This is a genomic window from Colwellia sp. KS18-150 (assembly GCF_057551365.1).
Genome location: NZ_BAAJMC010000019.1, coordinates 1 through 57671 on the forward strand (window position 1 = coordinate 1; position 57671 = coordinate 57671).

A 57671-nucleotide genomic window follows, 5' to 3' on the forward strand; every position below is an offset into this window, starting at 1 on the left:
ATTAACGGTTAGGGCTTAATTGATGTAATTGTTGTAAGGCTTTCTGAGTTCTTATACTTTTATAACCAATATCACTGGCACTTAAACTACTACCTTCTTGGAATGGAAACTTATCGATAGTATTCATGAATTTGGTTACTTGTTGCTGAACAGGTACAAATAACCACATGTTATCGGCATACCAACGAAGGTACATAGCAGACTCTTTTGAAGCGGTTTCAAATGGGTCAGCGTGTAGGTTAGTAATTACCGGCCAAGCAGGGGTTTTGCGATAAGCGGTATTGATGCCACCTTCTTCAACAGCGAAAGCAATTTTCCACTCGTTCCAACGCACAGCGTTTAAATCACCAGCAGCATTAAAGTATAATTTACTGGTACGTGGTGATGCTTTTTCTTTACCTTCGAAGAAAGGTTTAAAGTTATGACCATCGGCATGGATTTTCCATTTTTTACCGTTTGCTTTATGGCCTTTTTTCAGTTTGTTGACAACGTTTGGCTCACCAGCTGCGGCAAGAAGTGTTGGCATCCAATCTTCATGAGACATCATGTTGTTAAAGCGAGAGCCGGCTTTAATAGTACCAGGCCATCTTACTAACTGAGGTACTCGCATACCCCCTTCATTTGTTGTCCCTTTTTCACCAAGAAATGGTGAAGTACCACCGTCAGGCCATGAGAATTTTTCAGCGCCATTATCGGTTGAATAAATAACAATAGTATTATCGGCAATTTTCAAATCATCTAACTTATCTAATAGAATACCGACATGATCGTCATGCTCTAACATACCGTCAGCTGTTAGGCCTACGCCTGATTTGCCACGATATTTTTCTTGTAATCGAGTCCATACATGCATACGGGTTGAGCTATGCCAGATAAAGAAAGGTTTTTTGGCTTTATGAGCTTTATCAATAAACTTTAATGTACCCGCTAAAAACTCTTCATCAGCGTTTTCCATGCGCTTACGCGTCATTGAACCCGTATTTTCAATTTGACCATCGGCATATGAATGGATTACACCACGAGGGCCATATTTTTTATGGAACTCTTTGTCTTTAGGGTAGTAGTAGGTTTCTGGCTCTTCTTCGGCATTTAAATGGTATAGGTTACCAAAAAACTCATCAAAACCATGGTTAGTAGGTAGATGCTCGTCTTGATCTCCTAAATGGTTTTTACCAAATTGAGCAGTCATATAACCTTTTTCTTTTAAAAGGTCAGCAATAGTTGGTGTCCAATCGGGAATACCATGTGTTGAACCTGGCATGCCTATGGTTAGTAGTCCTGTTCTAAAAGGCTCTTGTCCTAAAATAAATGATGCACGGCCCGCAGTACAACTTTGTTGGGCATAATGATGAGTAAATAAAGCACCCTCATCAGCAATACGGTCAATATTTGGCGTTTCATAGCCCATCATACCTTGGTTATAGGCACTGATGTTATAATAGCCAATATCGTCACCCCAAATCGCTAAAACATTAGGTTTTGATTTATCGGTTGTTGCAACAGCACTACTGGCTATCGCTAATAAACCTATTCCTAGGGTTATTTTTTTAAACTTATTTACCATTTTCATTGTTGATCCTTTTACATATAAAGAAATGTCATTAAAATTTAAAGGTTAAATCTTGGTTAATATGAGATGATTCAATTGTAAATGCAAGTCATTTGCGTTAACTTTTCAGAATAAGATATTTTGCTATTCATAATCAAGGAAGTGTTCATGCCGTATTCAAATATAAAAAATAGGTTATTGTTTTATAAAATAATAATCATTTCATCGTTAACTATTCTCAGTAGTTTTTCATTTATTGCACAGGCGTCTAAACCTAAATTGGTTTTACAAATTACTGTTGACCAATTACGTGGCGATATGCCGTATCGGTATTTGGATAAAATGGGAAAAGGCGGCTTTAAATATTTATTAAATGAAGGTGTGGTTTATAAGGATGCTCACCATAATCACGCGAATACCGAAACGATAGTTGGTCATGCAACGCTTGCTACAGGCGCTTTGCCGGCAGTACACGGTATGATTGGTAATGTTTGGTATGACAATAAACTAAATCGCTTAGTGTATAACATTGAAGATGCGGAGCATCCGCTATTGTCAGCGAATGCTGATGTTAACCAAAAAACAGAAATTGATCCCACACAACGTACTGCTAAATCATCAGGACGCTCACCTCGAAATATTCTTGTTTCAACATTTAGTGACGAGCTTTCAATTGCAAGTAATGGCAAGGCTAAAATATTTGGTGTTTCTGTTAAGGATAGGGGAGCCGTTTCCCTTGCTGGCCATATGGGGAAAGCTTTTTGGTTCTCTAAAAAGTCAGGTGAGTTTGTCACTAGCCAATATTATTATGATAAATACCCTGACTGGGTCACAAAGTGGAATAGTAAAAAATTAGCGCAACAATATCATCAACAAACATGGCAACTTTCACAGCCACTGAATAAGTATGAGTTTGCTGAGCAAGACGACCAAGCTTGGGAAACCGCATTACCAGGTTTTGGGCGTACTTTCCCACATCAATACGGTGATAGTTCTAACGGCTACTTTAATACCTTTTTGACCTTGAGCCCCGCAGGAGATGAATTAACACTAGATTTTGCCAAAGCTGTGGTCAATAACGAGCAGCTTGGTAAAGATAATATTACCGACTATTTATCGGTAAGTTTTTCTTCAACAGATTATGTCAGTCATATATTTGGACCTTCAAGTTTAGAAGCTGAAGATAATATGCTTAGGCTTGATAGAACTATTGCGAATTTATTAAAGTTTATCGATAAAAAAGTTGGTTTAGACAATACGCTTATTGTGTTATCTGCGGATCATGGCGCAGCAGAAGTACCTGCTTATTTATCGAGTTTAGGAATGGAGACTAAAGTGGTTAAGCCAAAGGAATGGGATAAGTCGGCAAGCATGACGATTTTGAAACGTAAGTTTGGTTTTGATGAACAGTTAATTAAATCTTACTTTCATCCTTATATCTATTTAGATAGAGAGTTGATTGAAAGACGAAAATTAAACCTAGCCCAAGTTCAAAAAGCGGTTGCTTTTGAAGTAGATAAAATGGATGGCGTTGCTATTGCTGTTACCAGCACTGATATAGAGTCAGGTAGTATTCCAAAAGATTACCTGCATACTCTAGTAACTAATAATCATAACCCAAACCGCTCAGGCGATATTTATGTAGTACTTGATGCACATCGCTTTGTCGCCGATATGGAAGGTTTAACGGTTGCAGCAACCCATGGCTCTCCTTGGGGATATGATACTTTTGTGCCATTAATCTTTGCGGGTTTCAATCTTGATGATGAAGTAAACTATCAGCGTGTTAGTACCACTGATATTGCGGTAACTTTATCTGCAGTTTTAGGTATTAAGCCGCCATCTGGCGCTCAAGGTAATGTATTAATCGACGTTGTTGAAGATTAATTTCCCTTTTGATAATTAGCTTTATATTCTATGATGTTCATCCTCTTCATAGAATATAAGCTGTCGTTAGATTATGCGTCCCTCAAGTTACCCTGATAACGAAGTTTCTACCCTTAATTGGCAAGCCTTTAAATTAATATTACCTTATTTATTTGAATTTAAAACACGCATAGTTTTTGCCATGTGTTGTTTAATATTAACTAAAGTTGCTAGCGTTTATTTACCTTTTATTTTAAAAGATATCGTTGATACTTTAGATACAAAAGCTCCAGAAAATATGCAGGCTTTGGTCGTGCCATTTGGTTTGGTCCTAGCTTATGGGGCAGTACGATTATCTATTGTACTTTTTGCTGAGATACGCGATACCCTGTTTGGTCGTGTGACTGAGCGAGCCATTCGCCGTATTGGTTTAAAAGTATTTCGTCACCTCCATCAACTTGATTTAGATTTTCATTTAAATCGACAGACAGGTGGTTTGTCTCGTGATATAGATCGCGGTACCACAGGCATTAGTTTTTTAATGCGTTTCATGGTGTTCAATATAGTGCCTACCTTGCTTGAAATTGTGATGGTGGTCACCATTCTTTTTATTAATTATGGCATCTGGTTTGCCTTAATCACTTTAGGTTCAATTTTAACTTATATTGCCTATTCTGTTTATGCTACTGAGTTACGCACCCGTTATGTAAGAGAAGCTAATAAAGCCGACTCTTCGAGTAATACACGTGCTATTGATAGTCTGTTAAATTATGAAACGGTTAAGTACTTTACCAATGAAGACTACGAGTCGAAGGCATACGATGAACAGTTATCTCATTGGGAGCAGGCTAAAATTAAAAATCGTTTATCGTTATTTGCGTTAAATGGTGGCCAGGCATTTATTATTGCCATGGCAATGACAGCAATGTTAGCTCTAGCAGCCGTTAGTGTTAGCGAAGGTAATATGACTTTAGGGGATCTTGTGCTGATTAACGCCTTTATGATGCAACTTTTTATGCCATTGAATTTTTTAGGTTTTGTTTACCGCGAAATTAAAGGATCTCTTGCCAATATTGAAAACCTTTTTGGCTTGCTAGATAAAGCCCCGAAGGTTAATGACAAAGAAAATGCGAGTAATTTAGATATAGCCCAATCTCCCATTTCTTTTGAAAATATCTCTTTTGCATATAACCCTAAACGAGACATAATCAAAAACGTCTCTTTTACGGTTAACAGCGGTGAAAAAGTCGCAGTAGTTGGTGAGAGTGGCTCAGGAAAATCAACTTTAGTAAAATTGTTATTCAGGTTTTATGAAGTCAATTCAGGATTTATCAGCATCAATGGCCAAAATATCAATCACGTGACTCAACATTCATTACGAAGCCACATAGGGATAGTACCGCAAGATACCGTATTATTTAATGATAGTTTGTTTGCAAATGTTAATTATGGCTTACCTGAGGCAAGTTATGAACAAGTAATGAATGCTATAGAAATGGCCCATCTGACTAAATTTGTAAATAGTTTACCCGATGGAGTAGAAACCATGGTGGGGGAGCGGGGATTAAAGCTTTCTGGGGGAGAGAAACAGCGTGTAGCTATTGCTCGAACTATACTGAAAAATCCGCAAATATTGGTGTTTGATGAGGCCACGTCGTCATTAGATAGTCAATCTGAGCAAGCTATTTTGACAGCCATTAATGAAGTGGCGAAAAATAGGACCAGTCTAGTGATTGCTCATCGACTATCAACCATAGTTGATAGCGATAATATTATTGTAATGAGTGAAGGCGAAATTGTAGAGCAGGGGAATCATCAACAATTGTTAGCTAAGCAAGGGAAATATAGTAAAATGTGGCAATTACAGCAGTCAGCACAGTAAATGATTTTATGAGAGAACGAGAAAATAACGAAGAAAGTGGCAGCGTATTAGCGATTAAAGACTGGATAGAAACAGTGATCATCGGGCTTAACTTTTGTCCGTTTGCTAAGAAGGAATTTGTCAATAATAGCATTTGTTATTATCAATCATCACAAAGCCAAGTTAAGCCAGCCTTAATTGAATTTGTTGAGCAATGTCGTTATTTACAGGCGCATCCAGAGGTTGAAACGACATTAATAATATTTGAAGATGGTTTTCGTAGTTTTGATCGTTACCTAGACTTACTTGATTATGCGAATGAACTGTTGATTGACTCTGGTTTTGAAGGCGTATTTCAACTGGCAAGTATGCACCCTGAATACTGTTTTGAGGGCGAAGATTATGATGAGGTGAGCAACTTTACGAATCGTTCACCATTACCTTTGTTACATATCATTCGTGAAGCCAGTATGGCGCGAGTGCTATCCGTTTATAATAAGCCGGAAATGATCCCTGAAAATAATATCTCCCTAGCACATGAAAAGGGCAGTAATTTCTTTATAAATGTTTTAAAAACAATTCATGACAACCATTTTGCACGTTAAATTACAGCTGAGTTACAATCATTGTAGTGTTTTTTTTGTACAGTACCCTCAGGTTATTAACTATTCAAAAGGGTCTGAAATGAAAACTATTTATCGTGGTGAAGAGTATACGTTTTGCTGTTTTGATGAGTTATGGCATTTTTATCAAAATATTTTAACGCGTAATCGAAGCTTTAAGTTTTAAAATTTATGATTATAAGAAAAGCTAGCTTTTAATAAATAGCCTCAGGTAGAATGGCTTTTTGTTTAATCTTATATCTTATATGTCTTACCTTGAACAATTCTTTATTATTGCTGCCGTTCATTTATTGGCTGTAGCAAGCCCAGGTCCCGACTTTGCAATAATATTGAAGCAAAGTATCCGCTATGATCGTCGTACCGCAATTTTAACCAGTTTAGGGATCGCCAGTGGTATTTTATTACATGTTACCTATTCACTGGTTGGCATAGGTTTACTGATTGCCAGTGATGAACGTTTGCTGACAGCATTAAAGTATATTGCTGCAGGTTATTTTTGTTACATTGCTTGGCATGGCTTGCGTGCTAAAAAACCTGATGTACCGCGCACTGAAGAGCAAATTCAAGACGTCAATAAAGAAAGTGCTGTGCCTTCCGCTAAAAAAGCATTTTTTACCGGGTTTTTAATCAATGGTCTTAATGTAAAAGCTACTTTGTTTTTCGTGAGTTTATTTTCTGTTGTTATCGAACCTTCAACGCCATTTGAGATTAAATTAACTTATGGTTTGTACATGACAATTGCCACAGGTATTTGGTTTGTGAGTTTATCCTACTTATTAACACACCGAAGAGTGAGATATTATTTACAAATAAAAGGTTATCTATTAGATAGAGTGATGGGCGCTGTATTATTGCTATTGGCACTACAGTTAGTGCTAAGTGATTTAAGTTAACCCCTTTTTAGCATGATACACATTATTTTTTATATTCAGGTATAATATTGCCTTAGGGTCTGTTGAACTTTTAAGGTTGTTTTTGTAGCGATTTGTTGGGCATTTATACAAGGCAGCCCCTTTTGTTTTACGTTTCTTTTTCTGTTTTATAAGGGTTTTTACTTTGCCTGAAAAAATTTCTATTGTACAAGTTGGTGGTAGTGTTGAACGTGCACTACAAGGTGATTATCAAATTGATGTTAAAGCTATTTTGAATGAAGCTTGGCAATTAACTATGAAGTCGCGCTTAGCGATAAATATAGGGTTATTGTTTTCAATCATACTTGGTATGTCGGTATCATTTATTGTTAGTGACTATCTCGGTGGTATTGAGGCTGTGCTTGAAGATCCTCAAGCGAGTATGCTGTTAAATGTTGTAGTTACCATCGCGGTATGGCCTTTTATTGCAGAGGTTGAAATGATGGGAGTGTTGCACTCCGTCGGTATGCCTACTCAACCGAAAATGATTTTCGCGTTTTTACAACGAGCCAGTTGGGTTGTGTTATGTGCCTTATTTACTTCGGTATTAATTAGTTTAGGTTTTCAGTTATTGATATTACCGGGTATTTTCTTAGCAATTACTTTATCGTTAACTATCCCTTTAGTGATTGAGAAAAAAATGACGCCCATGAAGGCTATTATCATTTCTGTTAAATCCCTTCGTTTTAAATTGTTTCCTTTGTTTATTGTCTATTTCATTTTATTCCTGTCACTGATCATGTTATTTTTTCCTTTAGCATTATTGTTAGAGTCAACACTAGCGCCAGTTGGGTTTATCATTTTTCTTTTTGGTATCAATTACTTAGCACCTTTATATTATAATGTAAAAGGTATTTTATACCGTGAAATTTTTGGAATTAGTTTAGCTACTGATAAGAGTGAAGAAGAGCTTAGTCAAACGACTAATTCATCAGTGTCTAAGGTGGACTCAGATTCAGATGATACTTTTTCAGCTTAATATGCATTTAAAGAAAATGAAGGAATACAATGAGTAAAACAACATTTATTAGCAGCATCTTATTAGTGGCTTTAGCGGTATTCATACTAGCCCCTTTTACTTTTTTAAAGCCTGTAGCTATTCCAAAGCCTGAAAAAGAGCAAATAAGCAGTAAAGTTGAAGCGGATAAAGAAATTGTTAAGCAAGTTATAGAGAAACCTTTACACTCAGTTGACTTGCCTGACTTTGCTGCAATAAAAGATGTAAAGAGTAAAAAGAAGCAATTCTTTGACTTCATTCGTCCTTCAATAGAAAAAGAAAATACTAAGTTAGTAACGCAGCGAGCACGGTTAGAATTTTGGCTAGAGAAAATATCTTTAGGCTTATCGCTATCAGAGAGTGAGTTAAAAACGTTAGCTAGTTTAGTGAAGAAGTATCGTGTTAATGAGAAATCGTCGGTTCTGCAGCAGGTTAATGACTTACTTGTTCGCATCGACGTTGTACCTACGCCGCTAGTATTAGTACAAGCGGCTAATGAGTCGGCATGGGGCACATCAAGATTTTCTCGAATAGGACTCAATTTCTTTGGTATTTGGTGTTATCGCCAAGGTTGCGGGATGGTACCTGGTGGCAGAAATACTGGGGCCAAACATGAAGTAGCTGCGTTTCAAAGTGTAGATGAAGCGGTAGCGAGATATTTCTATAATATCAATTCACATAATGCTTACCGTGTCTTTAGAAGTATACGCTTTGAACTACGCTCTAATCATCAGCCATTAAACCCTGAGCTATTAGCTACAGGGCTACTTGCCTATTCAGAGCGAGGCGCAGATTATGTTACTGATCTTACGCACATGCTAAGACAAAATCAGCAATACTTTCAAGACTCTAATCTAAGTAAAGATGTTATTGCTGGAGAGTAAATAACTACTTAACCTGAATAACATTAAGCTCATTGCTATGTGAGCTTATATTGTCAGCTTGGGGATATTCAGGAGTATCAAATGCGGTATCACCGCCATCAATTATACCTGAATCACTATCAATAGTTTTAAAATCAAATAACTGGCTATCACATAAATGTGATGGGACAACATTTCGCATAGCTGTAAACATTGACTCTATTCTACCAGGGTGCTGTTCATGCCAGTCTTGTAACATGCGCTTAATGTTTTGACGTTGTAAATTAGGTTGTGAGCCACAAAGGTTACAAGGAATGATAGGAAACTGTTTTAATTCGGCATATTGAATTAATTCGGCTTCTTTACAAAAAGCAAGCGGTCTGATCACGACATGCTCACCATTATCGGAAACTAATTTAGCAGGCATAGCCTTCATCTTTCCACCATAAAACATGTTTAACATCAGTGTTTCAATCATGTCGTCTCGATGGTGCCCAAGTGCTATTTTTGTAGCGCCTAAGTTTTTTGCTGTTTTATAAAGAACAGCGCGTCTTAGCCTTGAGCACAAGCTACAGGTGGTTTTTCCTTCAGGAATTTTATCTTTTACAATCGCATAAGTATCTTCTTCAATAATATGATACTCGATACCTAAACCATCAAGGTACTGCGGTAGTACATGCTCTGGAAAACCGGGCTGTTTTTGATCTAAATTTACTGCGATTATCTCAAAGTTAATTGGCGCAGACTCTTTAAGTAACATTAAAATACTTAAGAGCGCATAACTGTCTTTGCCTCCTGATAAACAAACCATGACTTTATCGCCTTCCTCAATCATATTGTATTCAGCAATAGCTTGGCCGACATGACGTCTGATGCGTTTTTCAAGTTTTGGTAATTGAGTCTGTTGTATCGCAGTTAAGGGCTTTGAGGTGTTCATAAAAGGCAGCTTTAGTTAAAACGGTTTAATTTCGCCGCGCATTATAGGTTTTTTAGCGCTTTAAAGCTATAAGGCAGAGGTAACAAACTAGGGTCTGTTGAACTTTAAGTTTATCACTCTGTTTCGCTTGAAAAAGAGTGACGATTTTTCAGTAGAGCCTAATGGTTTATGGCTTACTTTAACCTAACTCCGTTAAAAACCGTCAAAGCACAATGATTACATTGCACTCTTCTCGCCTTGTTATCTTAAAAATTAGCTAATAACTATTTCAATATGTTGATTTACTGTAATGGTGATACATAGCCATCGGGTTTTAGAGCGAGAACGTCACAATTAAGTTGGTCAATTACATGCTCTGCTGTATTTCCTATTAGAGCGGCTGAAATACCTGTTCTACCGACAGTACCAAGAATGACCAACTCTGCATCCACTTTTTCTGCGACTTGCTCTATAACTGTCTCAGGTAAGCCTTCTTCAACATGAGTATTAAGAACACTAATATCAAATTTATTAGCATGAGTGATCATCGCTTGTTGATGATGCTTTAACATGGTGTCATTGTATTCTGTGGAATTAAACTCAGGTATTTCAATGGCGATATTTACCGGGGTACCTGGAAATGAATTTACTAAATGAACATTGCCTTGAACAATTGAAGCTAACTGTTTGGCTTCCTCAGTAATTTTAATATTAAGTGAGCGGTGTTCAGATTCATCACTACCAACATTTAGTGCTGCAATTATATTACCATTTTCAGGCCAAGCGTGATCTTTAACTAATAACACTGGGCAAGGGCATTTTCGTAAAATATGCCAATCTGTTGGGGTAAAAATCACAGACTTTAATTTGTCATGTAAGTGTGTTCCTTTGATGACAATATCATAATCATGTTCTATGACTTGCTCTACGATAGCTTCGAAAGGGCGGTTATGCCAAACCACTTGACAATTTATGTCCATATCACCTTTTAAACTATTAACAATATTTTCTAGCCATGATTTTTTATCTTTGATTACTGACTGACACATAACGTCACGTTCTTCGCTTGATAAAATAGTGGTCATTTCATAAGAAAAATCAAAAATAGTTAAAAAAGCACAAACTTCTACATTGGTATCAGTTTTGGCTTTAATACTAGCGGCTAATTCTATTGCTCTTTTTAGTGCTTTTTGATCTTCCGTTGTCGGATCGATAACGGCGAGGATTTTTTGATATGTTTGCATGATTAATCTCACTTTTATAAATTAACAATATAACCATTAAAAGAACATAGTTAATTTATAGCAAATGTATGAAATTAATGCTTGTTTTAAATCAATTTATTTGGAAGTTTACGGGTCACGATAAATGATTTTATCGCGACAATAACCCTTAAACTTTGTAGCGGATTAAGACTCAGCGCAATCAATTAATGCATCAATATCTAAAATAGAAATTAATTTACCATCAACATTGATTAAGCCATTTTTATGAAAACGATTTAACAACCGACTGATTGTTTCAACCGTTAAACCAATATAGTTACCTATATCGCTTCGAGTCATTGTTAGTCTAAATTCACTGGCGGATAAACCACGGTCATGATAACGATCGCTTAATGTAACCAAAAATGTTGCTACACGTTGCTCGGCATTTTTTCGGTTTAACAGGGTGAGCATTTCTTGATCAGTGCGAATTTCATTACTCATTAAGCGTAAAACTTGCTTCTTAAGTTTTGGCATAGTGTTAGACAGTTTGTCTAAATTATTATAAGGAATTTCACACACCATTGATGTCTCAAGTGCTTGAGCAAAACTTTTATGCTCAGCATCAGCTATTGCGTCAAATCCTAATAAGTCCCCCGCTAGATGAAAGCCAGTGATTTGCTCTTCACCTTGCTCGTTAACAGTATAGGTTTTAAATGTTCCTGAGCGAATAGCATATAGTGCGTGCATATCTTGGCCATCGGTAAATATTTTATCGCCTTTGTGGATAGGGCGTTTACGATCAATAATATTGTCGAGAGTATTAAGCTCTTGATCGTTTAGCGTAAAAGGCAAACAAAGCTCACTAATACTACAGTTTTGACATTTGATATGTTGTGCGCTTGGGCAACTATTGTTCGACATACATTACTCGATTATTTACATAGCTTCTTAGGACAAATCTATGGTATTAGAACACCTGTCTAGATGCAAGAAGTAAACTATAAATACCAAAGGTAATTAATATTAATGCCATTGTTTTTCGTAACTTAGCATTGGCTAATAAATGCTTAACACTACCGAAACTAAAAGAGAGTGTTAATAGCGCTGGCAAGGTTCCTAAGCCGAAAAAAAACATAATGCTTGCCCCTGTTACCAAACTACCGCTCGCTAATGCCCAAGTTAGGGTTGAATAAACTAGGCCACAAGGTAGCCAGCCCCAGATAGCGCCTAAAGAGAATGCTTTACTCGGAGTACTGACAGGAATAACATTTTTAGCCAAAGGAGAAATGTACTTCCATAATCCCTTTCCTAAAGCTTCAATGCGATTTATCCACATTAACCATTGCCCTAAATATAACCCTAATAAAATAAGAAAAATGGCTGAAATGATACGTAAGCTTGCCAGTGGCATACCGATATTTTTTGCAGCAATTGAGCCAGTAAAGCCAACGATAGCGCCAATAATACTGTATGAAGCAATACGGCCAATATTATAAGCAAAAATTAAGCTTAATTTGTTTACTTGATTATGAGTCTGCTCTTGGCCATTAACAGGGATCTGTTGATTATTAGCATGCTTAGGCTGAGGAAGTGCAGATGTTAACATGGTAGTTATACCACCACACATGGCAATACAATGACCAGAGCCAAGTAAACCTATGATAAATGCCGAGAGAATATCAATATTCATTTATTGTCTTGTTCAGGAGCTTGAGTAGTTTTTATTTCTTTTGCATCAACTTCTGATTGAGTGTTCTGATTAACTTCGATAGATTCTTGGTTTTCATTTTCATCGAAAAGAATGCTCATGCCTTGCTTTTCGAGATCATCAAATTGCTCTGTTTTTACTGCCCAAAAGAACAAATAGATACCAAGGACAGTAAGTAATACAGCGATAGGGATTAATATGTATATTATGCTCATCTTTTACTCTTTTGTTGAGTGACTACTTTTTTAGTAAACGTAGTGAGTTGGTGATCACTAAAATCGAGCTTGCAGACATTCCTATAACCGCCATGTAAGGGGTTATAAATCCAGCAACGGCTAATGGTAATACAATGGCATTATAACCAAAAGCCCATAAGTAATTTTGAAACACGATACGACGTGTTTTTATTGCTACCTTATTTAAGGTGCTAATACTGGAAAGTTTATCATTTAATAAAATGACATCGGCACCGCTTTTGGCAATATCAGTACCGCATCCCATTGCCATGGAAACATGTGCCGCACCAAACACAGGGGAGTCATTAACACCGTCACCTACCATAGCAACTTTTACTGGTTCATGCGCTTGCATTTCCAACAGCTTATTCATTTTATCACTGGCTGAAAGGTCGCCATAACATTGAGTTATTGTTAACTGCTTTGCAATTTTATTACAAGCAATTTGGCTATCACCTGAAAGCATCAGAGTTTGATTATTGATATTTAATGATTTGATTAGTGATGATGCATCATTTCTCACTTGATCTACTAAGAAAAAAGCAGCGATAAGCACACCCTCACAAAGTAAAACACAACTTGCAGATTGGATGTCTTCATCAAACTCATCTAATTGCCAGCTTGGTTTACCTATACTGTACTCTTGATTATTAATAACGCCACTCACCCCTTTGCCTGATTCAACTCTTACTTGGCTTGTTTGCAGTGAGTAATCACGGTAAGGACTAAAAGGCTTAGCTAAAGGATGTTCAGAGTGAGATTCTAATGCGGCAGCAATCGCTAATACTTCCTGCTTGTTGAATCTATTTTCATTGGCAATGCTTACCTGTTCAATGACAAACTCACCAGTGGTTAATGTACCGGTTTTATCAAAAGCGAAACAATTAATCTGTGGCATAGTTTCCATAACATGTGCTGATTTTATCATGATACCATCACGGTTTAAGCGTGTAGTCGCACAAGTTAATGCGGTAGGAGTAGCTAAAGAAAGGGCACAAGGACAAGTAGCAACGAGCACAGATAAAGTGATCCAAAAAGCTTCTTCAGGTAAATGTTGTTGCCAATAAAGTGCTGTACCTATCGCGGTCATTAATATAATGGCGACAAAATATTGTGCGATTTTATCTGATAGTCGAGCAAGCTTTGGCTTATGAGCTTGAGACTGTTCACTTAAACGAATTAGTTGGCTTAAAAAAGATTGGCTATTTTTTTGTTTTACTCTGACTGTTATATTGCTATCGCCATTTATTGTACCGGCAAACACTTTGTCATTAAGGTTTTTACTGACAGGTAATTGCTCACCAGAAAGCATCGCTTCGTTTATATGTGAATGACCATCAATGATAACGCCGTCTGCAGGTACTGTTTCTCCAGGCTTAATTAAAACAATATCCTCAACAATCAGTAACTTGGCTGCTACTAACTCTTCTTTAGTTATGGATTCTAAAAGGAGTGATTGACCGTGACCAATTCTTGTTGCTGTCATTGGCATAAGTTTTAATAAATTGGCAGAAACTTGTGCTGCGTGAGAGCGAGCCCTGAATTCTAAAAACTTTCCAATAAGTAATAGGAAAGTAAACATCGAAACAGACTCAAAATAAACTTCACCTTGCTGAGATATTGTCGCCCATGCACTTGCACTAAATGCTAGTATTATCGCAATGGTGACAGGCACATCCATGGATAGCCTTTTTACTTTTAGGGCACTAATTGCGCCTTTATAAAAAGACAAAGCACCATAAGTAACAATCGGAATAGCTAAAATAAAACTCACCCAACGCAAATATACCTTGTTGTGATCAGACATATCCGCGAAGGCACCAAAATATAAACCTACGGCAATCATCATGATTTGCATCATTAAAATACCGCTGATACCGAGTCTTTTAATAAAGGTTTTACTTATTCTTTTATTACGCTTTTCTACTTCATTGGCTTTAAAGGGTAAGGCTTGATAACCAATTCTATCTATAGCATTGAGGATTTCACTTAAGGCTAATTTATTATCCTGCCATTTTATAGTCGCTCTTTGTGTTGTTGCATTAACATTAATGGCTTCAATACCTATCTTTTTGCTCAGTTGCATTTCAATCAACCAAGCACAAGCAGCACAGTTTATGCCTTCAATACTTAAAATGGCTTCCTTTATTTCTTTATCTTGATAAATAAATTCATCTTGTAATACGGCTTCATCGAGCAGTTGATTTTTTTGCAACTGCTCAGGCACAAGCTCTGCGCCTTTATGAGCAGGCTCAGTTCTTACAGCATAATATTGCGTTAAATTGTTATCTACAATGGTTTGAGCAACAGCTTGACAACCAATACAGCACATGGGCTGTAGGTTGTTGTTTATGTTTACATTTAAATTGATTCCAGTGGGGATTAATTCATCACAATGAAAACAATTTCTTGTTACTATCGTCATAGAAATATTTAACTAAGCTAACATTAATGGCAAAGCATTAACGTGCTTTGGTTGGATCTGGAATGATTGCTATGAATTCACTTTGAGGTAAAGCAATGGTTTCTTGAATTTTCCAGCTATTGTCAAAAGGTGTGATAGTTATCTTCCATTTACCAGAAATGTTGTTATCAAAAGTTTGTCTAAAGTGACCGTTTCCATCTGGTGTTAATGCCAGATAAAAGTCATTTTCTTCTAGGGTAGGGTGGTAAAAGTTTACATTCAAGAGTGGGAAAACTTTTTCAATACCAGAAGGTTTTATGATTAGCTCATCATCAGTATATTTTAAGTCGAAACGCATTCCTAATTTTTGAGCATTTTTAACTTTAGAAACCTCTAAGTTAATTGCTTTACCCGTTTTATAATAATCTCCCACCACCAAAGTGTCCGGATCGGTATTAGCAATAATATAGGTGGCAATTCCCGCAACAACTGCGGTAAAAGGAAGAATAAAAACTAACCAAGCCCAAGGCTCACGATACCAAGATGACTTCATAATATGGAAACTACTTTAGGTTATACGAAATTGGCCGCTATTATAGCTTTTTTCTGTACTGGGAGCTAGTTTTGTTAGTAACACAGAGGTAATAAAAAAGGCCAGATAACAATGTGTTACATGGCCTTTGAATTTATTTATTCTCGATGAGGCTTAGCTCATGTTTGAATGATAAATTAACTGCTAATCTTGCGAAAGTGAGTAAACGTAAGCACTGATCACATGTACTTTTTCTTCACCTAAAATATCAGCCCAAGGAGGCATAACACCAGCACGGCCATATCTAATAGATTCTTCAATAGCACGCTGAGAGCCACCATATAACCAAGTGTTATCTGACAAGTTAGGTGCGCCCATTGGTAAACCAAGTGCTAAGCTACCTTGACCTTCTGGTCCATGACAACCTGCACAGATACCAAATTTAGCTTTACCTGCTTTAGCAAGGTCAGCATTGACTGAACGACCACTTAAACTAATCACGTAGGCTGCAACTTCTTTAACGCCTTGCTCGCCGCCTAATGCACTTTCCCAAGCAATCATACCTGTTGCTATACGACCATGCATTATGGTTTCTTTGATTTTTTCTGGGCTGCCGCCATATAACCAATCATTATCGGCTAAGTTAGGGAAACCTGTGGTACCACGAGCATCAGAGCCATGACATTGAGCACAGTTTTGAATGAATAGACGCTGACCAACCTTTAAAGCTTCTGAGTCAGTGGCTAAATCTTCAATAGAGCGAGCAGCATAGGCCGCAAAAATCGGTCCATACTTAGCATCAGCTTGAGCTACTTCACGATCGTATTGTACTAAAACGCCAGAGTCGCTTGCTAGGTACTCTGCTGTTTTCGCTTTTGATTCAGCAATGTTTAAAATACCTTGGTTCGAGCTTTTCCAACCCAGTAAACCAGTCCAGTTGCCTAAACCATACATGGCGATGTAACCAAACGCCCAAATAATGGTTAACAAGAAAAACGTACTCCACCAATTAGGTAAAGGATTATTTAATTCTTCGATACCATCGAAGGTGTGTCCCATAGACTCACCTTCTTCCACACCTGCAAAGTTCTTTAAGCACCAACGTAGTAAAAGAAAACAACCTACTAAAGAGCCAAGGGTAAGAACCCAAACCCATATATTCCAGAAGCTAGACATTATTATTAGTCTCCTGTTTGCTATCTGTTTCAAGATGGCTTTCGCTTTTTTGTGTTTGCTCATCATCTAAAATCGAATTAGCAATTTCATCAAAAGATGCTTTGCGTTTTTTCGAATAAGACCAAATTACTATCACAATAAATAAAGCCAATATAAGGAGGGCAAAAAACCCTCTTAATGTTCCGTAATCCATAAGGTGCTACTTCAATGCATGGCCAAGTGATTGCAAGTAAGCAACCAAGGCACTCATTTCAGTTTTACCCTGTACCGCTTCTTTAGCGCCATCTATTTCTGCTTGTGTATAAAGCGGAATAGCATTGCCGTTTTCATCTTTATGAGAGCGATTGCGAGTTAACCAATTAAACGTTTTAAGCTTTTCGCCTGTATTTTCACCATCAAGGGTGTTTTTGTTTAACCAGTTATATGCAGGCATATTTGATTCAGGAACTACTGAGCGAGGGTCAGTTAGATGAGCGATATGCCAATCATCACTGTAACGACCACCAACACGTGCTAAATCTGGACCTGTACGTTTCGAACCCCATAAAAATGGATGTTCCCATACATGTTCACCAGCAACGCTGTAATGGCCATAACGTTCTGTTTCAGCTCTAAATGGACGAATCATTTGGCTATGACAGTTACTACATCCTTCACGAATATAGATATCACGACCTTCCATTTGTAAGGCAGTATAAGGTTTTAAATTATCAACAGGTGTTGTAGTTTCTTTTTGGAAGAATAAGGGCGTTATTTCTACCAAACCACCGATACTTATTGCGAATATAGTAAATAGAAAGAACAAGCCAACATTCTTTTCAACTTTTTCATGTTTATTTTGCATGTTCGTTCTCCTTAATCTGCTTCAACAGCTTTAAGACTTCCGTCTTTAGCGCCGATTGTTTTAAACATGTTGTAAGCCATTAATACGAAACCAGCAACAACAAGAACACCGCCTAAGAAACGGATAAAGTAGAATGGGTAAGAAGCAGTTAAGCTCTCAACAAAGCTGTAGGTTAGCGTACCGTCAGTATTTACTGCACGCCACATCAACCCTTGCATAACACCCGAAATCCACATCGCAACAATATAAAGAACGATACCGACAGTGTGCATCCAAAAGTGAATGTTAATTAAGCGAATGCTATACATACGGCCTTGATTAAATAACACGGGAATTAGGTGGTATAAAGCACCAATAGAAACCATGGCAACCCAACCTAATGCACCTGAATGAACATGTCCAACAGTCCAGTCAGTGTAGTGAGATAAAGCATTAACTGATTTAATCGCCATCATAGGACCTTCAAAGGTAGACATACCGTAGAAAGAAAGTGACACAATTAAGAAACGTAAAATAGGATCATGGCGAAGCTTATGCCAAGCGCCAGAAAGAGTCATGATACCGTTAATCATACCACCCCAAGATGGAAGGAATAATACAACAGACATAACCATACCTACAGATTGAGCCCAATCAGGAAGCGCTGTGTAATGTAAGTGATGAGGGCCAGCCCAAATATATAACGAAACTAATGCCCAAAAATGAACAATAGATAAACGGTAAGAGTAAACAGGACGTTCTGCTTGTTTAGGAACGAAGTAATACATCATACCTAAGAAACCAGCAGTTAATAAGAAACCAACGGCGTTATGTCCATACCACCACTGCATCATGGCATCAATTGCACCTGAGTATATTGAGTAAGACTTCATGGCTGAAACAGGAATAGCCATTGAGTTACCAAGGTGTAATACCGCGACAGTGATAATAAAACCACCAAAGAACCAGTTAGCTACGTAAATGTGTGATGTTTTACGCTTAACTAATGTGCCAAAAAACACGATAGCATACGAAACCCAGACAATAGTGATTAAGATATCGATTGGCCACTCTAACTCAGCATACTCTTTTGATGTGGTATAACCTAAAGGTAAGGAAATAGCAGCAGCAACAATAACAGCTTGCCAACCCCAAAAAGTGAAGGCCGCTAACTTCCCGCCGAATAATCGAGTCTGACAGGTTCGCTGTACAACGTAGTATGAAGTGGCAAATAAGGCACTTGTACCAAAAGCGAAAATTACCGCATTAGTATGTAGTGGGCGAAGACGAGAATAGGTTAACCAAGGTGTATCGAAATTTAACGCTGGCCAAATTAATTGAGCCGCGATAAGTACACCTACCAGTGTACCAACGATCCCCCAGATTACCGTCATTACAGTAAATTGACGAACAACATCGAAGTTGTAGTCTACTGCTGACGTATTGCTTTGAGTCATGTGATGGATTCCGCAGTGTTATTATTAATAAGAATAGCTACTACCTACTTGATTTAGTAACAAGACGTAAAAATCGAGCGGTATTCATACTATTTCTGTTTGTTTGCTATACAGCAATGATATATGTCACAAAAACGAGCTAAAGGCGCCATATATAAAGCAATTTTACCCTTTGCTCATGATATAAATCAACTGGCTTGATTGTTTATATTTGATTTAGATCAAGTTAAAACATCATTGCCCGTATAAATTGTATGGAAATATGTAAATTCACTGTTATTTAAAATTTCAATAACAAGGTATTACAATTCAGCTTTAGCTAGTTTGAAAGGTAGACTAGTTTTTAGAAATCAGCCAGTTTAGTAAGTTGTTTTATTTCAAGAAGTTGAATTTTTTTTGCTTCTAGTTGAATTAGTTGTTCTTTTTGAAACTTAGAAAAAACACGACTTAACGTTTCTCTTCTTAGCCCCAAAAAGTTAGCGATATCACTACGACTAAACGGTAAGTCTATCGTATCTCGGCTCTGTGTATAATTAGCGCTTCTTTCGAGAATATTTAAAAGAAATGATGCTAATAAGCTATCAGCAGATTTTTTTCCGATATAAGCTTGAACATTACATTGTCGAATGTAACTTTGCCTCGTTAACAGGTCGATAAGGTTTTGTTGAACCTTGGGAATGAGTTCACCGCAGGAAGTCATTTGTTCAACAGAGACTTTACAAACTGAGCTGTTGCTCACTGCGATTGCAGAATAATTATAAGTTTTTAAATAAAGAGCATCTTCACCAATCAATTCACCAGGGAAACGTATTCCAATAATATTTTCTTCGCCACTTGCGGCTTTTTGGCATAATTTGAATGCACCAGAGCTCACAGCGTAAATATCAGTGAGTGGAGTAGATTGCTGAAATAGTGCACAGTTATTGTTAGTAGATATTTTTTTCTGTAAATAGTTTTCAGCTACATTAAGAGACTGTGTTGGGGTATCTACTGTCTGACAAACAGATGTCATTGAACAATCATCACAGTCTACATGCCTGTTGTCGTCATCCATTTCTACGGCAACGGTATCGTTAGCCGGAGAATATATCCTTGATTTACTAGGCACTGTCATGATTAATTTGTTAAAATGTTGTATACAAAAAGGCTAATTAGTTTATGTGAGTCATTAGAAATACTCAAGGCACTTCCGCTACTGGCTATTCAATTCATTATATTTTCGTGTGATTATATAGCGATAGCGAACAAAAAATTGTTTGCTAGTTTTTAAGTGAATTAGCTCTCAAGTATATTAGCTTTTAAATAATTTTCATCATTAGGTAAAGTTAGACATGCGTAAATCGGTTATCATCCTTCTTTGTTTTTTCAGTGTATTATCGTGTAAACCAGTAGATAAACAAATTGCTCAGCATAAAGGATATGGTGATTTTTCTTGTTTGAAAACTCAAAGTCAATGCGATTTTCAGACCGAATTTGGGCAATTTACTGTCGGCTTTTTAGGCGCAGAAGAGCAAGGGATGTTACACACCGAGTTACCTTTTAACATACAAGTAGAATTTACAGACCATGAGAATAGCCATCAAATATCTGCAATACAAAGTTATCTTGAAGGTAAGACGATGTTTATGGGAAAAGTACCGGTGTTTTTTGAAATGACAGAAAAAGAAAATACTCTACAAGCGGAAACCTTATTAGCCAGCTGTCACGAAGAAATTATGACGTGGCGATTGTGGTTAACTATTCACCTTACGCAAAATGGTAAAGTGGTTGAGCAAACTATTTTTATCGATTTTGACAGTAAACGTATTTAGCGAATGCTCTTAGGAGATATTCAATGTAGATGTGTTGAATAATCTCCATGCGTTTAGATTAAATATTATTTGTTACATCAACCGATAGCTTTAAACGTTGTCCAGGTTGTAAATACTTATCTCGGTTTAAACTATTCCAACGTTCTATGTCGCTAATACGAACATTAAATTTATCAGCAATTCGAGCAAAAGAATCACCGCGGCGTACTTTGTAAGTAATGTTGCGCATGATGGCTTGTTCAATGCCAGAGTTAGTTTGTGCCAGTTGACTTGTTGTTGATGATTTTTGCCAAATCACTAGTTTTTGTCCTAACTTCAAAGTATCTCTTGGTGCAAAGCCATTCCATTTAGCAATACTTTTACTGTTAACTTTATAACGTTGACCAAGGTCCCAAAGATTATCACCTGATACTACCGTATGGGTTAATTTACTTCCTTTTTGCGGCCTTGCTTGTTTTTTCGCAATGCGTTGGTCTTGCGAGAGAATGTAACTATCAAGTGACTTCGCTGCGACCGGAATTAATAAATGTTTACCGGCACGAATCTGATTACCTTGAATGTTATTAACTTGGCGGATCAAGTCGACACTAGTATGAAACTTGTTAGCTATATAACCCAAGTTATCGCCATTTTTAATTTTATAACGCTGCCATGCTAATCGATCTGCTTTATTGAGCTTTACTAAACCTTCTTCAAAGTGTGCCACTTTGTGAAGCGGTAAAACTAGGCGGTGTGGGCCATCAGGATCAGTCGACCAACGGTTGTAACCTGGGTTTAATCGTTGTAGCTCTGTTAATGACAACTCGGCTAAACTTGCCGCTTTTGCTAAATCAATTTGAGATTTGATATCAACCTGAGTGATCACCGCTTCATTAGCAATTTCATATAATGCTAAATTGAAATGTTCAGGACGGTTTATAATATCTGCTAACGCAAGTAGTTTAGGGACATATGCTCGTGTTTCCTTTGGTAAATCTAATGACCAAAAGTCGGTGTTTTTACCTTGTTTTTTATTTTTCCTAACGGCGCGTTGCACACGACCTTCACCAGAATTGTAGGCTGCTAGGGCAAGTAACCAATCTCCGTCAAAGAATTTGTGCAAATACTTCATGTATTGAATAGCACCTTCAGTGGATGCAATTACATCGCGACGTCCGTCATACCACCAATTTTGTTTCATACCAAAGCGTGTGCCAGTACCGGGTACAAATTGCCACATACCAGATGCTCTGCCATGTGAATACGCAAAAGGGTCGAATGCACTCTCAACAACTGGCAGCAGTGCAAGTTCAATCGGCATATTGTTTTTTTCTAACTCTTCAACAATATAAAAAAGAAAAGGCTCAGCGCGTTTAGCAACACGGTTTAAATAACTCGGGTGTTTGGCATACCAATTTCGTTGCATCACAACACGATTATTTTCAGGTACATCAAAAGTCATTTGACCTCTGATTCGCTGCCATACATCGTTATCATTGGGCAAGGCTTTGTCTTTCAAAGAAAAATTAACGTCACCAACTGGATGTGTAACATCGACATTTTCATCGGCGAGTAAAGCTTGGTTGATCTCATTCGTACTGGCAATCATTTCAGGGTTAAGATTATTTTCACTACCTGAAGAATTGTTGCTTTGTGAAGTGGAAGTACTTTGACAAGCGCTAAGTAACATTATTGCGGGGAATAAAATATATTTCATGAACTACCAATGATAATTTATAACAGAAAAATACCACGCGTAACGCGCGATAACCAAGGTTAACATGTTAAAATTGGTCTTTCCAGCGTCTAATGGTAGTGAAAACGTCAATATTTGTCGCTTTAGTATTAGCATCATACATTTTTGCACTGTGTTGAATGGCCGGCATATTACTGCGTAAAAAAGGGTTTATCTGTTTTTCTACTTTAATTGTTGTGGGTATTGTACTGATATTGTTTTTTCGTAACTCATTAACTTCATTACTATAAGTGAGTAAGTCTTGGTTTTGAGGATCGACAGTTAAGGCAAATTTTATATTGGCTTGGGTGTACTCATGAGTACAATATACTTGTGTATGCTCAGGTAAGTTGGCGAGCTTGGTTAATGAGGTAAGCATTTGTGATGGACTACCTTCAAAAATTCGACCGCAACCTGCAGAAAATAATGTATCGCCACAAAATAAAATAGGCATTTTTTCTTCAGCTGAATAATAAGCAATGTGACCGGCTGTGTGGCCTGGTAAATCAATAATGTTAAAAGTCATATTGAGTAAAGGCAAATTGATCATATCGTTTTCGATGAGTTTATTTTGACAATGTGGAATCGACTCATTAGCGGGGCCATATACTTTTATAGGCCAGCCTTTTTGTTGGCAATAAGACACTAAACTGTTAATGCCACCAGTATGATCAGCATGGTGATGAGTAATTAATAGTTCAGTTAAACAAAGTTGATGCAACTCTATAAATTCGATACAAACACGGGCGTCACCGGGGTCTACTAACGCAAGGTAGTCGCTATTATGAATAGCCCAAATATAGTTATCCGTAAAAGCTTTTATTGGGGTAATTATTGTAGGTAAACTCATCACTTAACTCAGTAGTCGCTTGCTTAACATATAGAGTTAATTATACTGAGATTATCTATAAATACATCTAGAATTGACAAGGATTTATGAAACCCGCTTTAGCATTTCGACAACCTCACTATCCTAAATCTTGGCAAGAACTTCCCAACGGAAATACTATTTTGTCAGCGATAGAGGAAAAACTTCAACCTTGGTGGCAAAAATTTTTTGGGTACCACCTGTTGAAGGTTGGTGCATTGAGTCATTTTGTCAATACCAATGATAGCCCAATTAAACATCAAGTAAGCTGTTGTTTAACTAAAAATTGTACGCAAGATGCTCAAACACAAGAATGTGAACAGCAACAAGGCTCGTGTATTGTTGGAGAGCTAGATGATTTACCTTTGCTCGAGCACAGTGTTGATGTTTGCCTACTTAGCCATGCATTAGAGTTTTCTCTTGACCCTCATCATGTCATTCGAGAAGCGAACCGCGTCATTATTCCTAACGGTTATTTGATCATCACTGGTTTCAATCCTCTTTCACTCGCTGGGCTAAATAGAGCTATTCCTTATCGGAAAAAACAAGCACCTTGGAATGAACATTTTTTTTCACCAATGCGGGTCAAAGATTGGCTACATTTGATGGGATATGAAATTATTAGTGACGAGCGTTGTATCTATAGCTCATTATCAGGCAAAATGAGTGACCATAAAGTCGTGAAATACTGGCGAAAATTTGCCGAAAACTATTTAACGAGTTTAGGATCTGTTTATATCATTATTGCTAAAAAAAGAGTGTTACCATTAACGCCAATTAAACCAAAATGGCAGATACGAGCTAAGTTCAATCCTGTCAAAGTACCCACGATGAATGTTCATTCAAGTAATAAAAGTCATTTATCATCTAAACCGAAATAATCTGTAAACATATTAAGAAGTAGCATTATGCAACGCATTGAACTTGAAACATATTTAAAAAAAATATTAAAGCCTGAACAAATAAAAGATTACGCCCCTAATGGTTTACAAATTCAAGGGCGAGAGACTATAAAGAAAATAGTCACAGGAGTTACTGCCTCACAAGCACTAATTGATTGTGCGATAGAAGAAAATGCAGATGCTATTCTTGTTCATCATGGTTACTTTTGGAAGAATGAGTCTTATGTCATACGTGGTATGAAATATAAGCGCATTAAAGCTTTATTAGATAATGATATTAATTTGTTTGCCTACCATCTGCCACTGGATATTCATCCGGAGTTAGGCAATAACGCGCAATTAGCTAAGCTGCTTAACATTGATGTTGTTGGTCCTTTAGAGTTATTTAACCCGCTAAGTGTTGCTATTCAGGGGAAGCTTCCAGTACAGCAAACAGGTAATGAGCTTGCACAATTAATCGATAGTAAATTAAATCGTCAATGTTTACATATTGCACCACCGTCGAATAAAGCGATAAAGACTGTTGCTTGGTGTACTGGTGGTGGTCAAGACTACATTGAGTTAGCAGCAGAGCAGGGCATTGATGCATTTATTTCCGGTGAAGTTTCAGAAAAAACCACACATATTGCTCATGAAATGGACATTCATTTTTTTGCAGCAGGCCATCATGCAACAGAAAGGTATGGCGCAAAAGCATTAGGGGAGCATATTGAAAGCGAACTAGGTGTTGAAGTTTGTTTTATTGATATTGATAACCCTGTTTAAGCAACCTGAACCACTGTGAAGATTAATTTCAATTAGTTAAATATCTTTTAAACCAAGTTCAGGTTAACTAAATACCTCTTTAAACCATTGTACTAAACGGCCGATGCTTTCATACCAAGCTATGGTGGTTTGACGTAGTTTTTTACTGCTAGGTACATAGTACCCCCAGTTTTTATTGCTATCGATATTTTTCACCCAAAAGCCTGTTGGTGCCGCGATAGGGTTTACTCCTTGTGCTTGAAAATATTTAATTGCCCTTGGCATATGATCTGCGTTAGTGACGAGTACAACGTTGGCTCCTTGTACTCTTGGGCTTATTAAAACGGCTTCTTCTTCCGTATCTTTAGGGAAATTTTCAGTGATAATTTTCTGCTCATCTACCCCCAAATCGACAAGCGCTTGTTTCATTTTACCGGCATTAGACATGGCATCAGAGTGATGATGCCCAGAAGTAATTATCCTTGCTTCAGGATGAATTTTATAAACCCTTAACACTTCTACTAGCCTTTGCAGCGAGCTAGTGCTTAATTGGCTTGTCGCAGGGATCGCCGGATTAGACTCATGCCAATTACCTAGCACTACAATATAATCAACTGGTTTGTCAGAGCGAGTAAATGCCTCATAGTTGTTTTCTATACTCACCATAAAAGTGTCGGAAACAATTGGCATTGAAGACAGAATAAGTAACAAGGTTGCAGATATTACACATTTAAAACTAGTGTTAGGGCGCTTTCTAAAACTTACAATAGATAAAATTAATAGCAGCAGTATGATATTAATTGGCATAATAAATACCGAGATTATTTTTTTTAGAAGAAATAAATCCATTGAATTCAATCAGGTTACTAAGTTGTTGAAAATAACTATAGCAAAGTTTTCAAACCTGATTAACAAAAATAAATTATGATTAGCCATCTAAAAGTCTATTGCATTTGTTTCTGATTTAAGGTTTAATAGAGTAGTTGCTCAAATTTAATAAATTTGAGCAACACCAGAAGAGGAGCAATAACTAGGTAAATAACGCTATACCATTGGGTATAAGGAACCACATTCCGAAAGCGTTGTTGAGGGAGTTTATTGCCGAGAGCATTAATATAAGTGGTTATTAATGCTCGGTTACTAAGGCTGAATCCTTAGGACTGTCACCTGATAGTAGAGTCTATAAAGACTAAGGTGGAGAGCTTCTGGCTGAAAAAGTTAACATGCCTGAAATTACACTGTAATTTCAAAAGCCTACCAAACTCTTCAGTCATGCTCTTCCTGTATTAATTTTCGAATGATTTTATTTTTTTTGTTAAATCATCGTGTTAGGAAGAATAAACCATGTTAAACAATGAATTTACTCAACAAGCTTCTAATCAAAGAGCAGTGATCACAGTCGCCAAATTTGGTGGTACTAGTGTAGCTGATTATCAAGCGATGCTTCGCTGTGCTTACATCATCAAAAATGATCCTAGTAACCGTTTGGTTGTCGTGTCAGCAAGTGCTGGAGTCACAAATTACTTAGTGCGTTTAAGCCAAGCTAATATTTCAGTGGCCGAGCAAGCTGAAATTATTGATAATATTCGAGCAATTCAATTGAATATTACTCAGTATTTAGATGAGCATGTCGAACAAACCTTAAACAGTGAAATAGAAAACTTAATAGGTGGTTTAGCGAATATTTCATTGTCTCAGTCGAAACAGTACAGCGTAAAGCAGTCAGATGCGATCCTTTCTTATGGTGAACAATTTAGTTCGAGAATTTTTGCGTACATATTGCAATCTATTGGTGTTAATGGCGCGTACTTTAATGTGCAGCAGGTGATGAAAACGAATAGCTTATACGGCAAAGCCGTTGTTGATATTGAACAGCTACTTTATGCATGTAATGATTTACTCACGCCAAAACTATCTCAGCAAGTGTTAGTGACCCAAGGTTTTATTGGTCAAGATGCTTTAGGTGAAACAACCACATTAGGCCGAGGGGGCTCTGATTATAGCGCAGCTTTATTGGCTGAAGCGGTTGGTGCCAACAACTTAGCAATCTGGACTGATGTTGTTGGTATATTTACCACAGACCCTCGTATTACTGAGCAAGCACGTGCAATTAAAGAAATAAGCTTTGGTGAAGCGGCTGAAATGGCAACATTTGGCGCTAAAATATTACATCCAGCTACGCTAATCCCTGCTATGCGTCAAAATATTCCTGTCTTTGTTGGCTCTAGTAAAGAGCCTGAAAAAGGCGGAACGCAAATTAAGCAGTCTGTTGAATCAAACCCAACATACCGTTCAATAGCGCTAAGAAGAGAACAAACATTGGTAACCGTTAAAAGTCCCGCAATGTTACATGCGAGTGGCTTTTTAGCTAAAGTATTTTCGATTCTGGCTAAGCACGAATTGAGTATTGATTTGATCACCACCAGTGAGATTAGCGTTGCATTAACGTTTGATAACCCAAGTGGTTCAACGCAAGCTTTATTAACTTCAACAGTAGTGCAAGAGCTAGAGCAACTGTGTGAGGTTAGTGTTGAACATGGATTATCATTGGTTGCTGTTATTGGTAATGGCTTAGATTCTGCCAAAGGGATAGGACAGAGTATTTTCCAAACCATAAACGATACGAATATTCGAATGATTTGCCATGGTGCTAGTGCCAATAACTTATGCTTTTTAGTGGCAGAGCAAGATGCTAATAATGTAGTTGAAAAATTACATAATGAGTTATTTGCTTAAAGAAGTAGACCAATTAGATAATTAATCAATTACTCATGGTGTGAAGTAAATTATCTAATTGGTTATTTAAGGAGTGAAGTTCATTTATTGACATACCTGTTATTGAAAACATTTGTGCGGGTATGTTTTTAGCTTGTGATTTGAGTTTACACCCTTGAGTCGTTAGCTTTACTTCGACACTGCGCTCATCGTTACTATTTCTCTCGCGTTTGATTAGCTCCTGTTTTTCTAAGCGTTTTAATAACGGCGATAAAGTACCAGAGTCTAGATCAAGTTTTTCGCCTAAATGCTTAACAGACACTGCTGACTCAGTATTATTATTTTCCCATAAAACCAGCATCACAATATATTGTGAATATGTTAGCCCAAGTTTTTTTAATACTGGGCTATATTGTCGATTCATCAACTTTGTTAGGCTATATAGCCTGAAACAAAGTTGATTTTCTAACTTTAAGCTTTCTTCATTATTCATTGTTTATGATTCACAATTTATAAAAGTTTTTCGATGTCGGCTTCAATAGCTTCTGGCTTGGTTGTTGGTGCGTAACGCTTGATCACCTTACCTTCTTTATTAACTAAAAATTTAGTAAAGTTCCATTTAACGCCTTTTGAGCCAAGAATACCGGGCGCTTGGCTTTTCAAAAAGTTATACATGGGGTGAGCATTATCACCATTAACATCAATTTTACTAAATAGTGGAAATTTTATATTGAAACGAAGATCACAAAAGGCTTTAATTTCTTCGTTGCTACCTTTCTCTTGCTGTTTAAATTGATTACATGGAAATGCTAGTACTTCAAAGCCCTGTTCTTGATGCTTTTGATAAAGATCCTGTAACCCTTGATATTGTGGTGTAAACCCGCAATCACTTGCTGTATTTACGATTAATAATACTTTGTTTTCATAAGTTGATAATTCAACTTCTTCACCGGCAGTATTTTTTGCTGAGAATTGATAAATAGAGTCTGACATAACATTACCTTTAGTATTTTAAGTTGTGCACAATTTAATTTTGTACATCTTATAATGTTTTTATGTTAATAGCAAAAATAAGGTAAACTTCAATGAGCAATTTAACTTCCGTATTTTTCCAAAGATAAAATTAAAGAGATATAAAAAATGAACCCTATTATTCAACTATTAAAAGAGCTAAATATCAGTGATGACCAAATTGGTGAGCTTTTTCAAGCTTTAACTGAAAACCCGTTAATGGCAATGGGTATTATCCAGCAACTAGGTATTCCTCCTGAAAAACTACAAGCTATTATGGGACTTGTGATGACTCAACCTGATTTAATAAAAGAAGCGGTTGCAGAGTTAGGGTTAGACTTTTCTAAAGTTGAAGCGGCTAAAGCTAAATTAAAAGAGGGTGAATAAGTAATATGACTGAAGATAATAACTTGTCTGTAGAGAGTTTAATTGCGCAATTAACACAGCAAAATAATAGTGTAGAGTTTGAAACGGTAATGCAGGTAATTAACCAAAACTACCACTATCAACCAACAAGCTTTCGTAATGGCGATTTAGTGAATGAATCGGGCTCGAATGAGGGCTCATGCAAAATATTTTATTTTGCTAAACTTAATTCACTTAGTGCAGAGCAAACTCTTGCTTGCTTTGGCCGATATTACCGTGAAGATGTATTGGAAAACCCTAACGGTAATGATCACGGCAATATTAGAAACTTTATCAGAACTTCATGGCAAGGTATTGAATTCTCGTCTGATGCATTAGTACCGATGAAATAACATTATTTATAAAATTAACATTGTTTAAAAAGGACTCGATTAATGAAAGTAGCATTTATTGGTTTAGGCGTAATGGGCTACCCTATGGCTGGTCACTTACAAAAAGCTGGCCATGATGTTTGTGTTTATAACCGTACACAAGCAAAAGCGCAGCAATGGCAAAAAGAATTTTCGGGCAGTTTTGCTGAAACACCTGCACAAGCGGCACAACATTGTGACATTATTTTCTCTTGTGTGGGTAATGATGACGATGTTCGTCAGGTTTGTTTGGGAGAGCAGGGCATACTTGCAGGAATGTCAGAGGGCAGTATTTTAGTTGATCATACTACAGCCTCTGCAGAAGTTGCTCGCGAGATCGCTGCGTTAGCGACTGAGCAAGGTAAGCACTTTCTTGATGCTCCTGTATCCGGTGGGCAAGCAGGCGCAGAAAATGGCGTTTTAACTGTGATGGTTGGTGGCGACAAAGCCATTTTTGAACAAGCTCAAGTTGTGATGGCTGCCTATGCTCGCTTTAGCCAGCTCATGGGATGTGTTGGTAGTGGTCAGCTTGCTAAAATGGTAAATCAAATTTGTATCGCGGGAGTTGTTCAAGGTTTAGCTGAAGGTTTTAGCTTTGCAGAAAAAGCAGGACTTGACCCACAAGCACTGGTTGAAACCATTTCAAAAGGAGCAGCAGGCTCTTGGCAGATGGAAAATCGCTTTAAAACAATGTTTGCTGGCGAATATGATTTTGGCTTTGCGGTTGATTGGATGCGTAAAGATTTAAGTATCGCCTTTGAAGAAGCAAAGAAAAATGATGTGGCTTTACCGATGACAAAAATGGTGGATGGCTTTTATCAAGAAATACAAGAAAATGGCGGTAACCGTTGGGATACGTCAAGTTTAATTTCACGATTTAAAAACACTAGGGGATGTTGAACTTTCGAGATTGTTTTTGCAGCGAATTGTTGAGTATTTATACAAGGCAGAGCTTTTGTCATGTGCTTGTTCTACATAAAAAGGCGATAACGCCTTAAAAATGTCCAACAAACGGGGTCGAAGGATTCGGCTAAAAGCGCTTTATTCATTGTTGAGTAGTATTTGCTTAGAATGACTAGGCTAAAACTACTCGCCGCGATTAAAACGCTTTTATCTCGAACAAAATTTAACCGCGAAAGATCAACAACCCCTGAATAAACATTCACTCTTTAAAGGTGAATATTGTAATTTTATTCGCCTTTAAAGTTTATTGACTGAATTTTTGTAGCTGTTTATTGATTATATTAACAGTGTGATTTATTTCTTCTGCCATAGTTAAAATATTTTGGCTACTCTGGTTAGTACATGAAGAAACTTCTTTTATCGCCTCTATATTATGATTTACCTCATCTCCCATTGTTGCTTGTTGCTCTGCTGCTACTGATATTTGTAAGTTTTGTGATTGTATTTCGTTGATAATACAGCTCATATTATTAATCATTTCATTAGTTTCAATCGCTTTATTATTACTGGTTTCAATACTTTCTTTACCTTGGTTTATCGTTTCAACAGCCGATTTCGCACCATTTTGCAATTGCATAATCATTGTGTTTATTTCTTCAGTGGACTGTTGAGTTCTACTTGCTAGAGTACGAACTTCATCGGCTACAACAGCAAATCCTCTGCCTTGTTCACCAGCTCTAGCTGCCTCAATGGCGGCATTTAGTGCCAGCAAGTTAGTTTGATCAGCAATACCCCTTATTACATCGAGTACCCCTCCGATATTTTGGCTATCTGCTTCAAGTTGACTAACCGCTTCAGAAGTTTTCTCCATCATTGCAGCTAGCTGTTTAATCGAGTGCATGCTTTGAGATATTATGGATTGGCTCTCTGTTGATTGTTGGTGAGCATGTTTAGAGTTTTCAGCGGTGCTTGCTGCTATTTCTGCCATTTCTCGTGTAGATGATTTCATATCACTCATCGAGTTAGATACTTGATCTGCAAGCTGCTGCTGGTTTAATGAATCTTGTTGAGTTTTATGAGTAATACTCTCCATAGATTGTGTTGCTTCACTAAGCTGATTTCCTTGTTTAAATATATTGTTCAATGCTAAATCTAAATTACCGATAAAATTGTTGAAAGCATTGGCAATATTGCCTATTTCATCCTTAGGCGTCTCATCTAAACGTTGGGTTAAATTTCCTTCTCCTTGGGCTATTTCTTCTAAGGCTAAGTGTACATGTCTTAATCGCTCAGATATCAAACGCCTGAACATGAAAAATAATATGCTAATAGTTCCGCTTAACGTGAGTAGCATAATTATGGCGATGGTTATATTTAAATTACTTGCGATATTTAGCTGCTCCTCTATCGGTATTTGCACTTCTAATACACCGCGGACATCGTATAATTTCCAATCATTTTTGGGCGTGTTCGGATGTGTGTTATGGCAGTCAACACAGCCTTGCTGACTCAATGTATCGGCAAGTGCAACGCGGACAATTTGCTTGTTGTTTATAGTTTCAACTTGGGCGTAGCTTTCTTTAGGGTCATTGTTTAGAGCTGTCCAAGCTTGTTGGCCAAACTTGTCTAATCTTCTTGTATTGCGATTAGGAAATGGGTATTGGCTATAAAGTTTTAATGTCAAAATGCCATTTTTTGTGAATTCTTCACTAATTTCATGAATGAAGGTTGCGGGTAATGGGATTTTACTAGGGTTATCTTTATGGATGTAATCGGGGCTGATATTGTCAATTGGTAATATTTTTTTTATGATGTTTTTTGTGTAATAGCCACGAATAGTTTTATATTGTTTTACCGTTGATTCTGCGGACTTAATAGCCGTATCAATAGCATTTTCTTTGGTGATACTAGGGACGTATAGGCTAAGTATTATAAAAATAAGTAGGAAAATGATCACTAATGGAGCGAACAATCGAGTACTAAGCTTATTCCTGTATTCAATAGCCATAATGGTTCACTCTTCACTATGAACGTTATGTATTAAGTGTAGGAAATAAAATTTATTATTGCTATGTTATCTGTCTTTAATTTATTACTCGCATAAGCATAGGTGTAGATATTGCTAAACGTCATAAATTTAATTAATCAGCCTTGCACATATTCGTATAAGGCTTTTAAAACCGACATTTTTCCTTGGTTATCTTCATGCTCATGAGCTAAATTTTCAATTTTAATCATAAATTCATCTAAGCTTAAAATACCTTTACCGCCGTATTGCAATTTATTCTGGCAGTATTGCTGCCAACGTTGTTGCTCCTCTGTAGATAAAGTATAAGGATAGTTACGAGCCCTGTACCGAAACAATAATACGGCTAAACGTTCATCTTGAAAACTAAACGGGTGGCTCGCTAATTGTTCGGGTGACAAACCTCGTAATATTTCCATTTGTGCTTTATCAGCATGACTAAAGAAACTACCACCATATAGTGCTTGCTCAGCATCTATACCATCATTATCAAACGATTCGGGCGCAAAAACATCACTAAGCTTATCTCTGAGCTCTGCATGTTGCTTTAACTTATCAAGGTTTTCTAAACAAAGTTCACGAGGAATAGCTAAGCGCTGGGCATTTTCAGGTAACAATGTTTTAGCAGGCGCGACAACAGGACATTTATTAATATGAATGAGCTTTACCGGAATAGGTTTTTCATCAGGCGCTAAATCATCATACCGTGTATATAATCGGTTTTTGATTTCTTCACTTGTTAAGGATAAAAGAGGCTCAATATCTCTAGCTAAATCAACACAAATAACAGCATTTTTATTTACAGGGTGATAACTTACCGGTGCAAACCAGCTTGTACAACCATGCTGTGATGATACTTTTGATGACGTGTGTACAACCGGCGTCATATCAGCGACATTGAGTAATTCTGCCACTTGTTTTTTGTTTTTTAAATTAAAGATAAACTCATACAGCTTCGGCTGCTTCTCTTTAATGAGTTTGGCCATTGCAATGGTGGCATATACATCACTCATAGCATCATGAGCCGCTTCGTGGGCGATACCATTAGCTTGCGTTAATAGCTCAAGGCGAAAGCTAACGACGTCTTCACCATCACGTTCAGTGGTGGGCCAATTGATGCCTTCAGGGCGCAGAGCGTAACAGGCACGCACCATATCAATAATATCCCAGCGGCTGTTACCATTTTGCCACTCTCTAGCATAGGGATCATAAAAGTTTCGATAGAAAAGGTAACGAGTTACTTCGTCATCAAAACGAATATTGTTATAACCAGCAACACAGGTATTAGGTGCGCTAAAAAGATCATGAATCCTGCTAGCAAATTCTGCTTCACTTAACCCTTCACCATGTGCTTTTTGAGGCGTAATACCTGTTACTAAACAAGCTTCAGGATGAGGAAGGTAATCAGCAGGTGGCTGACAATAAAACATTTCTGGCTCACCAATAATGTTTAAATCCAGATCCGTCCTAATACCGGCAAATTGAGAAGGCTTATCAAATTTAGGTGAAATACCCCAAGTTTCATAATCGTGCCAGAGGATGCTCGCTTGGTTTTCTGTATTTTGTGATGATGTGTTAGATTTCATTTTATCCATATAAAACAATGTAGTGGCTTTGTTTTTTTTCGCTAATAATTCTTTTTATACTTTATTAATAATTAGCGCTTTATATCGTTTGTGTAAGCACTATGTCGATAAGTAATACAAAATTTTAAATAATCCCCAACTCAAAAGCTTAGAGTTAACTGAACGTGGGGGATTAAGTATGCACGTCATACATAAAGCTTTAATTAAATTTTAATATCGGTATAGATTTCATGCAGTTCCTAACCGTTTGCACTAGATCGCTTGTCTGTTCTGACTTTAGCACAGACGAAGGAGAATATCCCACTATAACGGCAGTTATTGATAGAGAGAAGGTATTATAGTTTTATTGAAACAATGGCAAAAAGGATCTGCAAGAATTAAATGCAGACCCTTTTTTGCCAAAGAGCCTACCACCAAGTGCTATAAATCATTACTAATATGATGACACAGCCTAATGCTGCCAGGTTGAATGATTTTGTTGTGGAGAAATTAATAGTGTCAAAATGAACAGAGCTGTCATGCTCACTTGGCTTATCATTGATAGAGACAACGATTGAAATAATAATACAAAGAATAAATACAATGCCAATGCGATCCATAAACGGAAGCTCTGGCAAAAGAAGTTTGAAGGTAACAGAAAATAGCGCTGAACTAATTGCTGCCGCTAGTGCACCAGAAGAAGTCGTTCTCTTCCAAAACATACCCATAATGAATATTGCGGTAATACCAGGAGAAAATAATCCGGTGAATTCTTGAATATATTGAAAAGCTTGATCAAATTTCCCTAATAATGGCTCCGCGGTAATTAAAGCTAAAGAAAGTGCAATAAGTGTAGTTATTCTACCAATGTGTACATAATGTCGTTGGCTCTTATTTGGTTTGATATGTTGATAGATATCCATAGTAAAGATTGTTGAAATACTATTTGTCATTGAAGCCAGAGAAGAAACAATTGCTGCAACTAATGCCGCAAATACCAGACCTTTTATTCCTGTAGGCATTAACCCCATCATAGAGGGATATGCTTGATCTGGCGTTTCTAAATTAGGAAATAATATGATGGCGGCAATACCGGGTAAAACTACTATAAATGGCATAAGTAGTTTTAAATATGCAGCAAATGCAATACCTTTTTGTGCTTCTTGGATGTTTTTTGCCGCTAAAGCTCTTTGAATAATATATTGATTAAATCCCCAGTAACCAACATTCATAACCCATAAGCCTCCTATCAATACAGATATACCCGGTAAGCTCATGTAATTTGGATTATCTGAACTTAATATCATGTCAAAATGTTCAGGCGCTTTTTCTGTCAAAATAGTAAAGCCTGCAATTAAACCTTCACTTTCAGAAATTTGTATTAGAGCAAGGTAGCTTAAGAACAAGCCGCCAAAAACCAGCAATACCACTTGAATAATATCAGTAAAGGCAACCGCTTTTAATCCGCCATATAAAGAATAGGCAACGGAAAATACGGCAAGAAATATCATACCGAACATCCAATCTACTCCTGCAACGGTTTGAATAGCTAAGCCACCTAACCATAATACAGAAGTTAAATTAACAAAAATGAAAACAGCTAACCAAAATAGCGCTAGTATGGTTTTAACTCGACCATCAAAACGCTGCTCTAGATATTGTGGCATGGTGAAAATCTTATTTTCTAAAAAGATTGGTAGTAAATATTTACCTACCAAAATTAAGGTGATTGCTGCCATCCACTCGTAAGATGCAATGGCTAATCCAATAGCATAACCTGAACCCGACATGCCTATTATTTGTTCAGCTGAAATGTTTGCTGCAATTAATGAAGCACCTATTGCCCACCAAGGTAGGGATTTACTAGCAAGAAAATAATCTTCGGTATTTCTATCTCCTCGGTGATCATTTCGAGAAATCCATAAGGCTATGCATAGTAACCCTATTACATAAGCTATAAATACAGTTGAGTCCAGAGTGTCTAAAGTCATTAAAGTTACCTTATTATTTTTATTTGTTATGTTACTTTCAGTAAATTTTCTTATTAATTAATGGTTTAATGATGGTTGATAAGATGAGTTATATTTTGTAGACAAATAATTCACGAGTCATAATACTGCTTGATATATTAATTGATATTTTGTTAACATTTAACTATATTGCATTTTAATTGTTTCAAGGTCAATCATGGATAAAAATATTTCTCGTCGTTCAGCACTGAAATTCGTTGCAGCAGGAGCTGTTGCTGCAGGTGTCACTGGTTGTACAAATAGTATTAACTCTGATAAAGCATCAACGGTTAATAGAGAAGTAAAGCCAACAAGCGATAATTGGAAAAACACTCATGATAGAACTTGGCTTGGTGGTGAGTATTGGGCTAATCCAATGGAAGACTGGCGCATTGCTGATGGTAAGGCAGAATGTATAAGTCGAGGAGGTAATCGAAGTGTACATTCATTAACTCATCAATTAACTCATCTGGAATACGGATTTGATATATCAGTAATATTGTGTCGATTAGAGCATAAAGACAATGATGGCGGTGCCGGAATTCGCTTAGGAGCACGAAGTGATATTAATGATTATCGTAGTAACTGTTTTGAACAAAAGGGTTATGATTGCGGAGTTAAAGGCAATGAACTGATACTAGGAAATAAGTCATTGGCGTTATCGACGGATATAAGTACAAATGACGTAAAACTACAATTAAAGGCAAGTCCGCAATCGGGTGCTATGGCACTATCACTAACGGCAACCTTAACAACAGGGCAGGTTATTGCCCAGCTTGATGATTTAACCTCTGTTGATGAATTACGTGGTAATGTCGCTATAGTGAGTAATTTTGCTATTCAATCTGTTGAAGATGCTAACGTATCCGAAGATAAGTTAGGCTGTCGTTATGTTTTTAGTGATTGGATTTTACAAGGCAAAGCTTTTTCAGTAAATGAGCAACAAAAGTTTGGCCCTATTTTATGGACCATGTACACCTTAAGTGATTCTCGCAGTAGTGATGGCTTTGTCATGAACTTAAGCGCTTTAACAGGCCCTATGGGAAGTGAAGATAATCAAACGATTGCTCTGCAAATACAAGAAAATCATAAATGGATAACCATTGCGACTGAGACCTTGGATACTGATGCTTGGGTTGCCACCTTTAGTGTGCCAAATTGGAATGAAAAATCAGCAACGCCATATAGAGTTGTTTATCTTGAAAAGCAACGTGATGGCAGCGAGAAGCCTGATGTTTATAGCGGTACCATTCAAGCAAATCCTGTTGGACGCGACTTGCGCATGGCGGCATTAACCTGTCAAAACGATTATGCCTTTCCTTATGCACCTGTAGCCAATAACGTCGTTAAAATGAAACCTGATTTAGTGTTTTTCTCTGGTGATCAATTGTATGAATCACATGGTGGTTTTGGCATTATCCGCGCACCAGCAAGTTTGGCTATTCTTAATTACTTGCGTAAATTTTATCAGTTTGGCTGGGCATTTAAAGAAGCAATGCGTAACCAACCTACCGTGTGTTTACCTGATGATCACGACGTATTACAAGGTAACTTATGGGGTGAAGGGGGCGCAGCGATGCCACAAGCTGCCCTTGAAAATAACCATGTTGATAAAACTGGTGGTTATATTGAGCCTGTTCGCATGTTAAATGCCGTGCACCGTACTCATACCGCCCATCATATGGCGCCTGCTAACCCAAGCCCTTCACTGCGAGGTTTAAGTGTTTATTATGGAGAGATGGTTTATGGTGATGTTGGTTTTGCTATTGTTGCTGACAGACAATGGAAAAGTGGTCCTGAGCGTTTAGAAATTATTGTTGGCACTTCAGGCCAAGACGAGACTCCTGAGTTTATTAACCCCGCTTATGATCGTGAAGATCTTGAATTATTAGGCAAACGCCAAGAAGATTTTTTAACTAAATGGAGTAATGATTGGCGAGGGCATAAACTGAAAGCTTTATTAAGCCAGACAGTATTTGCTGGCATTGCCACACATCAATGGAAGCCCGACTTCTATCTTAAATATGATTTTGACAGTAATGGGTGGCCGGCAAGTGGTAGAAACAGAGCCGTTGCAGCTATACGTGACTCTAAAGCTTTACATATCTGTGGTGATACCCACCTAGCCAGTGTTTCTCAGTATGGTCTTGATGAAGCACGTGATAGTAACTGGGCGTTTTGCACACCCGCTATTGCCGTAGGTTGGCAGCGCTGGTGGCGACCAGATAGCATTAATTTACCTTTTAAGAATCGACCTACACACGGCTTAGAAAATACTGGCGAGTATTTAGATAGTTTTGGTAATAAAAACTATGTTTACGCTGTAGGAAATCCAATATTTAGCACAGCCAAAAACCGTTATGTTGAAGCACATGAAAAAGCTAGTGGTTTTGGCTTTATCACCTTTGACACTCACGCTAAAACATACACATTGGCAGCGTATAAATTCATGGTAGATGTCACGGATAGTAAAGTTAGTAATCAATTTACTGGCTGGCCAATCACAATTCATCAACAAGAGAATAATGGTGAAAATATCATTAGTTAATAACTTTTTATTTGCAGCAAGATTTTTAATTGTAGTTAATAGAAACAGGTGATGTAGCAGTAAGTTTAATGCTCTCTAAAAGAGCATTAAAACTTCTTGTTGAGCTATGGTTAGCTGTTCTTTAAGGGGGGATTTCATTGGAATAATAACCTTTGTATCGTTAAATAGAATATAAAGTCATATAAAAACACTACTGGTTGTTGATAATTAATTGTTAACAATATAATCTTGGTTAAAAATATTTAATCAAGGTTAGAAGGTAGAATATGAACAGCAATAAACTTAAATGGCTTGTAATGTCTTTATGTGTTGCTATAGGTCTCGTAGCCTGTAACAGCAATAATGATAATAACCATGCTAAAAAAGAAATTAATCAAAATGATGCTTTCAAAGAAGAGATTGTTTTAAAACACTTATTGCCTTTAAAAGCAGCGCTACAAAAAAATTGGCTTCAAGCCATATCAAGCAAAATTGCTGTTGATGAAAGTAATGGTAAATCAAAGTTAAGTATTCAATTTTTAGCGGATAAAAACATCTCAACAGTTAAAGTCATGCCAGATTCTCCATGGGATTTATCAACTTTATCTAATTACAACTTCGCATTTGATGTTAAAAATATACAAGATAAATCAATTCACTTTTATCTTTCCCTTGAAAATACTGTTGGGGCATCTCAAAGACGCTCTGTCAGTATTCCAGCCAATTTTGAAGGCACAATATATTTCCCATTAACCGGTCAACAAGCTGATACTAAAGCTGGGTTTTGGGGAGATGCTCTACCTTGGAGTACAGATGATGTATTAATGGTATGGCGTTCTTGGCGTTCAGATAAAGATAATTTTGATGTAATTAGTTCATTGAGTTTTTTTACCATAGGTCTGTTAGAAGATAAAGCGATTGAAATTAGCGATATTCGACTTCGTCAAAATCCGGCTGTAGATCCTACATGGCAAGTTAATATACTCGATAAGTTTGGGCAGAACGCGAAAATAGAAACACCTCTTAAAGTTTCTTCAGAAAAGGAGTTACGCAACCTTGCCAATAAAGAGTTAAAAGAACTTGCACAAAGCTCAGGTATGGCTAATCGATCTGAATATGGAGGCTACACTCAAGGTCCTAAACTCGAAGCAACAGGTTATTTTCGTACTGAAAAGATCAATGGCAAGTGGTGGATGGTTGATCCGAAGGGTTATGTATTCTTCTCGCATGGGCCTGCTAATGTTCGTATGGCAAACTTATCTACCTTAACCGGTGTTGACTTTGCTGATGATTCAATTCGTGTTAGAAATGCGGATGAGCTAATTCCTGAAGACTCTATGGGCAGTGTTACTATTCCAGCAGAAATAAAAAAAACACGCTTTGTTAGTTCAGTGTTAAGAAATGATATGTTTGAATGGTTGCCATCTTACGATGAACCTTTAGCAAAACATTATAGTTACCGACGTTCAACCCATAAAGGCTCAATTCCACATGGTGAAACTTATAGTTTCTATCAAGCCAACTTAGAGCGAAAATATGGTGAAGAGCTTTTAAGTTCAAAGGTAAATAAATGGCATCAAGTAACAATTGAACGCATGAAAGACTGGGGATTTACGTCATTTGGTAACTGGGTTGACTCAGGGTTTTATCAGGCAAAACAAGTACCTTATTTTGCCAACGGCTGGATTATTGGTGACTTTAAAACGTTGTCAGGTAAAAAGAATCATTGGGGATTAATGCCTGATCCTTTTGATCCTGTTTTTGCTGAGCGTGCTAAAGCGACGATTGATGAGGTTGCCAAGAAAGTTAATGCATCACCTTGGTGTGCTGGTATTTTTATTGATAATGAAAAGAGTTGGGGAGAAAGGCAAGGCTCGGTTCATGCAAGGTATGGCTTAATTTTAGATGCACTATCAAAAGACGCAAAAGAAAGCCCAGCTAAACACGCATTTACAGCGTTTCTTAATGAAAAATATATAGATATAGCTTCACTTAACTCTACATGGGCGACAAACTTTACTGATTGGGATGAAGTCTCATCAGGCATTACATTTAGTGATCATAACGAGGCACTGGTAGCCGATTTATCAACAATGTTAGAAATGCTCGGAGAGCAATATTTTATTGTTGTTCACAATACCTTAGAGAAAGTATTACCAAACCATCTTTATATGGGAGCACGTATGGCAAACTGGGGTATGCCAAATGAAATCATTAAAGCATCTATTAAATATTCAGATGTATTGAGCTTTAATATTTATGAAGAAGGTGTACAAGAGCACTATTGGAAGTTTCTAGAAGAAGTTGATTTACCCGTAGTGATTGGTGAGTTTCATATAGGTAGCTCTCCTGATTCAGGTATGTACAATCCCGGAATTGTTCATGCTAGTGGTCAAAAAGATCGCGCTAATAAATATAAGCGATATATGGAAAGTGTATTGGATAAACCGTACCTTGTGGGTGCACATTGGTTTCAATATGTTGATGAGCCTATTACTGGCAGAGCATTTGATGGTGAAAATGCTAATATTGGCTTTGTTACGGTAACCGATATTCCTTATCCTGAGTTAGTAAATGCAGTGAAAGAAGTGACTTCGTCTATGTATCAAAACAGATTAACTGATAATTAAACACTTAAAATTAACTATATTATAAGGTGGCTGATGCCACCTTTTTTATTGGCTAGACTTACAGTATGTTTGAATAATGATTTCAATGCAGTGTTGTACACCATCGTGTATAGAAACTATTACAATTTTAGTAAATTAATAAAATATTTTGAAAATCATAAGTTATTGAATATCACGCATAGATACTAGGGAGTAGGGTTTACGAGTATATTCGTAGTTATTGTAAATTGAATATTGTTAACAAAAAATCATTGACAAGGGTGTCTTTATAAGAATAAAGTGGAGATATAAATGAATCAACCGTAGTAAATTTGGTCTGTGTCATTTATAAGAAAGCTCAACAAAAATTAAAAAAATAGATGAACTAATAGCGTGGAAAAGAAACCCTAGGGGATGAAAAATGATAAGTCCGAATAGAATGTTCAAGTTAAGTCCTGTATGCATAGCATTGCTTGCAGCAACCGGTCTTAATGTCAATGCACAGGAAGTGGAAGAGGCAAACACTTCTGCTCAAGAAGCTAGTGTCGAAGTTGCTTCAACAGCAAAAGATGAAAATATTGAAGTTATTGAAGTAACCGGTTTACGCGGCAGCTTGAAAAAATCAATTAACGATAAACGTTTCGCCACTAACGTGGTTGATACCATTAACGCTGAAGATGTCGGTAAGAGTACCGACCAAAATATCGCCGACGCTTTAGGTCGTGTTACCGGTGTTACCGTAGTTAGCCAAGATGGCGAAGGTTCACAAATTACTGTGCGCGGTGCATCGTCAAATCAAAATAAAATCACAATAAACGGTCAACAAATGACCTCAACGGATTTTAGTCAATCAGTTGATTTAAGCTCATTTTCTGCTGATATATTATCAAAGCTAGAAGTTGTGAAAACACCAAGTGCAAACCATGATGAAGGTTCATTAGGTGCTAGTGTTAACTTAACTACGGTTCGTCCTTTATACCAAGATAAAGACGTACGTTCAGCGACAGTACAGGGTCGTTACAATGATTTTGCTGAAGAAGCTGATTATAAAGTTTCAGCGGCGCTTTCAGAAAAATTCCTTGATGAAACATTTGGTGTCGCCTTATCAATTTATACTGAGACTAACACAATCCGTCGCGACCAATACCGTGTTGGAAATTTTGAAGCTACACCTGAAATATTTTCTGCAAGAGATGAAAACGGTGAAATAATTTCAGGTGTTAAAGCGATTAGACATAACACTACTAACTATGAATTATTTCAAAATACCAGCGATCGTACTGGTGGTACATTAGGCTTACAATGGATACCATCAGACTCTACTGAATTAATGTTTGATGGTACTTACTCTACACAAGAAAAAACACGCTCTGTAGATGGCATAAAAAGTCGCCATGGTAATGTCGCTAACTTTATCGAAGGTCAAAGCTCATTAAATAATAGTACTATTGACCCATTTACTGACCCACAAGCTGACTGGTATACCATAGATAGCACCACGCAAACCTTAACCAAATACATAAACCGTTATGGTACGGGAGACTTATCACGTGTCGAAGGTGGTGACGATCGTGAAAACTTCAGTTTAAGTTTGCAACTTGACCAAGCTATTACTGATTCATTACAAATGAAAGTTGCTATTGGTCATTCAAGCAGTACCTCAGAAAGCTTGCCAAATGCTAATACTAACATGCAAAACTTTGTGCAAGTTCCTGCTCGTTTAAGCCAAGAAGCTTTAGAAAATGTAGAGCCTGTAGGTTACGACTGTACTAGTGGTATGTGTAAGATTGTTAGTGGTCAAGGGTATGTTGACTTTGGCGATAATATTTATGATTGGACTGATGAAGACGGTGTTTTTCATCCGGCTAATGAAGATAACTCTTCTACAACTAACTTCAACCCTCGTGATATCGAATCATTTCATCTAGGTTATATTTCAAATAAGGATGTTGAAGTTGAAGATAAAATGAGCAATGCGCAAGTTGATTTTGAATATGAAATGGATTTTGCCGGTATAACAGGTATTGAATTTGGTGCAAAGTACACGCAACGTGAAAAATTTGTAGATGATCAAACCTACACATATAGCTCTTCAGCAGCAACAGAAGTACTTGAAGATGAAAATGGAAATATAGTTACAGTACCTGGTGGCACATTAACAGGTATTCGTGGCTCTATGATTGCCGGTGAAGGTTTAGCGTACGATAATTTCATGAGTTCGCTAGGTTATGGTCGTGATTTTAATACCACTGGCTGGACACCGGTTGATGTATTTGCCGCTTCTGATTTAGTGTTTGGCGGTGAAGATATTGTTCGAACTGTTGATAATACTCAAACCCGTGGTGCAGACTTTGATACGTCTGCCGCGTACCTTAAATTTAACTTTGAATATTTTGACGGCAAGCTAACTGGTGATATCGGTGTACGTTATGTGAAAACTGACGTAGAAACTACCGGTTATTCAGGAGCAAATTTCTGGACCTTTACCGATAACTTATATCGTGAATTTGACCGTGTTCAACTACGAGACTTACGCGATACCTCACTTCCTGCTTGTCAATATACAAGTAATATGGAACAAGGTTATGAGAAACGTTACGGCCGTGTTGATGGTTTAGGTTGGGATACAAGCTCTGGTCAAGATCCTTCAGGGTGGACACCGCAAGCAGATCAAGGCGCTTGTCATAATCCAGATTATGCTGCTTGGGCTTCAGATACCTTAGCAGGTGTTGATCGTGGTGATGATGCATGGTCTCCAGGTTGGGACTCTTTATGGCAGCATGCCGATGTTTCTACTAATGATGTTTACGGTTGGAATGGTGCTGTGCAATGGGACGGCTCACCAGCTGAATCAAGAAACTTTACCGGATATAGTTTCACAGATCCGCAAGATAAATCATTAAAATCGTTTAAGTCGACTAGTAAACACAGTTATGAAAATGTTTTACCTAGCTTAAACTTAAACTATGCCTTTTCTGATGAAGTAGTGGGACGTTTTGCTACCTCTAAAACCATGACTCGTCCAGAAATTGATTTAATACGCCCAGGATTCTCAGTATATGAAAATGGGTACTGGGGTAATGGCAACCCACAAGTGGGTCGTGTCAGCATGTATAACACGCAACTTGAGCCACTTGAATCAAATAACTTTGATATCTCTGCTGAGTGGTACTTTAATGAAGCCTCTTTATTAAGTATTGCCCTGTTCTATAAAGATATGAAGAACTTTACTACTAACGATACAGCAGCAACTTATATTACTGATTTACGCTCTGTTGAAGGTGAAGTTGCCGCAGAAGACATCATAATGCTGGCTGATGACAGCGATGCCGATGGTGATGATCATGGCTTAAGTGGTTGTATGCCACAACGTGCCACAGCTGATTATGGCTGGTGGGGCTCAGATCCAACACGATTAAGTAATGATTTACGTGATTTATGTGGTCAGTACAGCGTTAGTAAAATTGTTAATGGTAAAGGCGCGACTATTGGTGGGGTAGAGCTAGGTTATACGCAAAGCTATAATTTCTTACCAGGATACTTTTTAAGTGGTTTAGGCGTGTCAGCTAACTACACTTATCAAGACAGTGAGTATGATCCTGATGTTTCTTCTGTCACAGGTAAAGAGCTTGCTTCGATGCCTGTTGCAGACACTCCAATGCATACCTATAACTTTACGGCGTTTTGGGAACAAGATGGCCATCAAGTTCGCTTAAGCTACCGTGGCTCTAGTGACTCACTTGTAGGTACTGATTATAACACTGGTCAAAGCGGCCGCACGTGGAACCAAGGTTCAATTTGGAATGAAGGGCGCGACACCCTTGATTTCTCAGCTTCTTATAAAGTTAACGATAACGTAATGGTAATTTTCCAAGCCACAAATTTAACTGATGCGGCTTATAGAACCTATTACACGAACAGAGAGTTAGAAGTCAGCCGTGTTTTTGCTGATAACGAAGTTGGTTATGAGTTTGTAGCCCTTGAAGAAGGTAACCCGTTAACGGGCGATGCTCCAACATCACGTACTTATACTAACTATAAAGTGGGTAGTTCATACCGCTTAGGTGTTCGCGTTAATTTCTAATAATAAATTGAGAACGGCATGGGTTGATGCCCATGTCTTCACTAAATAATTGAATGGTGTTTAATTATGAAAACATTACAAAAAACTAAAACTATAATAGCTTCAGCAATTGTTGTAGCACTAACCGGTTGTGGAAGTGAAAGCTATACACCACCAGAAAAAGAAAACTTATATGCCCCTGAACATGGCGGAAACATTGAAGTTACTTTTCATGAAAAAGATAGCGTTTCTTTTCTCTCTGCTTTAGGTGGCCTTGATGGTCGACTAGGAACGGAAGGAACAGCCAAAGATATGGATGGTGATGTGTTAACCATCAGAAATGGTACCTTACCGGATGATATGCGAGGTGTTGAGCCTTCAGGTCCAAATGTTACGGTTCGTCCACTTGATTTAGCGCCTGACTTAGATACAGGTGATACTCATACTGTTGTTTTATCGTTTGATATTAGCGATGGCGTACACTCTGTACCACGTACTATGACTATTCATATTGAAGGAGAAGATTTTGCACCTGAGTTTGAAGATCCGTTAACAGAAGTCTTTACTAAATTTGACCCAATTTCTGTTGTGGATTTACTCAGCGGTGTTGTTGACCCAGACGGCGAAGAGTTAACTGTCACCGATGTCACAGCAGATCCTGATAACCTTAGCGGCGCTGCAACCATTACAGATAATTTTGTTAATGTTGATATTCCTGCTATCTCAGATCAAATTGCTTTAGGTACAAAAGAGGTTTTAACCTTTACTTATAAAGTTGAAGATCACAATCACAGTTTAGATAGAACAGCTCATATTGAGATTCGCGGTGTTACACAAGAGCCATTACCACCCATTATTGCAGGACCTCAAATGGTATCAGCGAATACGAGTGGTTTACGCACAGTGACAGATTTAACTGCAGAGCCAGCAATACTAGAGCCAAATGGTGAAGATGTCATCGTTGAGCTTGATACTATTACCGCTTCTGGTGATGCTCCCGAATTTGAGTTCTCTTTATCCATGGATAATGACTTGATCTTTGATCCCGTTGTTTTTGCAAGTCATGTTGCTGATGGCGAGACTAAGACATTTACTTATACTTATATGGTAAATGATGGCAATCCAGAGCATAGCGTTGAAGCAAGCATTGAAATCACCATCACTAATGATGGCGCTGAAAATGTGATGGTTAATGGTGGTTTTGAAGACGGCTTAACTGACTGGACTACTGCAGGTGTTGGGATAGTTTCTGCAGTAACATCTTCAGCATTAGGCCTTGATTTTGAAGGTAGTCAATTAGCTGCTTTTAGTGGCGTTGATACCCTGTCTACTGATCTTGATGATCTAGAACTTGGTGCAACCTATGTATTAGAGGCAAGATCTAAACATGCAGGCGGTTGGGATGGTGGTTCGACAGCAACTATCACTGGAACATTGCTAGAAGATGATGGTGAAGGAAACCTTGTAGAAATGCCTGGCTCAAAAATCACTAGTAATAATTGGTATGAGCATGGCGGTGGTAATCGTACTTCAGCTTTGTCTTTTACTGCAGTTGAGGGAATGAGTGTTGATGTTGTCACAGCTCAAGCGATAGATGTCGATGACTTTAGGCTATACAAGCACTCTTTTGAACAAGCGAATAATCTAATCTCAGAAGCTGACTCTACTTTTGATTCTGGCGCAAATAATTGGACTCTGGGGGCAGGTGCTTCGGTATCTGACGTAGAGGCTATTAGCGGCGCTATGAGTCTACACTCTGGAAAAATGGGCGATGTAAGAAATATTTTAGATTTAGCTGATGGCACCATTGAAGATGGCAAACGTTATTTAGTAACGATTGATGTGGAAGTTGACGGTGAGTTCACAGGCAATCATCCGCTACGTGTCTCAGTCGTTGATCCAGCAAATAATGATGTCACCGTAATCGGTCACGCATTTAAAGGGGTGTACTTCTTAAACGATGTAAAACAAACCTTTACTGCAGTATTGGACTTGCCTCGTGATTCAGAAGTGAGTGACTGGTCAACACGTGCTCAGCAACTTCATGTCGGTACTAATGTATGGGGACAAGGGTTTAACTATCGTATTGATAATGTTCGCATAGTTGAGATCCCTTAGAAGGAGTGAAAGTATTATTTTTTAACTTTTGAATATAAAGCCTTCTGAATGTTGTTCAGAAGGCTTTTTTTCGTTAACAATAAGTAAATTAACCCAATAGCTAAATGAAAGATAATCATGAAAAAAATCATTAAAAAAATAGTCATTGTTGGTGGCGGCACTGCGGGTTGGTTAACGGCTGGTATAGTAGCAGCTCGTCATCAAAACCGTATTCAACAAGGTGAGTTAACCATTACCTTGATTGAGTCTGACAAAATACCAACGGTAGGGGTAGGTGAGGGAACTTGGCCAACCATGCCACAAACTCTGCGCAGTATAGGTGTGTCAGAAACTGATTTTATTCGTGAGTGTAATGTCTCTTTTAAACAAGGCTCTAAATTTGTTAATTGGGACAGTGATAAGCAAGATAATTTTTATTTTCATCCGTTTGATGTGCCTAATGGCTCATTAACTGGCGATATTGCTGCTTTCTGGCTAAATCGTCAAGCTGATGAATCATTGGCAAAACTATTTACTAGCCAAGAAGAACTTTGTCATCAAAACTTAGCTCCTAAAACCATTTCTACGCCTGAATATGCCGGTTATGCAAATTATGGTTATCACTTAGATGCAGGAAAATTTTCTGCATTTTTACAACAGCATTGTGTCAATAAACTAGGCGTTAATCATATCATTGCCGATGTTGAAAAAGCTGTCTTATCACCTGATGGTGCCATTGACAGTATTATCTTGCAAAGTGGCGATAACATTTCAGCGGATTTTTTTATCGATTGTAGCGGCTTTAGTGCGCTACTTATCGGCAAAGCCTTAGAGGTACCTTTTAAAAAAGTCGATGATGTTCTTTTTGCTGATACGGCATTAGCGGTGCAAGTACATTATGCTAATGATAATGCACCTATTGCCTCTTATACGCAATCTACCGCACAAACAGCTGGTTGGATTTGGGATATAGGTTTACCCACAAGACGTGGTGTCGGTTATGTTTATGCTAGTAAGTATCAGTCTCGTGAATCAGCCGAACAGGATTTAAAGGCTTACATTAAGCAAAGTGGTGCCAGTACTGATGAGCTTAATATTAAAGAGATTAACTTTCAGGCGGGGCATAGAGAAAAGTTTTTTCATAAAAACTGTCTTGCCATTGGCTTATCAGCAGGTTTTTTAGAGCCGTTAGAAGCCGCTGCTTTAGTGATGATAGAGCTATCAGCCACAATGATAGCGGAGCAGTTACCACAAACGTATTGTGCTCTACCTATCATTGAGCAAAGGTTTAATGACACCTTTATATACCGCTGGCAACGGGTAATAGAGTTTTTAAAATTGCACTATATCGTCAGTAATCGCGACACGCCTTTTTGGCAAGATAATAGAAAACAGCAAAGTATACCTAAACGTTTACAAACACAAATGCAGCTTTGGCAACATACAGTGCCTACACAACTAGACTTTAATCGTTTAGGAGAAGTATTCCAATCGGCAAGCTATCAGTTTGTCTTATATGGCAGCAAGTTTAGAACAGAGCAACTATTTAGTTTAGATCCCCAAATAGTTAAATTTTCGCAAGAGCAGATACAAATAAACCAAGATAAAACTTCCCAATTAATTAAAGCTTTACCGACAAACCGAGAATTAATAAATAAAGTAAAGCAATACGGTTTTGGTAAAATTTAAACATTCAGTAAAGGAGAATAATATGTCCGAAAATAAAATCGAGCTAGTCGATTCGGTTAAACATCGTGATTTAAGAATTAATACTAAAAAATATGATTACCAAGAAAATTACATCAACATGAGCATAGTGATGGTGTCAGAGATGAGTAGTTTGTCTCATGAATATCCTATTTTTATTACTAAAGATCCTGAAACAGGTGCCTTCCAATTAAGTGCTATTTTTGGCTTTGAAAAAGGTGAAAATCTGTTCTTAAACGGTGAGTCATGGCAAGCGACTTACTTACCTTTAGATGTTTTAAGACGTCCTTTTAGAATCCACTTACCTGAAGGAGAGTTTACAGCTGGCGGTAAATTGGCGCTAGATGTTTCAAGTCCTTTATTTCAGGCAAATGAAGGAGAGCGTTTATTTACTGATTCAGGAGAGCCAACGAATTATATCAAGCGTATTCAGCAAACATTTTCCCGGCTTATGGCAGGCACAAAACAAAGCCGCCAGATTTTACAAACGGCTAATGAATTAGGGCTACTAGAGCCTATATCACTCAATGTTGACCTAGTTGAACAAGGTACTATTAATTTAAATGGATTATATACTTTTAATCAAAAAGCCATAAGTGAGTTAACAGGAAATAAACTGAAAGTGTGTCATCAAGGAGGCATATTACAAGTGTGTCACTTGATGTTAAGTTCAGCTATGCATTTAGAAAAATTGATTAAGTGGAAGCGTGAGCAAAATAATACTTTAAAAGTAAGTTAGCGTAGGAAATGTATTCTACCGTTGAAGATATAAATCTTACCTTCAACGATATACAGAAAATAGAAAGGCTGTTGAAATCTTCAGCTCATATTTTTGAGCCTATGATATTGACCGCTAGTGAAATAGAGAACTAATACCCATCAGTTGCCTCTAAAAATTACAAATATCTCATCGGGGTATCAAAAAGCCCCTTTTTATCACTTCAATAAAACCACACTAATATAAGATCTGTTCTCAACTTAATATTGTTAACCATTAAATTGAACATTGTTAACAATAATGCTTTACATAAACCTCTATAATGTGTAAATTGTTAACAATTAACCAGCCGAGAGAGACGGATTCAATGAATGGCAAAACAAGCATGATCACTGCCGTAGAAGTCGAGTATTATCAGATACCATTAGCTGAGGTGCTATCTGATGCAAAACATGGTGATCACACCCATTTTGAACTTATTGTATGCAAAATTAGCTGTAGTGACGGCTATGAAGGCGTTGGCTACACTTATACCGGTGGAAAAGGTGGCCGAGCAATATATTCATTATTAAATGATGAAATGAGACCTAACCTAATTGGTAAAGATTCAGCTGATATTTATGCTATTTGGGACTGGTTGCAGTGGGAATATCATTATGTAGGACGAGGCGGTTTACTCAGTTTTGCTATCTCTGCCGTTGATATTGCTCTTTGGGATATTAAATGTAAGCGATTAAATCAACCGTTATGGAAAGTTGCTGGCGGTTCAAGTCATGCCACACGCTGTTATGCAGGTGGTATAGATCTTAATTTTACTCAAGAAAAGCTACTAAGTAATATTCAAGGATACCTAGATAGAGGTTTTAACGCTGTTAAGATTAAAGTAGGTAAAGAAGATTTCCGCGAAGATGTAGCTCGTGTTGCTGCAGTTCGAGAATTAATCGGCCCAGATCGCATTTTTATGGTTGATGCTAATTACTCCATGACTGTCGAAGAGGCGGTTCGCTTTGCACGTGCTGTCGAGCCTTATAATATCAAATGGTTCGAAGAGCCAACCATACCAGATGATTATCAAGGTTATGCTCGTATTGCGGATGCAATCAATATCCCGACAGCAATGGGTGAGAACCTGCATACTATTCATGAGTTCACTTATGCTATTCAACAAGCGAAATTAGGCTTCTTACAGCCGGATGCATCAAACATTGGTGGCATTACGGGCTGGTTGCAAGTGGCAAAACTCGCCTATGCACATAATTTACCTGTGTGTAGTCATGGCATGCACGAATTGCACGTATCACTGATGGCATCTCAGCCTAATGCAGGCTTCTTAGAAGTCCATTCATTCCCAATTGATGAATACACCACAACACCACTTCAGCTAGTTGATGGCAAAGCGGTAGCACCAAGCATAGCTGGAACAGGTGTGGTGTTTGACGATGCACGACTATCTCCCTATTTAATTCAGCATTCATAAGGCATTAAAATGCAAGCAGCACAATATATCGGAAATAAATCATTTAACTTAGTCGCAGGGCAAACTGTCACTCCACAAGCAGGGGAAGTTCGTCTTGATGTAGGTTATGTCGGCATCTGTGGAACAGATATGCATATTTACCATGGTGTGATGGATCAACGTGTTAATCCACCGGCAACTATTGGTCACGAAATTTCAGGTACCGTTGCCGAATTAGGTGAAGGTGTTGAAGGTTTTACAATCGGCGAAAAAGTCGTTGTGCGCCCATTAGATTGGTGTGGCGAGTGCCCAACTTGTCTATCAGGTAATACCCACATTTGCCAACATTTAAAATTTATGGGCATTGACACTCCTGGCGCATTTCAATCTAGCTGGACAGTTAAAGCACGTACACTCCATAAACTACCTGCGGCTGTTGATTTAAAACAAGGCGCATTAGTAGAGCCATTATCAGTTGCTTGTCATGATGTGCGTCGTTCACGTTTGAAAGCAGGTGAAAAAGCCGTCATTCTAGGTGGTGGCCCTATTGGTCAATTAGTGGCTGCTGTCGCTAAAAGTGTTGGCGCCGAAGTACTTGTATCTGAGCCGAATGAAAGCCGTCGTGCCTTTGCTGATGAATTAGGAGTTAAATCAGTTAACCCGATTGATACTGATTTAGCAGCTTACGTAGATGAATGGACGGGAACAAAAGGTGCCGATGTCGTTTTTGAAGTATCGGGTGTATTACCTGCGATTGAAGCTATGACTCAAGTGGCTGGCCGTCGTGGTCGTATAGTCATGGTTGCCATTCACTCAACGCAACCACCAATTGATTTATTCCAATTCTTCTGGAAAGAATTAGAATTATTAGGCGCGCGAGTTTATGAAGCGGCTGATTTTGATTGGGCGATAGAGTTAATCTCAACAGGTCAAATTGATCTTAAACCTTTTATCAGCTCTGTTAATCCTTTGGCAGATATTAGTAACGCTTTTGCTAGTATGGATAATAACCCTCAAGGTATGAAAGCACTTGTTGAATGTAACGCAGAATAATTAAGGCTATATTGAATGAATAACATGTTAGAAAAATTTAGTTTACAAGGCAAAGTAGCCTTAGTAACCGGTGGTAAGCGTGGAATAGGTAAAGGTATTGCATTAGGTTTAGCTGAAGCAGGTGCTGATATTATTGCCGTATCTGCCACGTTAGAGCTTGAAGGCTCGGCAGTAGAGCAAGAAGTAAAAGCGTTAGGCCGTAATTTTAAAGCCTATCAATGTGACTTCTCTGATCGCGAATCATTGTATGCTTTTATCAAACATGTCAAAGCAGACTACCCTAAGATTGATATCTTAGTGAATAACGCAGGTACAATATTACGAGCACCTGCGGCTGAACATGCTGACGAATTATGGGATAAAGTTATTGATGTAAACTTGAATTCACAATTTATTCTAAGCCGTGAAATTGGTAAAGATATGGTTGAACGAGGCTCAGGTAAAATAATTTTCACAGCATCATTATTAACTTTCCAAGGTGGTATTACCGTACCTGGCTATGCCGCAAGTAAAGGGGCTATTGGCCAATTAGTGATGGCATTATCTAACGAGTGGGCAGGCAAGGGCGTTAATGTAAACGCAATTGCTCCAGGTTATATTGATACAGATAATACCGAAGCACTACGAAATGACGCAGAGCGTAACGCTGCCATTTTAGGACGCATTCCACAAGGTCGTTGGGGTAACCCTGAAGACTTTAAAGGTCCGGCAGTATTCTTAGCTTCTGAAGCAGCAAGTTATGTTAATGGCGCTATCTTATTGGTAGATGGCGGCTGGATGGGGAGATAACAGCATGAACTTTAAAAATAATGTTAATTTTATTGGCGGCAAATATATTGCTTCAGCGAAAGAAGAGATTATCGAAATACTAAGCCCTTCAACAGGTGAAGTGATTGGTAATATTCCAAAAGGTTGTGCACAAGACGCTCAGCAAGCGCTTGAAGTGGCTGATACTGCTCAAAAGTCATGGGCAAAACTAACCGCTCGTACTCGTCAAAATATTTTACGTGATTTTGCTAATAAAATTCGTGAAAACAAAAGTGTTTTAGCGCCAATGATTGTTGCCGAGCAAGGTAAATTATTGTCAGTTGCTGAAATGGAAGTTGATGTTACAGCTACCTTTATCGACTACGCTTGTGATAATGCCTTAACCATTGAAGGTGACATTCTGCCTTCTGATAATGAAGGTGAAAAAATCTATATTCATAAGGTGCCACGTGGTGTTGTCGTCGGTATTACAGCATGGAATTTCCCGTTAGCACTTGCCGGTCGAAAAATTGGCCCTGCGTTAATTACCGGTAATTCAATTGTACTTAAACCCACACAAGAAACCCCATTAGCTACGACTGAATTAGGTCGGATTGCTAATGAAGCAGGTATTCCAGCGGGCGTTTTAAACGTGATTAATGGCTCGGGATCTGTTGTAGGTCAAGTCTTATGTGAAAGCCCGATCACTAAAATGATTACCATGACAGGCTCAACAGTTGCCGGTAAACAAATTTATAAAACCTCAGCTGAATTTATGACGCCTGTTATGTTAGAGCTTGGCGGTAAAGCACCTATGGTGGTGATGGAAGATGCTGATCTAGATAAAGCGGTTGAAGGTGCGCTATGGGGACGTTTTGCTAACTGTGGCCAAGTGTGTACGTGTGTAGAGCGCTTGTACATTCAAGAAAGCGTTTACGACAAGTTTATGGACAAATTTATTCCTGCGGTTAAAGCGCTGAAAGTTGGCGATCCAATGAACCCGGAAACTCAAATGGGTCCTAAGTGTAATCAACGTGAAATTGAAAACATTGACCACATAGTACAAGAGAGCATTAAGCAAGGAGCAAGTCTTGCTGCTGGTGGTAAAGTGGCTGATGTTGAAGGCTTTTCTGGCGGCTGCTGGTACGAGCCAACATTATTAGTTGATGTTGCACAAGACAACATTGCGGTACACGAAGAAACGTTTGGTCCGGTATTACCTATTGTTAAAGTGAAAGATATGGACCAAGCCATTGAGTACTGTAATGATAGTATTTATGGTTTAAGTGCATATATTTTTACAGAGAACTTTTTTGATATCAATAAAGCTATTAACGAGTTAGAAGTTGGTGAGGTTTATGTTAACCGTGGCATGGGTGAGCAACATCAAGGTTATCATAATGGCTGGAAACAAAGCGGTTTTGGTGGTGAAGACGGCAAATTCGGTTTAGAGCAATATTTAGAAAAGAAAACGGTATATATGATGGAAAAATAACGGTTTTTCTTTAACATCTCCCAACAATACTCTTTCATGTTGTTTGAGTATTTAGCCGATAGTGTGCTCACTATCGGCTTTTTTATGCCTGTTCAGGCACTTCATTTCACTTCTTGTTATTATAGTATACTGTTAATTGTTGACAATAATAAAAAAATAAAACACTATACTGTGAAAGCTGATCCTTGTATCAATAAAAAGAAAAAATTGATCAACTGGCGATTATCAAACTGAAAGGACATCAATTTATATACAGCTGTAATTTTAAAAATGTTTAAAGGTTTAAGGTGTTCAAGTGAAAAAAATAATTAATGTATTAGTGTTTCTAGGGGTATCTTTTGCTACAACGGCAGAAGATTGGGACAACATTGCGGTACCGGCTGACGCGGGTGAAGGTAATGTATGGTTACTGCAGTCTTTGTCAGATGATTTTAACTACGAAGCTACTGCTAATGATAAAAGTGATGAGTTTTATACTCGTTGGGATGAAGGGTTTATCAATGCTTGGACAGGTCCCGGAATGACTATATTTAGCGGTGATCATGCTTCAGTATCAAACGGAATGCTTAATCTTACGACTAGCCGTAAGGAAGGCACTGAAAATGTTTATACCGGTGCTATTCATTCAAAAGAAAGCGTTATATATCCGCTATATATTGAAGCAAGCGTGAAAATAACAAATTTAACACTCGCCAATGCTTTTTGGTTGCTCAGTTCAGATTCAACTCAAGAAATAGATGTGATCGAAAGCTATGGTAGTGATAGAGATGGTCAGGAGTGGTTTGATGGACGAATGCACTTAAGCCACCATGTATTTATACGTGAGCCTTTTCAAGATTATCAACCAAAAGATTCCGGCTCTTGGGTTGAGCATGAAACAGGTACTTGGCGAAACCAATATCACCGTATTGGTGTCTATTGGATTGACCCGTGGAATTTAGAATATTATATCGATGGTGAGTTAGTTCGCACAGTCAGTGGTGAAGACATTATTGACCCTTTAGGTTATACCGAAGGCACAGGTTTAAGTAAGCCTATGCAAGTTATTCTTGATGTTGAGCAGCAAGATTGGCGTGAAGCTGAAGGCATTAAAGCAACCGACGAAGAGCTAGCTGATCCAAATAAAAACACTTTTTTAGTAGATTGGGTCCGTTTTTATAAACCTGTTGATGAAGCAAGTGTTGTGGATACTTCAACTTGGACAGACGGGGGTACCATTAAAGTAGAGTTCGGTAACTTCATTGACACCAATAAAGGCGGTGCTGAGGTCGAAAGTGATACTGAATTAGGCTTTAATAAATCAGATGACAACATTAATTATAATACCTCAGGTGATTGGGGGGAGTATTCGGTTGATTTTCCACAAGCGGGCTATTACCGCATTGAGTATGTTATTGCTTCTGAAAGTGAGCAGGGCTTAGGTATTTCTCTATACGTGGATGGTAAAGCTGAAACGAGTACAAGTTTTTCTGGTACGGGTAGCTGGGACACCTATGAAACTATAGTTGAACAGCAAACATTATATGTTGACACGCCAGGTACTAAAGTTGTTCGAGTACAAAGCACAGGCTCGAGTGAATGGCAGTGGAATGGCGATGATTTTAGTTTCACTCAATTAATCAACCCAGAGGAATCTACCCCAGAGGAATCTACACCAGAAGAATCTACACCAGAGGAATCTACCCCAGAGGAATCTACACCAGAGGAATCTACGCCAGAAGAATCTACACCAGAAGAATCTACACCAGAAGAATCTACACCAGAAGAATCTACACCAGAAGAATCTACCCCTGAAGAAAGCGAGTCTTCTGGTGGTTCAGTACCGTTAACCTGGTTAATAGTAATGTTAGGTTTAGTTAGTTTTCGTTTGCATAGTGTAAGGGAAAGCCATTAAAAATTGTCGATTGAGACCATTATTATCGTAAAGAGATGAGCTACCCAAATTGGGTAACTCATCTCTTCATTGCTAATAGTGCACTGAGTCATTGTTGGAGTTTACTTGTGAACATAAGAAAAAAAATTGGAATAGCCTTAGTTAACATTTTATTTTGCTTTAGCACCCAAGCAATAAATGAGAATCGAGCAGTTGATTTTAACTTTCATTGGAAATTTACTTTAGTTGATAATGATGTTCTACCAACTAAGCTACCCATGGAAGACTCAAATTGGCGTGATATTCGTTTGCCACATGACTGGAGTGTTGAAGCTTCTTTTGATGAGTCATTAGAAGGTGCAACGGGATATTTGCCAGGCGGAATTGCAATTTATCAAAAACATTTTAAAACGCCTGCCAACCCTAGTGAAAATGACAGTTACATCTTGTTTGATGGCGTATATAACAACGCTACTTTCTGGTTGAATGGAGAAAAACTAGGTGAAAACCCGTATGGTTACTCTCCTGTCTATTTTAAATTAACCAGCAATCTTAAAACTGATGGCTCAGACAATATTATTACAGTACATGTTGACCATTCCCGTCATGGAGATAGTCGCTGGTATACCGGCAGTGGGATATATCGTAATGTTAAATTAATAACGGTGAATAAAGTACACGTGCCAATTTGGGGCACCTTTGTAACCACTCCAGAAGTAAGTGAAAACGAAGCGACGGTTGATATTGAAATAAAACTTGAAAATACTAATAACAAACGTCGCAGTGTATTAGTTTCTACCCAGCTTATTGATAATAAAGGGCAGGTTGTTTCAACCGATACCACTAAAACACGCATTAACGCCAAAGGAAAAAAATCTTTATCTCAATCGTTTACGGTGAGTAACCCAAAACTTTGGGATACCGAAACACCAAACATGTACCGAGCGATAACCACCATTTCTCAAAAGGGACAGGTGCTGGATACTTATGAAACGCCTTTTGGTATTCGTAGTCTGGAGTTTATCGCCAAAAAAGGTTTCTTTTTAAATGGTAAAGCAACCTTGGTAAAAGGTGTTTCACTACATCATGACGGTGGTTTAGTTGGTGCAGCTGTACCGAAAGAAGTCTGGCGTCGCCGTTTTCAAGCGCTTA

General features: G+C 37.8%; 46 protein-coding genes and 1 riboswitch (1 of these 47 running past the window's edge). Of the genes, 25 read left to right on the plus strand and 21 right to left on the minus strand.

The features are described from left to right. Position 1: 1 nt before the first annotated feature. Complete coding sequence (locus AC27IF_RS16565) at positions 2 to 1570, minus strand: arylsulfatase (RefSeq protein WP_487055456.1); 1569 nt, start codon at positions 1568 to 1570, stop codon at positions 2 to 4. A gap of 147 nt (positions 1571 to 1717) precedes the next feature. Between AC27IF_RS16565 and AC27IF_RS16570 the strand changes: the two genes are divergently transcribed. From AC27IF_RS16570 to AC27IF_RS16595, 6 genes are all read left to right on the plus strand, one after another. Beyond that, positions 1718 to 3436: an alkaline phosphatase family protein gene (locus AC27IF_RS16570; protein WP_487055457.1), complete on the plus strand. Its 1719-nt coding sequence runs from the start codon at positions 1718 to 1720 to the stop codon at positions 3434 to 3436. Between the two features lie 73 nt (positions 3437 to 3509). Next, positions 3510 to 5297 carry an ABCB family ABC transporter ATP-binding protein/permease gene (locus AC27IF_RS16575; protein WP_487055458.1) on the plus strand — a complete coding sequence of 596 codons (1788 nt, stop codon included), beginning with the start codon at positions 3510 to 3512 and terminating at the stop codon, positions 5295 to 5297. An 8-nt stretch (positions 5298 to 5305) separates the two neighbouring features. Continuing rightward, the gene (locus tag AC27IF_RS16580) at positions 5306 to 5881 is read left to right on the plus strand and encodes a DUF1415 domain-containing protein (RefSeq protein ID WP_487055507.1); all 576 of its coding nucleotides are present in this window, start codon (positions 5306 to 5308) and stop codon (positions 5879 to 5881) included. A 263-nt stretch (positions 5882 to 6144) separates the two neighbouring features. Further along, positions 6145 to 6792: a LysE family translocator gene (locus AC27IF_RS16585; RefSeq protein WP_487055508.1), complete on the plus strand. Its 648-nt coding sequence runs from the start codon at positions 6145 to 6147 to the stop codon at positions 6790 to 6792. Between the two features lie 163 nt (positions 6793 to 6955). Further along, a complete protein-coding gene (locus AC27IF_RS16590) occupies positions 6956 to 7789 on the plus strand; it encodes a YciC family protein (RefSeq protein ID WP_487055459.1) in 834 nt (277 codons plus the stop codon). Positions 7790 to 7818: 29 nt separating this feature from the next. Then, a complete protein-coding gene (locus AC27IF_RS16595) occupies positions 7819 to 8691 on the plus strand; it encodes a glucosaminidase domain-containing protein (protein WP_487055460.1) in 873 nt (290 codons plus the stop codon). A gap of 4 nt (positions 8692 to 8695) precedes the next feature. On the opposite strand, the gene ttcA is transcribed toward AC27IF_RS16595, so the two are convergent. The 12 genes from ttcA to AC27IF_RS16655 form a co-directional block, all read right to left on the minus strand. Next, the gene (ttcA, locus tag AC27IF_RS16600) at positions 8696 to 9607 is read right to left on the minus strand and encodes a tRNA 2-thiocytidine(32) synthetase TtcA (protein ID WP_487055461.1); all 912 of its coding nucleotides are present in this window, start codon (positions 9605 to 9607) and stop codon (positions 8696 to 8698) included. 281 nt (positions 9608 to 9888) lie between these two features. Further along, the gene (uspE, locus tag AC27IF_RS16605; protein WP_487055462.1) at positions 9889 to 10830 is read right to left on the minus strand and encodes a universal stress protein UspE; all 942 of its coding nucleotides are present in this window, start codon (positions 10828 to 10830) and stop codon (positions 9889 to 9891) included. 165 nt (positions 10831 to 10995) lie between these two features. Beyond that, complete coding sequence (gene fnr, locus AC27IF_RS16610; protein ID WP_487055463.1) at positions 10996 to 11715, minus strand: fumarate/nitrate reduction transcriptional regulator Fnr; 720 nt, start codon at positions 11713 to 11715, stop codon at positions 10996 to 10998. A 46-nt stretch (positions 11716 to 11761) separates the two neighbouring features. Next, positions 11762 to 12484 carry a sulfite exporter TauE/SafE family protein gene (locus tag AC27IF_RS16615; RefSeq protein ID WP_487055464.1) on the minus strand — a complete coding sequence of 241 codons (723 nt, stop codon included), beginning with the start codon at positions 12482 to 12484 and terminating at the stop codon, positions 11762 to 11764. Continuing rightward, positions 12481 to 12717, minus strand: coding sequence for a cbb3-type cytochrome oxidase assembly protein CcoS (ccoS, locus tag AC27IF_RS16620; protein WP_487055465.1), 237 nt, complete (start codon positions 12715 to 12717; stop codon positions 12481 to 12483). The genes AC27IF_RS16615 and ccoS overlap by 4 nt, the downstream gene beginning before the upstream one ends. A gap of 22 nt (positions 12718 to 12739) precedes the next feature. Beyond that, the gene (locus AC27IF_RS16625) at positions 12740 to 15163 is read right to left on the minus strand and encodes a heavy metal translocating P-type ATPase (RefSeq protein ID WP_487055466.1); all 2424 of its coding nucleotides are present in this window, start codon (positions 15161 to 15163) and stop codon (positions 12740 to 12742) included. Positions 15164 to 15200: 37 nt separating this feature from the next. Beyond that, positions 15201 to 15695, minus strand: coding sequence for a FixH family protein (locus AC27IF_RS16630; protein WP_487055467.1), 495 nt, complete (start codon positions 15693 to 15695; stop codon positions 15201 to 15203). A gap of 183 nt (positions 15696 to 15878) precedes the next feature. Beyond that, on the minus strand, positions 15879 to 16850 hold the full coding sequence (ccoP, locus tag AC27IF_RS16635) for a cytochrome-c oxidase, cbb3-type subunit III (protein ID WP_487055468.1): 972 nt from the start codon (positions 16848 to 16850) through the stop codon (positions 15879 to 15881). After that, the gene (locus AC27IF_RS16640; RefSeq protein ID WP_487055469.1) at positions 16843 to 17043 is read right to left on the minus strand and encodes a cbb3-type cytochrome oxidase subunit 3; all 201 of its coding nucleotides are present in this window, start codon (positions 17041 to 17043) and stop codon (positions 16843 to 16845) included. The genes ccoP and AC27IF_RS16640 overlap by 8 nt, the downstream gene beginning before the upstream one ends. A gap of 6 nt (positions 17044 to 17049) precedes the next feature. Then, positions 17050 to 17694 carry a cytochrome-c oxidase, cbb3-type subunit II gene (gene ccoO, locus AC27IF_RS16645; protein ID WP_487055470.1) on the minus strand — a complete coding sequence of 215 codons (645 nt, stop codon included), beginning with the start codon at positions 17692 to 17694 and terminating at the stop codon, positions 17050 to 17052. An 11-nt stretch (positions 17695 to 17705) separates the two neighbouring features. Further along, positions 17706 to 19130, minus strand: a complete 1425-nt coding sequence (gene ccoN, locus AC27IF_RS16650) for a cytochrome-c oxidase, cbb3-type subunit I (protein ID WP_487055471.1) — start codon at positions 19128 to 19130, stop codon at positions 17706 to 17708. Positions 19131 to 19473: 343 nt separating this feature from the next. Then, positions 19474 to 20244: a Crp/Fnr family transcriptional regulator gene (locus AC27IF_RS16655; RefSeq protein ID WP_487055472.1), complete on the minus strand. Its 771-nt coding sequence runs from the start codon at positions 20242 to 20244 to the stop codon at positions 19474 to 19476. A 217-nt stretch (positions 20245 to 20461) separates the two neighbouring features. On the opposite strand from AC27IF_RS16655, the gene AC27IF_RS16660 reads away from it, so the two are divergent. Beyond that, entirely contained in the window at positions 20462 to 20941 is a 480-nt protein-coding gene (locus AC27IF_RS16660) for a hypothetical protein (protein ID WP_487055473.1), read from the plus strand. Between the two features lie 58 nt (positions 20942 to 20999). Here the strand turns inward: AC27IF_RS16660 and AC27IF_RS16665 are convergent, their stop codons facing one another. Both AC27IF_RS16665 and gloB read right to left on the minus strand, forming a co-directional pair. Then, complete coding sequence (locus tag AC27IF_RS16665; RefSeq protein WP_487055474.1) at positions 21000 to 22637, minus strand: lytic transglycosylase; 1638 nt, start codon at positions 22635 to 22637, stop codon at positions 21000 to 21002. Between the two features lie 67 nt (positions 22638 to 22704). Further along, entirely contained in the window at positions 22705 to 23505 is an 801-nt protein-coding gene (gene gloB, locus AC27IF_RS16670; RefSeq protein WP_487055475.1) for a hydroxyacylglutathione hydrolase, read from the minus strand. A gap of 86 nt (positions 23506 to 23591) precedes the next feature. Here gloB and AC27IF_RS16675 point away from each other — a divergent pair, with 86 nt between their 5' ends. Continuing rightward, positions 23592 to 24404 carry a class I SAM-dependent methyltransferase gene (locus AC27IF_RS16675; RefSeq protein WP_487055476.1) on the plus strand — a complete coding sequence of 271 codons (813 nt, stop codon included), beginning with the start codon at positions 23592 to 23594 and terminating at the stop codon, positions 24402 to 24404. A gap of 27 nt (positions 24405 to 24431) precedes the next feature. Continuing rightward, positions 24432 to 25190: a Nif3-like dinuclear metal center hexameric protein gene (locus AC27IF_RS16680; protein WP_487055477.1), complete on the plus strand. Its 759-nt coding sequence runs from the start codon at positions 24432 to 24434 to the stop codon at positions 25188 to 25190. Positions 25191 to 25253: 63 nt separating this feature from the next. Here AC27IF_RS16680 and AC27IF_RS16685 read toward each other — a convergent pair whose 3' ends face one another. Then, positions 25254 to 25976: an ElyC/SanA/YdcF family protein gene (locus AC27IF_RS16685; protein ID WP_487055478.1), complete on the minus strand. Its 723-nt coding sequence runs from the start codon at positions 25974 to 25976 to the stop codon at positions 25254 to 25256. A gap of 201 nt (positions 25977 to 26177) precedes the next feature. Beyond that, a riboswitch (Lysine riboswitch) is annotated at positions 26178 to 26382 on the plus strand. A gap of 131 nt (positions 26383 to 26513) precedes the next feature. Between AC27IF_RS16685 and lysC the strand changes: the two genes are divergently transcribed. Continuing rightward, positions 26514 to 27905: a lysine-sensitive aspartokinase 3 gene (lysC, locus tag AC27IF_RS16690; RefSeq protein WP_487055479.1), complete on the plus strand. Its 1392-nt coding sequence runs from the start codon at positions 26514 to 26516 to the stop codon at positions 27903 to 27905. Between the two features lie 25 nt (positions 27906 to 27930). Here lysC and AC27IF_RS16695 read toward each other — a convergent pair whose 3' ends face one another. Next, entirely contained in the window at positions 27931 to 28377 is a 447-nt protein-coding gene (locus tag AC27IF_RS16695) for a MarR family winged helix-turn-helix transcriptional regulator (RefSeq protein WP_487055480.1), read from the minus strand. Between the two features lie 17 nt (positions 28378 to 28394). Then, on the minus strand, positions 28395 to 28877 hold the full coding sequence (locus tag AC27IF_RS16700) for a glutathione peroxidase (RefSeq protein WP_487055481.1): 483 nt from the start codon (positions 28875 to 28877) through the stop codon (positions 28395 to 28397). Positions 28878 to 29024: 147 nt separating this feature from the next. Between AC27IF_RS16700 and AC27IF_RS16705 the strand changes: the two genes are divergently transcribed. The 3 genes from AC27IF_RS16705 to AC27IF_RS16715 are packed head-to-tail and all read left to right on the plus strand — an operon-like array spanning position 29025 to position 30571. Further along, positions 29025 to 29282: a DUF2999 family protein gene (locus AC27IF_RS16705; RefSeq protein WP_487055482.1), complete on the plus strand. Its 258-nt coding sequence runs from the start codon at positions 29025 to 29027 to the stop codon at positions 29280 to 29282. Between the two features lie 5 nt (positions 29283 to 29287). After that, positions 29288 to 29653, plus strand: coding sequence for a HopJ type III effector protein (locus AC27IF_RS16710; protein ID WP_487055483.1), 366 nt, complete (start codon positions 29288 to 29290; stop codon positions 29651 to 29653). 42 nt (positions 29654 to 29695) lie between these two features. Next, complete coding sequence (locus AC27IF_RS16715) at positions 29696 to 30571, plus strand: NAD(P)-dependent oxidoreductase (RefSeq protein WP_487055484.1); 876 nt, start codon at positions 29696 to 29698, stop codon at positions 30569 to 30571. A 307-nt stretch (positions 30572 to 30878) separates the two neighbouring features. Here AC27IF_RS16715 and AC27IF_RS16720 read toward each other — a convergent pair whose 3' ends face one another. The 3 genes from AC27IF_RS16720 to AC27IF_RS16730 all read right to left on the minus strand — a co-directional run bounded on the left by AC27IF_RS16720 (position 30879) and on the right by AC27IF_RS16730 (position 36156). Next, entirely contained in the window at positions 30879 to 32582 is a 1704-nt protein-coding gene (locus AC27IF_RS16720) for a methyl-accepting chemotaxis protein (protein ID WP_487055485.1), read from the minus strand. Between the two features lie 137 nt (positions 32583 to 32719). Continuing rightward, positions 32720 to 34186 carry an exodeoxyribonuclease I gene (gene sbcB / locus AC27IF_RS16725; RefSeq protein ID WP_487055486.1) on the minus strand — a complete coding sequence of 489 codons (1467 nt, stop codon included), beginning with the start codon at positions 34184 to 34186 and terminating at the stop codon, positions 32720 to 32722. 407 nt (positions 34187 to 34593) lie between these two features. Continuing rightward, positions 34594 to 36156 carry a sodium/sugar symporter gene (locus AC27IF_RS16730; protein ID WP_487055487.1) on the minus strand — a complete coding sequence of 521 codons (1563 nt, stop codon included), beginning with the start codon at positions 36154 to 36156 and terminating at the stop codon, positions 34594 to 34596. A gap of 196 nt (positions 36157 to 36352) precedes the next feature. Between AC27IF_RS16730 and AC27IF_RS16735 the strand changes: the two genes are divergently transcribed. The 12 genes from AC27IF_RS16735 to AC27IF_RS16790 all read left to right on the plus strand — a co-directional run. Further along, positions 36353 to 38722: an alkaline phosphatase D family protein gene (locus tag AC27IF_RS16735; protein WP_487055488.1), complete on the plus strand. Its 2370-nt coding sequence runs from the start codon at positions 36353 to 36355 to the stop codon at positions 38720 to 38722. Between the two features lie 266 nt (positions 38723 to 38988). Beyond that, a complete protein-coding gene (locus AC27IF_RS16740; protein ID WP_487055489.1) occupies positions 38989 to 41331 on the plus strand; it encodes an agarase in 2343 nt (780 codons plus the stop codon). 400 nt (positions 41332 to 41731) lie between these two features. After that, the gene (locus AC27IF_RS16745) at positions 41732 to 45394 is read left to right on the plus strand and encodes a TonB-dependent receptor (RefSeq protein WP_487055490.1); all 3663 of its coding nucleotides are present in this window, start codon (positions 41732 to 41734) and stop codon (positions 45392 to 45394) included. Positions 45395 to 45460: 66 nt separating this feature from the next. Then, positions 45461 to 47491, plus strand: a complete 2031-nt coding sequence (locus AC27IF_RS16750; protein WP_487055491.1) for a hypothetical protein — start codon at positions 45461 to 45463, stop codon at positions 47489 to 47491. Between the two features lie 117 nt (positions 47492 to 47608). Then, positions 47609 to 49159, plus strand: coding sequence for a tryptophan halogenase family protein (locus tag AC27IF_RS16755; RefSeq protein ID WP_487055492.1), 1551 nt, complete (start codon positions 47609 to 47611; stop codon positions 49157 to 49159). 22 nt (positions 49160 to 49181) lie between these two features. Then, positions 49182 to 49916 carry a SapC family protein gene (locus AC27IF_RS16760; RefSeq protein WP_487055493.1) on the plus strand — a complete coding sequence of 245 codons (735 nt, stop codon included), beginning with the start codon at positions 49182 to 49184 and terminating at the stop codon, positions 49914 to 49916. Positions 49917 to 50262: 346 nt separating this feature from the next. Continuing rightward, positions 50263 to 51372, plus strand: a complete 1110-nt coding sequence (locus tag AC27IF_RS16765) for a mandelate racemase/muconate lactonizing enzyme family protein (protein WP_487055494.1) — start codon at positions 50263 to 50265, stop codon at positions 51370 to 51372. Between the two features lie 9 nt (positions 51373 to 51381). Further along, the gene (locus AC27IF_RS16770) at positions 51382 to 52404 is read left to right on the plus strand and encodes a zinc-dependent alcohol dehydrogenase (RefSeq protein ID WP_487055495.1); all 1023 of its coding nucleotides are present in this window, start codon (positions 51382 to 51384) and stop codon (positions 52402 to 52404) included. Positions 52405 to 52428: 24 nt separating this feature from the next. After that, the gene (locus tag AC27IF_RS16775; protein ID WP_487055509.1) at positions 52429 to 53193 is read left to right on the plus strand and encodes a 2,5-didehydro-3-deoxy-L-galactonate 5-reductase; all 765 of its coding nucleotides are present in this window, start codon (positions 52429 to 52431) and stop codon (positions 53191 to 53193) included. Between the two features lie 4 nt (positions 53194 to 53197). Beyond that, positions 53198 to 54646, plus strand: a complete 1449-nt coding sequence (aldA, locus tag AC27IF_RS16780) for an aldehyde dehydrogenase (protein WP_487055496.1) — start codon at positions 53198 to 53200, stop codon at positions 54644 to 54646. A 295-nt stretch (positions 54647 to 54941) separates the two neighbouring features. After that, complete coding sequence (locus AC27IF_RS16785) at positions 54942 to 56540, plus strand: carbohydrate-binding protein (protein WP_487055497.1); 1599 nt, start codon at positions 54942 to 54944, stop codon at positions 56538 to 56540. A 107-nt stretch (positions 56541 to 56647) separates the two neighbouring features. After that, positions 56648 to 57671, plus strand: partial view of a glycoside hydrolase family 2 TIM barrel-domain containing protein gene (locus AC27IF_RS16790; RefSeq protein WP_487055498.1) — the 5' end (the start) only. It continues 1511 nt past the right edge of the window; 1024 of the gene's 2535 nt are visible here — the first part of the coding sequence; it begins with the start codon at positions 56648 to 56650; its stop codon lies beyond the right edge, outside the window.

Excerpts from the sequence above, each read along its gene's own strand:
- AC27IF_RS16565 (WP_487055456.1), bottom strand. The coding sequence starts at position 1,570 with ATGAAAATGGTAAATAAGTTTAAAAAAATAACCCTAGGAATAGGTTTA.
- AC27IF_RS16570 (WP_487055457.1), top strand. The coding sequence starts at position 1,718 with ATGCCGTATTCAAATATAAAAAATAGGTTATTGTTTTATAAAATAATA.
- AC27IF_RS16575 (WP_487055458.1), top strand. The coding sequence starts at position 3,510 with ATGCGTCCCTCAAGTTACCCTGATAACGAAGTTTCTACCCTTAATTGG.
- AC27IF_RS16580 (WP_487055507.1), top strand. The coding sequence starts at position 5,306 with ATGAGAGAACGAGAAAATAACGAAGAAAGTGGCAGCGTATTAGCGATT.
- AC27IF_RS16585 (WP_487055508.1), top strand. The coding sequence starts at position 6,145 with ATGTCTTACCTTGAACAATTCTTTATTATTGCTGCCGTTCATTTATTG.
- AC27IF_RS16595 (WP_487055460.1), top strand. The coding sequence starts at position 7,819 with ATGAGTAAAACAACATTTATTAGCAGCATCTTATTAGTGGCTTTAGCG.
- ttcA (WP_487055461.1), bottom strand. The coding sequence starts at position 9,607 with ATGAACACCTCAAAGCCCTTAACTGCGATACAACAGACTCAATTACCA.
- uspE (WP_487055462.1), bottom strand. The coding sequence starts at position 10,830 with ATGCAAACATATCAAAAAATCCTCGCCGTTATCGATCCGACAACGGAA.
- fnr (WP_487055463.1), bottom strand. The coding sequence starts at position 11,715 with ATGTCGAACAATAGTTGCCCAAGCGCACAACATATCAAATGTCAAAAC.
- AC27IF_RS16615 (WP_487055464.1), bottom strand. The coding sequence starts at position 12,484 with ATGAATATTGATATTCTCTCGGCATTTATCATAGGTTTACTTGGCTCT.
- ccoS (WP_487055465.1), bottom strand. The coding sequence starts at position 12,717 with ATGAGCATAATATACATATTAATCCCTATCGCTGTATTACTTACTGTC.
- AC27IF_RS16625 (WP_487055466.1), bottom strand. The coding sequence starts at position 15,163 with ATGACGATAGTAACAAGAAATTGTTTTCATTGTGATGAATTAATCCCC.
- AC27IF_RS16630 (WP_487055467.1), bottom strand. The coding sequence starts at position 15,695 with ATGAAGTCATCTTGGTATCGTGAGCCTTGGGCTTGGTTAGTTTTTATT.
- ccoP (WP_487055468.1), bottom strand. The coding sequence starts at position 16,850 with ATGTCTAGCTTCTGGAATATATGGGTTTGGGTTCTTACCCTTGGCTCT.
- AC27IF_RS16640 (WP_487055469.1), bottom strand. The coding sequence starts at position 17,043 with ATGGATTACGGAACATTAAGAGGGTTTTTTGCCCTCCTTATATTGGCT.
- ccoO (WP_487055470.1), bottom strand. The coding sequence starts at position 17,694 with ATGCAAAATAAACATGAAAAAGTTGAAAAGAATGTTGGCTTGTTCTTT.
- ccoN (WP_487055471.1), bottom strand. The coding sequence starts at position 19,130 with ATGACTCAAAGCAATACGTCAGCAGTAGACTACAACTTCGATGTTGTT.
- AC27IF_RS16655 (WP_487055472.1), bottom strand. The coding sequence starts at position 20,244 with ATGACAGTGCCTAGTAAATCAAGGATATATTCTCCGGCTAACGATACC.
- AC27IF_RS16660 (WP_487055473.1), top strand. The coding sequence starts at position 20,462 with ATGCGTAAATCGGTTATCATCCTTCTTTGTTTTTTCAGTGTATTATCG.
- AC27IF_RS16665 (WP_487055474.1), bottom strand. The coding sequence starts at position 22,637 with ATGAAATATATTTTATTCCCCGCAATAATGTTACTTAGCGCTTGTCAA.
- gloB (WP_487055475.1), bottom strand. The coding sequence starts at position 23,505 with ATGAGTTTACCTACAATAATTACCCCAATAAAAGCTTTTACGGATAAC.
- AC27IF_RS16675 (WP_487055476.1), top strand. The coding sequence starts at position 23,592 with ATGAAACCCGCTTTAGCATTTCGACAACCTCACTATCCTAAATCTTGG.
- AC27IF_RS16680 (WP_487055477.1), top strand. The coding sequence starts at position 24,432 with ATGCAACGCATTGAACTTGAAACATATTTAAAAAAAATATTAAAGCCT.
- AC27IF_RS16685 (WP_487055478.1), bottom strand. The coding sequence starts at position 25,976 with ATGCCAATTAATATCATACTGCTGCTATTAATTTTATCTATTGTAAGT.
- lysC (WP_487055479.1), top strand. The coding sequence starts at position 26,514 with ATGTTAAACAATGAATTTACTCAACAAGCTTCTAATCAAAGAGCAGTG.
- AC27IF_RS16695 (WP_487055480.1), bottom strand. The coding sequence starts at position 28,377 with ATGAATAATGAAGAAAGCTTAAAGTTAGAAAATCAACTTTGTTTCAGG.
- AC27IF_RS16700 (WP_487055481.1), bottom strand. The coding sequence starts at position 28,877 with ATGTCAGACTCTATTTATCAATTCTCAGCAAAAAATACTGCCGGTGAA.
- AC27IF_RS16705 (WP_487055482.1), top strand. The coding sequence starts at position 29,025 with ATGAACCCTATTATTCAACTATTAAAAGAGCTAAATATCAGTGATGAC.
- AC27IF_RS16710 (WP_487055483.1), top strand. The coding sequence starts at position 29,288 with ATGACTGAAGATAATAACTTGTCTGTAGAGAGTTTAATTGCGCAATTA.
- AC27IF_RS16715 (WP_487055484.1), top strand. The coding sequence starts at position 29,696 with ATGAAAGTAGCATTTATTGGTTTAGGCGTAATGGGCTACCCTATGGCT.
- AC27IF_RS16720 (WP_487055485.1), bottom strand. The coding sequence starts at position 32,582 with ATGGCTATTGAATACAGGAATAAGCTTAGTACTCGATTGTTCGCTCCA.
- sbcB (WP_487055486.1), bottom strand. The coding sequence starts at position 34,186 with ATGAAATCTAACACATCATCACAAAATACAGAAAACCAAGCGAGCATC.
- AC27IF_RS16730 (WP_487055487.1), bottom strand. The coding sequence starts at position 36,156 with ATGACTTTAGACACTCTGGACTCAACTGTATTTATAGCTTATGTAATA.
- AC27IF_RS16735 (WP_487055488.1), top strand. The coding sequence starts at position 36,353 with ATGGATAAAAATATTTCTCGTCGTTCAGCACTGAAATTCGTTGCAGCA.
- AC27IF_RS16740 (WP_487055489.1), top strand. The coding sequence starts at position 38,989 with ATGAACAGCAATAAACTTAAATGGCTTGTAATGTCTTTATGTGTTGCT.
- AC27IF_RS16745 (WP_487055490.1), top strand. The coding sequence starts at position 41,732 with ATGATAAGTCCGAATAGAATGTTCAAGTTAAGTCCTGTATGCATAGCA.
- AC27IF_RS16750 (WP_487055491.1), top strand. The coding sequence starts at position 45,461 with ATGAAAACATTACAAAAAACTAAAACTATAATAGCTTCAGCAATTGTT.
- AC27IF_RS16755 (WP_487055492.1), top strand. The coding sequence starts at position 47,609 with ATGAAAAAAATCATTAAAAAAATAGTCATTGTTGGTGGCGGCACTGCG.
- AC27IF_RS16760 (WP_487055493.1), top strand. The coding sequence starts at position 49,182 with ATGTCCGAAAATAAAATCGAGCTAGTCGATTCGGTTAAACATCGTGAT.
- AC27IF_RS16765 (WP_487055494.1), top strand. The coding sequence starts at position 50,263 with ATGAATGGCAAAACAAGCATGATCACTGCCGTAGAAGTCGAGTATTAT.
- AC27IF_RS16770 (WP_487055495.1), top strand. The coding sequence starts at position 51,382 with ATGCAAGCAGCACAATATATCGGAAATAAATCATTTAACTTAGTCGCA.
- AC27IF_RS16775 (WP_487055509.1), top strand. The coding sequence starts at position 52,429 with ATGTTAGAAAAATTTAGTTTACAAGGCAAAGTAGCCTTAGTAACCGGT.
- aldA (WP_487055496.1), top strand. The coding sequence starts at position 53,198 with ATGAACTTTAAAAATAATGTTAATTTTATTGGCGGCAAATATATTGCT.